The organism is Pseudomonas sp. TWI628, assembly GCF_039673865.1.
Lineage (GTDB): Bacteria > Pseudomonadota > Gammaproteobacteria > Pseudomonadales > Pseudomonadaceae > Aquipseudomonas.
Genome location: NZ_JBDJMM010000022.1, coordinates 1 through 55,683, shown reverse-complemented (window position 1 = coordinate 55,683; position 55,683 = coordinate 1). Strand labels below are relative to the sequence as shown.

The following is a 55,683-nucleotide window of genomic DNA, read 5'->3' as shown; positions in this document are numbered from 1 at the left end:
CGCCGACGCGCTGATCCGCCAGGCCGCCTCGTTCGGCACCCTGGCCATGCGCTGCCATGTCGACGTTGACGCCACCACCGGGCTGACCAACCTGCGTGCCATCCTCGAAGCCCGCGACAAGTGGAAAGACCTGATCGACATTGAGCTGGTGGCGTTCCCGCAAGCCGGTGTAGTGACCTGCCCCGGCACTGCCGAAGTGATGGAAGCCGCCGTGCGTGAAGGCGTGCAGGTAGTCGGCGGCATCGACCCGACCACCCTGGACGGCGACGCCGAAGCCCAGCTGGATATCGTGTTCGGCATTGCCGACCGGCATGGCGTGAAGGTCGATATCCACCTGCACGAACCGGGCGACACTTGCATCGCCCAGCTCGCGCGCATCGCCGCCCGTACCCAGGCACTGGGCATGCAAGGCCTGGTGGCGGTCAGCCACGCCTATGGCCTGGGCGATGTCAGTGATGCCGTGGTTGACCGCACTGCCGAAGTGCTGGCCCGTGCCGGCGTTTCGATCATGACCAATGCCCCAGGCGAGCACGCCTTCCCGCCTGTGCTGCGCCTGCGTGCCGGTGGCGTGCGGGTGTTCACTGGCAACGACAATATCCAGGACGCCTGGTGGCCCTACGGCAACGGCGACATGCTGCAGCGGGCGATGCTGGTCAGTTACCGCTCCGGGTTCAATACCGACGAGGAACTGCGGGTAGCGCTGGAGATGGCGACCGTGGCCAGTGCCGGGGTGATGGGCAAGCAGGATTACGGGTTGAAGGTGGGCAATGAAGCCAGCTTTATTCTGTTCAAGGCGCCGAATGCTGCGGCGGCGGTGGCGGCGGCCATCCATGAACGGGTGATCGTGCGCCATGGCGCATTCTGGGGCGGGCCTGCGCAGTTGCAGTTGAAGGCTGCGCAATTTGCTGTAGAACTGAGTCGCTAGTGAGACCCATAGGGTGGACTGCGCTGGCCCTCAGGGCTGTGCATTTCCTGTAGGAGCCGCGCTTGCCGGCGATGGGCTGCAAAGCAGCCCCCCTACAGATACACCAGGTACCAATTGTTACCCCTGCGATAAACTCACGGCCGCTAACCTGATGGGTAAATTATCAGGAGGCAGGGAACATGGATCGTCCCCATTCAGATCGATTGAGGCTTGGCCGGTTTTCGGAAACCAGCCGGCTGTATCTCCTGACCAGCACGACGCTGGGCAGGGCACCTCAATTCACAGACTTTCACTCGGCACGTTTGCTGGTGGCGCAGTTCCGCCTGGCTCAGGAAGAGTGTGTCGCCAAATCTCTGGCCTGGGAGGTGATGCCCGACCATTTTCACTGGCTGGTCGAGCTCGGGCCAATGAGCTTGAGGCAACTGATGCGACGTGTGAAATCGCGAAGCACCATGATGGTCAATCGGCACAAAGGACGAAGCGGTCAGCTGTGGCAGAAGGGTTTTCATGACCGGGCATTACGCCGTGAAGAAGACATTCGGGCAGTCGCGCGATACATCATCATGAACCCGAAGCGGGCAGGCCTGGTCGAGAGAGTTGGCGACTATCCACATTGGGATGCAATCTGGCTCTGATTATTTTGACTAGGTCATCCACACCTGTGGGAGCCGCGCTTATCGTGGCGACGAAGCGCGTCGATGGGCCGCTCTGCGGCCCCCCGCTTACTCAGCCTCTGCCCGCAATATGCCAATCAGAATCTCGGCCAGCTCCTTGACCATCGGATCCGCCGTAGGCCGATGGAAGATCGCTGCCTCGAACACTCGAATCGGCTTGAACCCCTCCTCCGCCCCCAGCACCCGATGCCCAGCCGCCACCACCCGCGACGGCAACAGGCTGACCCCCAATCCATTGGCAACCGCTGCCTGGATACCCGCCAGGCTCGAACTGGTAAACCCGATGCGCCAACTGCGGCCCATGGCCTCGACCGCGCTGATCATGTCATCGCGGTACAGGCCGCGCGGTGGAAAGGTCACCAGCGGGATCGGGTCCTGGGCGAAGCTCGGATACTGCGCGCTGTCGATCCACTCGATACGCTCCGGCTGGCAGGCATTGGCCTCGCGGCTGTGGCGGCGCTGCTTGACCAGCACCAGGTCCAACTCACCGCGGTCATAGGTGCTCATCAGGTCACGGCTCAGGCCACCGGTGATCTCCAGCTTGACCGTCGGGTTGAGCCGGTTGAAAGCCGCCAGCGCCTGCATCGTCTTGCCCGCGACAAAATCGTCCGGCAGGCCGATGCGCACCGTGACCGAGACCCCGCCCGACATCGCCTCGCTCAGCTGGTTGCTCACCGAAAGCAGATGCCGTGCGTAGCGCAGCAGGGTTTCCCCGGCGTCGGTCGGGTGCACCTCGCGGTTGCTGCGGTCGAGCAGTTGGTGGCCGACCATTTCCTCCAGCCGACGCACCTTCTGGCTGACCGTGGACTGGGTGGAGTGCAGGCGCGCGGCGGCGGTGGTGAAGCTGCCGCAGTCGGCCACCATGACCACGGCGCGAAGCATGTCCAGGTCGTAGATGGCGCGGTTGGATTTGGTGCTGTCAGTCATTGGCAGGGGGTCGGTTTTCGAGTGGGGCTAGGAGCATGATGCCTGAAGCTGAGTCGCGGGGAAGTGCTTATTGCTGTCCTTTGTCACGGGGCAAGCCCAGTGAAGTAGACTTGGGCCTTTCTTTGCCCCTCCCCGGAAGACCTGATGAACAAACTGATCCTACCTGTGGCCATCTTCGTGTGCGTGATCATCGCGGGGAAACTGGCCGAGCATTTTGGCCTTGAGGGCAGCTGGAAAGTCGGTTTGCTCTGTGTCGTGGCAGCCTGCGTGCAGATCGCGGTCAACCGTATCCAGCGCTCGCAGCGGCAGAAAGCTCAAGGTTGAACAGCCGCCTGCTTCGCAAACGGTTGCCTGACAGCACTGACACGGCGCGCCATTGAATCGTCTCGATGAGTCATATTGATGCCTTCACACCTCAGGCTAATACTAAGGTCAATGTCTGGGGAGGCACGGGTCATGCAAACAAGATTTGTTATCGTTCCAGCTGTACCCATCGAAAAAGAATCCTTTCAATCAGGGTCCCGCTTCTACGCCGCTACGGTTTCGGGTGGTTTCGACATTTATGACAATCAAGAAAAACTGCGCTTGAAGCCGAGCTACTCGACTCGCTCGCTTGCAGAAGCGGCGCGCGTGAAGCTGAACGACGAATGCCGAAATCCAGACGAACTTTTCCCCTTCTTGCGGGTGGAATGCCCGGTCATGGAATCGTGAAAGCCATCAGCCCGCTTCGGCGGGCGTTCGATTGCACCATGGGCAAGCGCGCTTACTGGATGCGCTTGAGCTTTTCGAGCATGGCGGCGCTGCCCTTGAGGTAGCCGGTGACCTCGCCATCTTCCCTTTTGAACTTGATGCCCATCACTTTGTTATCCAGCTTGATCAGCTCGACCGATGCCCGGATGACTTCATGCGGATGAGTGACCGCTGCGGGCGCCTTGCCTTTTTGAATGGATACTTCGCTGACTGTCTGCTCGAAGACATTGCGTTCAGCGTCGTACGACCAGGACGACTGCTGCACGATCTTCTGCATTGAGTTTTTTTCGCTGAGGATCAGGAAGTCGGTGGCTGAACCGTCTGCCTTGAGCAGCAGCAACGCCAGCGCCTGAGAGGTGCCGTCATCGGCGTTGGAGTACCAGACACCGTACAAGTCACTTTTCAGGTATTTGGGCGTTGTGATTGCCGTTTCGCTGGGTGCTTTGGCTGTGCCCGTTGTGGAGCAGGCACTGAGCAGCAGCGGGGCCAGCAGTGCGATTGTTACGGTAAGGTACTTTCTCATTTCATTCCTGGTGGCTTTTCAGCATCCGAAAAACGGTTTGCTCGGGAGTGTCAGGAAACCAGATTTTTCGCTGCCTTGCAGCTTGCTCGCTTGTCGGCAGCAGCGGCTGCCTTGGCGTTTGCAAGAGTTGCGGTAGCCGGCGCATGGCAGCGAACCGCTGATTCACCAGGGCTGAGAGAGCAACCCCACAATACTCCGGCATTGCCGGAGCACCATGGGGTTGGCATGACAGCGCCTACAGCGCGCCGAAACGCACCTCCACCGACAGGCTGCCCAGGTTATCGCTCAGGCCAGCCCCATATCGTCCCGCCAGGTCGTCATTGATGCACAGCTGCAACTCACCCTGCTGGCCACGCGGCAATTGCACCTGGTTACCCACCAGGAACGGCACGCCGTTGCTGCCGATACGCCCGATCAACGCCCCTTCGTTCTGCCCCGGCAAGGTGTAGCCGGGCTTGGCGATCAACGCGGGGTTGCCCTGCGCGCCAACCATGCCGGTGGCCGGGTTGGCCGTCCACTGCCCGCCCGTACAGACCGCCACCTGCCAGCTCTGCCCATTGACCTGCATGCCCGTACCCTGCCATGCCTGGTTGGCTTGCACCTGCAGCGTGCGCTTGAGCAGGTCGCTGGCCACCACGTCGGCGGCCTGGAAGGTCAGCGCGGTGATGGTCAAGGTCGGGTTGGCGGTGCCGGTGGTGGGGAACACGCCGTCGCCAACCAGGAACAGATTGGGGTGGTCCCAGCTGCGCTGGTCCTTGTCCACCACCGACTTGGTGCGGTCCGAGCCCATGCGGTAAGTGCCCATCAGGTGGCCAGCGCCGAAGAACGCGTAGTGCTGGCCGTCGTACTCGAACACCGTTTGTGAGCCGGGTTCAAGCTTAGGGTTCAGGTTGGTCAGCTCGGTGGCGCCCATCAGCTCGGTGATGATATGCGTGGCGGCCAGGCGCGCCTGCTTGAAGCCCTCCTTGGTGTAGTCGGACAGTTCGTAGGTGATCTGAGGCCGAGGCAGGCCCAAGCCGTCGGTGAACGCCGTGGTCCTCTCCACCCGGCACAGCGCATTGTCGGGGTCTTTCTCCACCTGCTCGATCAGGAAGCCCAGACGGAACTGGCGGGTCAGCACGCTGTTGAGCTGCTGCACCAGCGCCTGGCCGGACAACGCCAGCTTGTCGGGGTTGGCGCCGCCGTTGTTGGTGCCGTCGATGAAATCGCAGACCGAGGCGTAGGGGTCGTTCACCGACCAGTTCCAGCCCTCGTTGCCGATCTCGATTCGCCAGGCAGCACGCTGGCTACGGAACGGGCCATCGCGCATGTCCTCGATCCCCGAGGTGGACAACGGCCCGCGGAACGGGAACAGCGGCTTGCCTTCAGGCATCAGGCCCCAGGCCAGGTACACCGGGTGGTCGGCCAACGCCTGGCCGACCTGGCCGCTGCTGTTGGCAACCCCTTCAGGGCTGTTCGGGCCGATGGAGTTGAGCAGCAGCTTCGGCGTTTCGATGGCGTGGGCGGCGATCACGTAGCGCTTGCCCTGGGCCGTGCCGTTCTGACGCGTGCCATCGTTCTGGTACTGGATGAAATCAATACCCGTGACCCCATCGGCATCGACCTGAACCTCGCTGGCCACGGTCTGGTAGAGGATGCGCACGTTGCCGGTATCCAGTGCCTTGGCCATGGTCACGGTGGCGTCGTATTTGGCCTGGATCGGGCAGATCGGCGTGCAGCTGGTATTGCCCGCGCACACTCGGCGGCCGTTGTCGTTCTGCGAGTTGCGCCCGGCCGGGGTCTGCCGGACATTGAGGGTGACGCCTGGGTACGGCTTGCCGTCGGGCGCCTTCTCCGCGCTCTGGTACACCGTGCCCGTAACGTTCTTGCCCAGGCCCTGGTCGACCAGCGACGGCGGGATGCCGTGCATGCTGTACTCATAGCCCTGCGGGAAGGTCACGCCCAGGTAGGTCTGCGAGGCGACATCGGCGGACACACCCATCTCCTCCTCGGCGCGACAGTAGGCGGTCTGCAGGTCGTCGTAGCTGATCGGCCAATCGACCCCGACGTTGTACGCACTGCGCATGCGAAAGTCGTTGGGCAACAGGCGCAGGGCCGTGCCCATCCAGTGCCACATGGTGCCGCCGCCTACCCGCTCATAGGTGCTGGCGAACAGTTGCGGGCCCTTCTGTACCAGGTAGCTTTTCTGCACCTTGTTCGGGTCGCTGCTGCCGGCGGTGATCAAGTCCTGGATAGTTGCTCGCGGGGCGAACTGCGTGGCCGGGGTCTGCTCGGTCTGCTCCGGTGGGTATGGCGACTCAGGCGACTTGAGCACGGCGGTGTAGAAGCGCTCCAGATACTCACTGCGGTTCGGCGGAATCGCCGGGCCCGACTCGAGCACCAGCACTTTCAAGCCGGCCAGGCCCAACTGGTAGGCCATGACGCTGCCGGCCATGCCGGCGCCCACGACGATCACATCGGCGGTTTCGATGTTCTGGGTGTGGAGAGTGCTCATGGCTGCTGCCCTTCCTTGGCGTCGACACCGGTGAATTGCTTGAGGGTCGGTGGCTGCTCGGCCCAGTAACCGAAGTGGTACTGGCTGTAGCCCATGGGGTGGGATTGGGCGATCTTCCACGCCCAGCTTTCCTTGTAGGCCTGGTCGGAGACCACGTGGGTGTCGCCCGCGTGGGCATTGCCTTGGTCATAAGGCTGGTACCAGCTGCCGAGCAGCCACAGCTTCATGATCGAGCGGGCGCCCTGGGCGATCTGCGCGTCCGCGTTGCCAAGCACGGCGCTGGCAATCTGCGCTGGGGGTTGGCTCTTGATACTGACGTACAGCTCGAGCAGGTTGCTGAACGCTGCGGTGCCCATGCCTTGCCGTGCGGTGGCGAAGAACACCGGCGGCAGGTTGATCGGGTCGATCGAAGGCGCCAGCAGGTCGGCTGACAGGCCAGTGAGCACGGCGGACAGGTCGATGAAGTTCTGCAGGTTCGGGTCGCTCATGGCATCACTCCTTGGCGCCAGTGGATTGGGCACGTTCAAGCAGGAAGGTGAAATCGGCGAAGCTGGTGCGCGGTGACTGGGTCACGCGGGTGGTCGCGTTGTTGTGACATTCCATGCAACTGGACGAAGCCTGCGGCGTCGTGCCCTGGTTGTAGGTTTCCAGCGTGGCATTGGCCAGGAAGTTCGGCGCTGGCGTGCCGAGTGGGTTGGTTGGCGACGGTATCTGACAGTTATCGGCGGGGTCGGTTGGCCATTGGGTGCTGATCAACTGGTAGTTTGCCCATACAGTGCCCTTGAGCGCGCCCTGCCACTGCACGTTGAGCTGGTGGGTTGCGGCGGTGAGCGGAATTTCCCGCACGATCTGCGAAGGCGTGGCCTTCTTCGACGGGTCCCACGGTTGCGCGGGTGGCTCGTTCACCGGGCGATCGCTGGCCTGGGCGTCGTAGAACAGGTAGGGGCCTTTGCGCTCGTTGAGCGGCGTGGTCTTTTCCGGCACGTTGCGCACGTGCTCGAAGCTCGACCACACCCACTGCGGCGCAGCGTTGGTTTTGTGGACGATGTGCAGGCCGACCAGCCCGACCTTCTGCGCACTGCACGACTCGGGGATTAACGCGCCCTTGTTCGGGTCGGCGTTGCCCGGCGTGTAGACCAACGCGTCGACGGAGTGGAAATCCGCCGGGTTGTCGCTGCCATCGAGCACTTTCCAGGCCGACTTGACCATGATGGCGCCGACCTGCTGGGCCTTTTGCGAACCGCAGGCGAAGGCGATGCGGTTGTCGGCCTTGCTCAGGAACGCTTGCTGGCCTTCCTTGCTGTACAGGCCATTGTTGACGATGTCATCGAACATCGGCTGGTTGACCATGATCGCGTTGCGCGTGTAGGTGCCGTGCTGGTCCACCAGCGGGCCGGTTTTGAACGGCTGGATGAATTCGTCGAGCACACCGGCGACCTTGCCCATCTGCTGCAGCACAGGCAGGTCACCCTTGCCTTGGCAGGCGGCGGGTAGCGGCGCCTTCTGATTCCAGGCGACCGGCTTCTGGCCCTGGGGCAGGAAAATCTCGTAGCTCTCCTTCCATGACTCCCAGACCGTCTGCCCCGGCGCGCCGATCTTCGCCGAGGTGTTGGCGCTGCCGTCGGCGTTGGCGGGCCAGTTCAGCGCGACGAATGTCTGCCACGACAGCACGTCGAAATCGTGCTGCAGGTTGTCCAGGGTGATGGGGGGATTGGCGGTGACGTCGAAGGGTATCGCAGGTGACAGCGCCGGCGGGCTGGCCGCATCGGCCATGGCTAGCGCGCTGGTGAAGCTTGCACCCATGTACGCCAAGCGTTTCAGGGTTATTTTCATTATCGTCTCCTCAGCAGATAAAGCGTCGGGACGACGAGGCGTACTGGCCCTCCATGGGCCGAATGTTCAGCGTTATCCCTGACGCTAGGCTGGAGGCTAGTCGTCGCACCAGACCCCTTAGAAATATCCGACTAGCGGTAGGGATAATACCGAGGACAGCACTGTCCCCGACCTGTTCATCCGCTCAATGACCGGGGGCGACAACGTTCGCCCCGGCCCTTATTGCCGCTGTTACTGGAGGTGCTGTTTGATCGCCTGTGCAGTTTGGTCCATCGCACTTCGGGTACCAGGCACTTCGCCCAGGACGTTGAGTAGGCCGAAGTCGTGAATCATCCCGTTGTAGCGCACGGCGGTTACCGGCACACCAGCGGCATTCAACTTGCGAGCATAGGCTTCACCTTCATCACGCAGCACGTCCATTTCAGCAGTTTGTACCAGTGCCGGCGGTAAACCTTTCAACTGATCAAGGCTGGCACGTAGCGGCGATGCGTGAATGTCGTCACGCTGCTTCGGATCAGTCGTGTAGCTGTCCCAGAACCACTGCATCATGTTGCGTGTCAGGAAGTGCCCTTCGGCGAATTGGTTGTAGGAACTGTTGTTGAAGTTGGCATCAGTCACGGGCCACAGCAGTGCCTGGAAGCGCAGCTTCGGAGTACCGGCTTCCTTTGCCTTGATAGCTACTACCGCAGCCATGTTGCCGCCGACGCTGTTGCCAGCCACCGCCAGGCGGCTGCCGTCGACACCGATCTGCTTGCCATGCTCAGCGACCCAGCGGGTGGCGGCGTACGCCTGGTTGATCGCTGTGGGGAACTTGGCCTCGGGCGATGGCGTGTAATCGACGTAGACCGCTGCCGCACCAGAGCCCACTACCAGGTCGTGAATCAGCCGCTCGTGGGTCGGATAATCGCCCAACACCCAGCCACCACCATGGAAGAACATGAACACCGGCAGGTCACCCTTAGCGCCCTCCGGCCGCACTACCCTGATCTCCAGCGGCTGACCATCGGCCTGGATGGTACGGCGCTCGACCTGAATACCGGACACGTCGACTTTCACGCTTGCCTGGGCGCCGGTCAGCACCGCTCGGGCGTCTTTCGGCGGCAAGGTTTCCAGCGGCTTGCCGCCGCCTGCAGCCAGAGCCTCAAGAAAGCCTTGGGTGGTGTGTTCCACGCCAGGGCTACCAGCGGCGAAGGCACTGTTGACAGCCAGAGCCAGCAGGCCGGCGGTGAGGGTTCGGGACAGTTTCATGGTTTGAGCTCCTAGGGCGTGGGCAGGCGTTCAGTTCTGGTTGCCTGCAGTGTTCGGGCGGATGCTTGCTGCTTGAGGCTAACTTTGCGCGATAATATTTTGCGCGCAAAATATATTCCCGCTATCGTCTCGATTAAGTCAGTGCATCAGCCCCATGGACCGCCGGCCCTGACAGAGGCTCGCCCCCCTTATCGAAAAATTACCGTGTGGTGCTTGACCGGAGAGAACGATCGTTCTACATTGAATCCATGAGCAGACCAACGATAGATCACAGAGCCCAGATCCTGGCCACCGCCGAGAAACTCATCTACGAAAACGGGATTCATGCCACGGGCATGGACCTGTTGGTGAAGACCTCTGGCGTTTCAAGGAAGGGTATCTACAACCACTTCGCCACCAAAGATGATGTCGCAGCTGCGGCCTTGAGCGCCCGCGACGTACGCTGGATGCAATGGTTCAGGACTGAATGCGACAAAGCCGCTACGCCGTACGATCGCATACTGAACATGTTTACTGTTTTGAAGAGCTGGTTCGAGACGGATGGTTTCCGCGGCTGTGCGTTCATTAACACGGCAGGCGAAGTTGGGGATCCTGAAGACCCCATCCGCCAGATCGCAAAGCTGCACAAGCAAAAGCTCTTGGACTATACGCTTGAACTGACTGAGCAATTGAATACCGAGCAACCGTTGGTCTTAGCCAGGCAGTTATTTATTTTGATGGAAGGCGCAATCACCACGGCGCGTGTCATGGGTGATTATCACGCTGCTGATAATGCAAAGGAAGTTGCGCAGATGTTGCTGAGAGCGCTCGCGCCCTAAAGACTGAGCGTCAGAGACACTACTCATAGTTATCATCCAACGAGACTGGGGTCATTACCCTGTCCAATGCCCAAACTCGCCCGCCACGATAGCAACAGGTTTCAACCTTGTAGTTGGCAACACAGCTTTACCCCCGCAATCGAAGATCTAACGGGCCTTGCTTTAGGCCCGTGTTCCACAAGCACGCATGTTCCTGAATGATCCAATTAATCTGGAGGCACCACCATGTCCAATGCCCAAACTCGCCCGCCACTTCCTCCTTTCACTCGCGAAACAGCGATTGAAAAAGTTCGACTGGCTGAAGATGGTTGGAACAGCCGCGATGCCGAGAAAGTTGCGCTCGCCTACACGCTGGATACCCAATGGCGTAACCGTGCTGAGTTTGCTACCAATCGCGAGGAGGCTAAAGGCTTCCTTACCCGCAAGTGGAAAAAAGAGCTGGATTATCGCCTGATCAAAGAGCTCTGGGCCTTTACCGATAACCGCATCGCCGTCCGTTACGCATACGAGTGGCATGATGATTCCGGTAACTGGTTCCGCTCCTACGGCAACGAGAACTGGGAATTTGAAGCTGATGGCCTGATGCACCGTCGTTTCGCTTGCATAAACGACATGCCTATCAAGGAAAGCGAGCGTAAGTTCCACTGGCCACTGGGTCGCCGTCCGGATGACCATCCAGGTCTGACTGAACTCGGCCTGTAAGTCATCCTTAACCTGATCCTTTTCACTAAAAGGATCAGGTTTTTTCGTTTAGCCGCGATTCGTGATCCCTATTACGGCTTTTTTGCGATAGATCTGCGCGCCGTCGGCGGCTAGAAAGCCAATAGGGGGCTTTCTTCACCTGCGCATGGGTCTCACTCATCAAGGTCGCTGGATACTTCTTTCGCCAGCTCAATGAAAACCCGCACCGCCGCGCTCAGGAAAGCGTCTTTGCGCCGCATTAGAACGGCCCGTCGCTGCAAGCGCTCCGGCTCTAGCGTGATGGCCACCAGGTCGTCATGGGCCAACGCAATTCTGGCAGGCAATAAGGTCGAGAGATTCGTCCGGCGAACGATCTCGATCACTGCGCCTAGGGCATTGGCCTCCATCTGCACCTTAGGGCGAATCTCATATTTGCGGCAGTAGCGGTCGATTTGCTCGCGCGTGGCAAACTCTGTGCTGAGCAAGACCAAAGACTCAGCACTCAGGCCGTGCGAGGTAATGGAGCGTTCCTTGGCCAGGCGGTGTCTGCGGCTCGTAACCAAAGCGAGCGTTTCGTTCAGCAAGGGGACGGCTTCGATGTCCGGTGCATGTATTTCATCGAACGCGATCCCTACGTCCAACTCTCCCGCCAGCAGCAGCTCCTCGATACGCTCCTGGGAGATCTCTTTCAGGTTGACGGTGATCTTGGGATACCTGAAGTGAAATGCCTCAATCAGCGGCCCCACCAGATAGGTCGTGAACGTCGGCGTTACGGCAACACGCAATGAGCCACGGCTGAGGTCGCTGACATCATGTATAGCCCTTTTGGCTTCCTGCAATTCCTGATACGCACGGCGCGCATACAGAAGATAGACATCCCCCGCGTCAGTCAAACGCGTTGTGCGGCCTGAGCGGTCAAACAGCTGGGCTCCCAAACTCTCTTCCAACTGCCTTACTTGCTGAGAAAGGGCCGGCTGAGAGACATGCAGCGCCGCTGCAGCCTTGGTGAAACTGAGATGTTCCGCAACGGCCAGGAAGTACTGGATGTGTCGAGCGAGCATGACCATTCCCATAAGAAAATCTGATTCGACTCATAATAAATGAGACTTTTACCTTATGCCATGCACTGCTTAATCTTTGTCTCACACCCAGCGACATTGAGACAGCAACCATGAAAGCGATCATTGACGGATTTCTGAAGTTTCAAAAAAACGCCTTTCCTGAGCGGGTCAAACTGTTCAAGGACCTTGCCAATCAGCAGGCGCCAAAGGCGCTCTTCATCTCCTGCTCTGATAGCCGACTGGTGCCCGAGCTGGTCACCCAACGCGAGCCAGGCGATCTGTTTGTAATCCGCAACGCCGGCAATATCGTGCCGTCGTATGGGCCAGAGCCAGGTGGCGTTTCGGCTTCTGTCGAATATGCGGTCGCAGGACTTAACGTTGCAGACATCGTGATCTGCGGCCACTCCGACTGTGGCGCGATGACCGCCATTGCCACCTGCAAGTGCCTGGATCACATGCCCGCCGTGGCCGGTTGGTTGCGGTACGCCGACTCGGCCAAGGTCGTTAATGAGGCCCGTCAGCACGCTGATGGCCCAAGCAAAGTTGCTTCCATGGTGCGCGAAAACGTGGTCGCGCAGTTGGCCAACATCCAGACCCACCCATCCGTCCGCCTGGCTCTCGAAGAAGGCCGTGTGACCCTGCATGGCTGGGTCTATGACATCGAGACCGGACGTATCGACGCCTTTGATGGCAGTACCGGCACCTTCGTGTCTCTCGCGGAAAACCCAGAAGTCCACGCCGTTTCCCAGCAAGCCAGGCACGTCGCCTGAAACCTGCACCTGCACCTTTATTTACCCAGGAGATTCACCATGATCCAGACTCAAGCCACCCGCACCGCTCGCCAGGAACTGACCGAAGTTATCATTTTGGCCAAGGCTCGCAAGGACCTTTCCTTTGCGCAAATCGTTGACGGTACCGGCCTGTCCGAGGCCTTTGTCACCGCTGCCCTGCTTGGCCAACATCCGCTGCCAGAAAGCGCCGCGAAGGTCGTGGGCGAGAAGCTCGACCTCGACGCTGATCAAGTGGCGCTGTTGCAATCGATGCCGATCCGCGGCAGCTTCTTCGATGGCGTGCCGAGCGACCCTACCATCTACCGCTTCTACGAAATGATGTCGGTGTATGGAACCACTCTCAAAGCCCTGGTTCACGAGAAGTTCGGTGACGGCATCATCAGTGCCATCAACTTCAAGCTGGACATCAAGAAGGTCGAAGATCCGGACGGTGGCCACCGTGCTGTGATCACCCTGGACGGCAAGTACCTGCCTACCAAGCCCTTCTGATGTAGCTCAGCCCGGCGCCTTACGGCGCCGGGCCACCCCCAACATTTATGACGGACGAGCGCCGATTGGGTGCTCAGGCCTTCTTGCGCCCTCAGTACAGGTGATTACCATGAAACTGTTACTCGTTTTGTTCCTAGGCTGCCTTGGGTCTGTTGCGATGGCCGATGATCAGGGTATTCAGACTGCACAGATTACGGTCGAACCCTATCGCTACGCTCAGAACCTCGATATCGCGCACGTTGTGGCTGTTACGCCGGTAGCCAATGTTTGCGATGTTGTGCCGATGCAGCTGACTTATGACGACTCCAATGGCGAGCGCCATATCATGGAGTACCGCGTGGTGGGGAATGGCTGTTCTAACAACTGATGGGCGCTTTCGCTTCAGGCTTTGAAAAAGCCCAGAAACGCAAAAGCCCCGAATAATCGGGGCTTTGCTGAAAATATGGCGGAAGCGTAGAGATTCGAACTCTAGGATAGTTGCCCATCGACGGTTTTCAAGACCGTTGCCTTAAACCACTCGGCCACGCTTCCAGCTCGTTTTGCGGCCGCCATAATACCGTAATGAAACACGCTGTCAAACTCTCTGTGTCACGGGTTGCGGAGCCTCTGTTAGACTGCTTGCATCTGAACGTTCAAAACCACGGATCCATAAGGAGTGTCGCCATGCGCGAACAGGATTATGCCGTACACCACGGCCAGCAAGCCGAGCAGCAGGAGGTCAGCAAGGTCCTGCGCAATACGTACAGCCTGCTGGCACTCACCCTCGCCTTCAGCGGTGTCATGGCCTTCGTCGCCCAGCAGATGCGTGTCGGTTACCCGAACGTGTTCGTCGTGCTGATCGGCTTCTACGGCCTGTTCTTCCTGACCAACAAACTGCGTGATTCGGTCTGGGGCCTGGTGTCTACCTTTGCCCTCACCGGTTTCATGGGCTTCATCCTCGGCCCGATCCTCAACCGTTACCTGGGCATGGCCGGTGGCGCTGAAGTGGTCAGCTCGGCGTTTGCCATGACCGCCCTGGTATTTGGTGGCCTGTCGGCCTATGTGCTGATTACCCGCAAGGACATGAGCTTCCTCAGCGGCTTCATCACCGCTGGTTTCTTTGTCCTGCTGGGTGCGGTGGTCGCGAGCTTCTTCTTCCAGATCAGCGGCCTGCAACTGGCGATCAGCGCTGGCTTCGTGCTGTTCTCGTCGGTCTGCATTCTGTTCCAGACCAGTGCGATCATTCATGGCGGTGAGCGCAACTACATCATGGCGACTATCAGCCTGTATGTTTCGATCTATAACCTGTTCATCAGCTTGCTGCAGCTGTTTGGCATCATGGGTCGTGATGACTGATTGATTGCTGCTTGAGAAAGCCCGCTTCGGCGGGCTTTTCTTTGCGTGGTGGAAATGGGGTGGGGTTGTGGAGTGCTCGCCTTGAGGGGTTTAGCGCCTGGGAGATCGAGCGCCGCCTAAATACCCCAGTCAGGCACCTGTCAGCCTACCCCCCGATCACTGACTTAAAAGTCAGAAAAACAGGCAAATGGTCGCCGATCATGTCGCCATCGTACCTTCCCCTACCGTAATCGCACTTCAGCCCGTAGAATGCGCTCCTTTTTTCTTCCGGGGCAGCTTCACCGATGAGCTCACACGAACACAGCCCAGGCGCGGCGGCGCCTGCCAACGAACTGGTACTTGGCCTCGAGGACAAGCCACGGCTGTTGATCGGCCTGCTGGCAGCCCTGCAGCACCTGCTGGCGATCATCGTACCCATCGTTACCCCTGGCCTGCTGATCTGCCAGGCGCTGGGCGTTTCGGCTCGCGATACCAACCTCATCGTCTCCATGTCGCTGGTGATTTCCGGTATCGCCACCTTCGTCCAGTGCAAGCGCTTCGGCCCGTTCGGTGCCGGGCTGCTGATCGTACAGGGCACCAGCTTCAACTTCGTCGGGCCGCTGATTGCCGGTGGCGCATTGATGGTCAAGCAAGGCACGCCGGTGGAAAGCGTGATGGCGGCGATCTTCGGCGTGGTGATTGCCGGCTCGTTCGTCGAGATGGGCGTGTCGCGCATCCTGCCATTCGTCAAACGCCTGATCACTCCGCTGGTGACCGGTATCGTCGTATTGATGATCGGCCTGACCCTGATCAAGGTCGGCCTGATCAGCATGGGTGGCGGCTTCGGCGCCATGGCCAATGGTACCTTCGCCAACGGCGAAAACCTGCTGCTGTCGGGCGCTGTGCTGGCGGTGATCGTGATCCTCAACCGCATCCCGGTGGTATGGATGCGCAGCTGCGCCATCGTCATCGCCTTGGCTGTCGGCTATGCCCTGGCCGGTTACCTGGGCCGCCTGGACTTCACCGGCATGCATGAAGCCGCGCTGTTCCAAGTGCCGACACCGCTGCATTTCGGCCTGGGCTTCTCCTGGGCACTGTTCATTCCGATGCTGGTGATCTACCTGGTGACTTCGCTGGAAGCCATCGGTGACGTCACCGCCACCAGCAAGGTCTCGCGCCAACCGGTCGAGGGGCCGCTGTGGATGTCGCGCATCAAGGGCGGCGTGCTGGTCAACGGTGCCAACTCGCTGCTGGCCGGCCTGTTCAACACCTTCCCCAGTTCGATCTTCGCCCAGAACAACGGCGTGATTCAGCTGACCGGTATTGCCAGCCGCCATATCGGTATCTGGATTGCCGCGATGCTGGTGGTGCTGGGGCTGTTCCCGAGCGTGGCCGGTGTGATTCAGGCAGTGCCTGAGCCGGTGCTGGGTGGCGCGGCGATGGTCATGTTCGGTGCGGTTGCCGCGTCGGGTATCAATATTCTCGCCAGTACTCGCCTGGACCGCCGCGCCCTGCTGATTATCGCCGTGTCGCTGGCGCTGGGCCTGGGCGTGGCACAGGTGCCGGAGTTCCTCGCGCATATGCCGGCGGCGATCCGCAATGTGCTGGAATCGGGTGTGGCCACCGGTGGCATCTGCGCCCTGGTGCTGAACTGGTTCCTGCCGGAGAGCAAGGAAAACGCCTGACCCGCGCCTGCCCTGCCAACAAAGCCCGCGCCCACTTGCGCGGGCTTTTTGCTTTATCATGGCGGCATTCCTTTGCACGAGTTATCCATGAAATTCGCTATCGCGGTTTTTTCCCCGGCCCATGCGCCCTCCTCGCGCCGCGCCTTGCGCTTCGCCGAGGCGGTGCTGGCTGGCGGGCATGAGATTGCCCGGCTGTTCTTCTATCAGGACGGGGTGCACAGCGCCTCGGCCAACGTGGTCGCGCCCCAGGATGAACAGGACATCGCCGCCCAGTGGCGGGCCTTTATCGACATCAACCGGCTCGACGCGGTGGTGTGTATCGCTGCCGCGCTGCGCCGTGGCGTGCTCGATGAAGCCGAAGCCAGCCGCTACCAACGCCCGGCGGTGAACCTGCCCAAGCCGTGGGAGTTGTCTGGCCTCGGTCAGCTGCACGAAGCCGCACAAACTGCCGACCGCCTGGTCTGCTTCGGAGGCGACTGAAATGGCCAAATCCATGTTGATCATCAGCCGCCAGGCACCGTGGAACGGCCCATCCGCCCGCGAAGCCCTGGATATCGCCTTGGCCGGCGGTGCCTTCGACCTGCCATTGGCCATGCTGTTCCTCGATGACGGCGTGTTCCAGCTGGCGCCCGGCCAGCAACCTGCCGCGGTGGAGCAAAAGAACCTCGCCGCCAACCTGCAGGCGCTGCCGATGTTTGGCGTCGAAGAGCTGTTTGCCTGCCAGCACAGCCTGGCGCGCCGTGGCCTGGCCGCCGATGGCCTGGAGCTGCCGGTGGAGGTGCTGGACAACGCAGCCCTGCAAGCCCTGATTGCCCGTTTCGACCAAGTGGTGACGCTCTGATGCCAACCCTGCACGTGTTATCCCACTCCCCGTTCGGCGACGAGCGCCTGGACAGCTGCCTGCGCCTGCTGGGCGCCGACGACGGCGTGCTGCTGTGCGGCGATGCGGTCTATGCCCTGCGCGACGGCAGTGACTGCCAGCACCAGCTGCAGGCTGCCAACCTGGCGCAGCGCCTGTTCGCCCTCGACGAAGACCTGCAGGCCCGGGGCATCAGCAGCGCGCTGGCCAAGGCCGTGGACTACCAGGCCTTCGTCGAGCTGTCACTGCACTACGACAAGGTCAACAGCTGGCTATGAGTACGCTGAACGTCGGCGATCGCGCCATCGCCCTGGACAAGGACGGTTTCCTGGTCGACCTGCAAGACTGGTCGCACCCCGTCGCCGAGGCCCTGGCCGAGCGCGAAAGCATCGCCCTGACCGCCGACCACTGGGAAATCCTCGAACTGCTGCGCCAGTTCTACGACGAATACCAGCTGTCGCCGGCCACCCGCCCGCTGATCAAGTACACCGCGCTCAAGCTGGGCACGGAAAAGGGCAACAGCCCGCACCTCAACCGCCTGTTCAACGGCACTCCCGCCAAACTCGCCGCCAAGCTGGCGGGCCTGCCCAAGCCGACCAATTGCATATGACCGACGCCCGCCCGCTGACCCTGGAAACCCCGGCCGAACACCCGTTCGCCGAATTCGTGCGCATCCTTGGCAAAGGCAAACGCGGCGCTCGCGGCCTGACCCGCGAGGAAGCCCGTGCCGCCATGACCCTGCTGCTCGAAGGCAAGGTCGAAGACACCCAGTTGGGTGCCTTCCTGATGCTGCTGCGGCACAAGGAAGAAAGCGCCGAGGAGCTCGCCGGCTTCACCGAAGCCCTGCGTGCGCACCTGCAGGCGCCGCGCATCGCCGTGGATATCGACTGGCCGACCTATGCCGGCAAGAAGCGCCACCTGCCCTGGTATCTGCTGAGCGCCAAGTGCCTGGCCGCCAATGGCGTGCGTATCCTCATGCACGGTGGCGGCGCGCATACGGCTGGGCGCATGTACACCGAACAGCTGCTGGCGCTGCTGGACATCCCGCTGTGCCGCGACTGGGCAGCGGTCAGCCAAGCCCTCGACCAACAGCGCCTGGCCTTCGCCCCGCTACACGACTGGGCCCCGCAACTGCAGCGGATGATCGACCTGCGCAACACGCTGGGGCTGCGCTCGCCCATCCACTCCCTGGCGCGGGTGCTGAATCCGCTGGGCGCACGCTGCGGCCTGCAGAGCATCTTCCACCCCGGCTACCAGGCCGTACACCGTGAAGCCAGCCGCCTGCTCGGCGACCATGCCGTGGTGATCAAGGGCGATGGCGGCGAGATCGAGGTCAACCCGGATGTCATCAGCCACCTGTACGGCACCCGTGCAGGCGAAGCCTGGGACGAGGAATGGCCGGCGCTGAGCGAACGCCGCCATGTGAAACCACCAAGCTTGCAACCCGAGCAGCTACTGGCAGTCTGGCGCGGCGAGGCCGAGGACAGCTACGGCGAAATGGCCGTGGTAGCGACCATGGCCCTGGCGCTGCGTGGGCTGGGCCAGGATCGCGAACAGGCCTTTGCCACCGCTCGTGATTACTGGGCCGCACGAAACAAATCGAATAACTAGATAGTATAAGGGCGGTTTTTGCGCTAGTTATTCGAACGATTTGCCCTAGACTGGGCTCCAACGACAAACAACTTTGTTTCCGAGGAGCTCAGCATGGGCCTTTTGATCGACGGCCGCTGGCACGACCAGTGGTATGAAAACGGCAAGGACGGCACCTTCAAACGCGAAAACGCCCAGCGCCGCAATCAGCTGCCCGCCCCGGAAGCCGGCCGCTACCACCTGTACGTTTCGCTGGCCTGCCCATGGGCCCACCGCACTCTGATCGTCCGCGCCCTCAAAGGCCTGGAGCCACTGATCGACGTGTCGGTGGTCAGCTGGCTGATGCAGGACCATGGCTGGACCTTCGACCAGCAGCAAGGCTCCACTGGCGACCACCTCGACGCCCTGCAGTACCTGCACCAGCGCTACACCCAGGACGACCCGCACTACACCGGCCGCGTGACCGTGCCCGTGCTGTGGGACAAGAAAGAGAAGCGCATCGTCAACAACGAGTCGTCGGAGATCATCCGCATCTTCAACAGCGCGTTCAACGAGCTGACCGGCAACACCCTGGACCTGTACCCCGAGCCGCTGCGCCCGACCATCGAAGCGCTGAACGAACGCATCTACCCGGCGGTGAACAACGGCGTGTACCGCGCAGGCTTCGCCACCACCCAGGACGCCTACGAGGCTGCCTTCGATGAGGTGTTCAACGAACTGGGTCATCTGGAAGCGTTGCTGGGCCGCAATCGCTACCTGGCCGGCGAGTACCTGACCGAGGCCGATGTGCGCCTGTTCACCACCCTGGTGCGCTTCGATGCGGTGTACCACGGGCACTTCAAGTGCAACCTGCGCCGCCTGAGCGACTACCACAACCTGTCCAACTGGCTGCGCGAGCTGTACCAGTGGCCGGGCGTGGCCGGGACTGTGGATATGGAGCACATCCAGAAGCATTACTACATGAGCCACAAGACCATCAACCCGAACGGCATCGTGCCCAAGGGGCCGCTGCAGGACTTCAACCAGCCCCATGACCGGGAGCGGTTGGCGGGCAAAGGGATCTATCAGGCTTGAGATAGCCGGGGCTGCTTCGCAGCCCCAACGATTTCAGCTGTTTTGCGAGCCTTCGAACCAGGCCAGCTTGTCGCGCAACTGCACCACTTCCCCGACAATCACCAGGGTCGGCGCATGCACCTCATGCTGGGCCACCAGCTCCGGCAGATCCGCCAGGGTGCCGGTAAACACCCGCTGATTGCGCGTGGTCCCCTGCTGCACCAGGGCAGCTGGCGTACTGGCCGCCCGCCCATGGCGAATCAGCTCGGCACAGATGGTCGGCAACCCCACCAGGCCCATGTAGAACACCAGGGTCTGGGCCGGCGCCACCAGGTCATGCCAAGGCAGGTTGCTGGTGCCATCCTTGAGGTGGCCGGTGACGAAACGTACCGACTGGGCATAGTCGCGGTGAGTCAGCGGAATGCCGCCATAGGCGGAGCAACCACTGGCTGCGGTAATGCCCGGCACCACCTGGAACGGGATCCCCTGCTCGGCCAGCTCCTCGATCTCTTCGCCACCCCGGCCGAAGATGAACGGGTCGCCGCCTTTGAGGCGCAACACCCGCTTGCCCTGCAGGGCGAGGTCAACCAGCAGGCGGTTGATCTGGTCCTGCGGCACGGCATGGTCGGCGCGGCGCTTGCCAACGTAGATGCGCTCGGCATCACGCCGACACATCTCGATGATGGCCGGTGCCACCAAGCGGTCATAAAGCACCACGTCGGCCTGCTGCATCAGGCGCAAGGCACGGAAGGTCAGCAAGTCCGGATCGCCCGGCCCCGCCCCCACCAGATACACCTCACCGCCCTGCTGCACCGGCGCACCGTCTACCATTGCCTGCAACAGGCGTTCGGCCTCGGCGCCCTGCCCGGCCAGCTGGCGCTCGGCAATCGGGCCCTGGAACACGGTTTCCCAGAAGCCACGGCGCTGATTGACATCCGGGTACAAGGACTTGACCTTGTGCCGGAACCGCGCAGCCAGCCCGGCCAGCTCACCATAAGCCGACGGAATCCAGGCCTCCAGCTTGGCGCGAATCAAACGCGCCAGCACCGGGGCGTCACCGCCACTGGACACCGCGATCACCAACGGTGAGCGGTCGACGATGGCCGGGAAGATCACCGTGCACAGGGCCGGCGCATCCACCACGTTGACCGGCAGGCTCAGCGCCTGCGCATCGGCCGACACCTGGGCGTTGAGCCCAGGGTCGTCGGTGGCCGCGATCACCAGCCGGCAGCCGACCAGGTCGGCCGCCTGATAGCCACGCACCAGCACCTCACCGCCACCTTCCCGGGCCAGCGCGGCCAGTTGGCCGTCGACGTCCGGCGCCACCACGCGCAGCGCGGCGCCGGCATCAGCCAGCAGGCGCGCCTTGCGCAAGGCGATCTCACCGCCGCCGACGACCAGCACCCGGCCGCCCTGCAGCTTGTGGAACAGCGGCAGGTAATCCATTTAGCGGATGACCTCGACGCCGCCCATGTACGGCTTCAGCACGTCCGGTACACGGATCGAACCGTCGGCCTGCTGGTAGTTCTCCAGCACGGCCACCAAGGTGCGGCCTACGGCCAGCCCGGAACCGTTGAGGGTGTGCACCAGCTCGGGCTTGCCGGTTTCCGGGTTGCGCCAGCGGGCCTGCATGCGGCGGGCCTGGAAGTCGCCGCAGTTGGAGCAGGAGCTGATTTCGCGGTACTTGTCCTGGCTCGGTACCCACACTTCCAGGTCGTAGGTCTTGACGGCGCCGAAGCCCATGTCGCCGGTGCACAGGGCCAGTACGCGGTAGGGCAGTTCCAGCAGTTGCAGCACGCGCTCGGCGTTGGCGGTCAGGCCTTCCAGGGCTTCCATCGACTTCGACGGCTCGACCACCTGGACCATCTCGACCTTGTCGAACTGGTGCTGGCGGATCATGCCACGGGTGTCACGGCCCGACGCACCGGCTTCACTGCGGAAGCACGGGGTGTGCGCAACCAGTTTCAACGGCAGCTGCTTGGCGTCGAGGATCTGGTCGGCGACCAGGTTGGTCAGCGAAACTTCGGCCGTCGGGATCAGGTAGAAGTCGGCTTCGCCTTCGCGGGTGATCTTGAACAGATCTTCCTCGAACTTCGGCAGTTGGCCGGTACCCTGCAAGGCCGGGGCCTGCACCAGGTACGGGGTGTAGTGTTCCTCGTAGCCGTGCTCGCCGGTATGCAGGTTGATCATGAATTGCGCCAGGGCGCGGTGCAGGCGGGCGATCGGCCCGCGCAGCACGGCAAAGCGCGCGCCAGACAACTTGGCCGCAGCTTCGAAGTCCAGGCCACCGCTGACTTCGCCCAAGGCGACGTGGTCCTTGATTTCGAAATCGAAAGCGGTCGGCGTGCCCCAGCGGCGCACTTCGACGTTGTCGTCTTCGCTGGCGCCGACCGGAACGCTGGCGTCCGGCAGGTTGGGGATGGTCAGCAGGATACCGTCCAGTTCAGCCTGGATACCGTCCAGCTCGACCTTGCCGGCAGCCAGTTCATTGGCCATGCGCTCGACGTCAGCCATCAGCGGGGCAATGTCCTCGCCCTTGGCCTTGGCCTGGCCGATCGACTTGGAACGGGCGTTACGCTCGGCTTGCAGCTGCTCGGTGCGGGTCTGCACCGCCTTGCGGCGCTCTTCCAGTGATTCGATGCGCGCGACATCCAGGCTGAAGCCACGGGAGGCCAGGCGATCCGCCACTTCCTGAAGTTGGCCGCGTAACAGTTTGGAATCGAGCATATCGTTCTCTCGTTATGGATAAGTGTTGGTTCAGAATCGGGTCAGCGACAGGCCGGCCCAGGTGGCCAGAAGCCCGCCCACCACGCTGATACTGGTATAGCCCAAGGCGAGGGGCACTTGCCCACTTTCGATCAGGCGCACGGTATCGAGCGAGAAGGAAGAAAAGGTGGTCAGGCCGCCAAGGAAGCCGACGATCAGGCCGGCGCGCAGTTCGACCGGCGCCAGTGGTTTGTGCAGGAACAGGCCATAAAGCAGGCCGATCAGCAGGCAGCCAACCAGGTTGACCGCCAGCGTACCGAGATAGAAGTGCCGTGGCCAGTTGGCCGCGACCCAATTGGCAGTGGCAAAGCGCATCAAGGTCCCGGCAATACCGCCCGCGCTTACTGCGGCGATCAATGCAATCACGATTTTCTCCGTTGGCGAGGGCTGTTGCGGTCAAGGTCGGCCAGGTGGCGCAGCTTCTCGCCGATCTTCAGCTCCAGGCCTCGCGGCACGGGCTGGTAATACTGGCGCGGCTCAAGCGCTTCGGGGAAGTAATCCTCGCCGGCGGCATAGGCATCGGGCTCGTCGTGGGCGTAGCGGTATTCTTCGCCGTAGCCCAGTTGCTTCATCAGCTTGGTCGGGGCATTGCGCAGGTGCAGTGGCACTTCCAGCGAGCCATGCTCGGCAGCCTCGCGCAGCGCGGCCTTGAAGCCCACGTACACCGCATTGCTCTTCGGCGCGCAGGCGATGTAGGTGATGGCCTGGGCCACCGCCAGCTCGCCTTCCGGGCTGCCCAGGCGCTCCTGCACGTCCCAGGCCGCCAGGCACAGGCTCAAGGCGCGCGGGTCGGCGTTGCCGATATCCTCGCTGGCCATGCGCACCACGCGGCGGGCGATGTACAGCGGGTCGCAGCCGCCATCGAGCATGCGGGCGAACCAGTACAGGGCGCCATCGGGGTTGGAGCCGCGCACCGACTTGTGCAGCGCGGAAATCTGGTCGTAGAACGCCTCGCCGCCCTTGTCGAAGCGTCGGCGGCTGTCGCCGAGCAGGCTTTGCAGCATCTCGACGTCGATCTCGCTGCCATCTTCAGCCAGGTCGGAGGCATTCTCCAGGAAGTTGAGCATGCGCCGGCCATCGCCATCGGCGGCGGCCATGAGCATCTTGAAGGCGTCGTCACCGACACGCAGGTTGCGCTTGCCGAGCCCGCGCTCTTCGGTCAGCGCACGGTTGACCAGCTTGCGCAGCGCCGCTTCGTCGAGGCTCTTGAGCACGTACACCCGCGCCCGCGACAGCAAGGCGTTGTTCAGTTCGAACGACGGGTTCTCGGTGGTGGCACCGATGAACAGCAGCGTGCCGTCTTCCACGTAGGGCAAGAAGGCATCCTGCTGGGACTTGTTGAAGCGGTGCACTTCGTCGACGAACAGGATGGTGCGCCGGCCATACTGGCCGGCCTGCTGCTTGGCCACCTCGACCGCCTGGCGGATCTCCTTGACCCCGGCCAGCACCGCCGACACCGTTTCGAAGTGCGCATCGCAAAACTGAGCCAGCAGCCGCGCCAGGGTGGTCTTGCCCACCCCTGGCGGCCCCCAGAAGATCATCGAGTGCAGCGCACCCTGCTCCAGCGCCTCGCGCAACGGTTTGCCGCGCGCCAGCAGGTGCTCCTGGCCGACGTACTCGTCCAGGTTGGACGGGCGCAGGCGGGCAGCGAGAGGCTGGGCGACGGGTTCGCTTCGAAACAGGTCCATGGCGAGCTCTGCTTACTCCTTGATGACGTCGGCGCCTTTGGGGATGTCGAACTTGAACTGGCTGTCCGGCACCGCCTGGTTGGCCTTGACGCCATTGAACAGGATGTTGGTGCGCTGGCCGACGCTGTCGATCAGCTGCATGTCATTGATCAGGCCCTTGCGGAACGACACGCGCAGCGAGTCGAACAGGGTGTCCTTGGTCTTCGGCTTGAGGGTGAAGTCCATCACATCGCCCTGCTCCTTGGAGGTGATGTCGAAGCTCTGGCTGATCTTCGACACATCACCGGACAGCAGCAGTGCCGGGGTCTGGTTCAGGCGCTGGTCGAGCTTCTTGATGGTCGCCTGTTCCAGGTCCGGGTCCCACAGGGTGACATTCTTGCCGTCGGACACCACCACCTGCTCCTGCGGCGCATTGGTGTGCCAGTAGAACAGGCCCGGGCGCTTCACGGTCATCTTGCCGGACGTTTCCTGCAGGCTGGTGCCGCCGGCGTCCAGGGTCAGCTGCGAGAAGTTGGCCTCGATGGTCTGGGATTTTTCCAACAATTGGGTCAGGCGTTGTACGTCTTGCTCACCGGCATAAGCAGTAACCGAGCCCAGGGTCAGGGCAGAAACCAACAGCATGCGAATCGCGCGCATGGGAATCCTCATTGAGCATTGAAAAGGCCGGGCGCCACCGTTGGCGCCCGGCAAGGTGTTCATCAGTCGCGCGGGCCGCCCGGGGCAATCACTTCCCGCGAGCCGTTGCTGTTCATTGGGGTGACCACGCCGGCCATCTCCATCGACTCGATCATCCGCGCAGCGCGGTTGTAGCCGATCTTCAGCTTGCGCTGCACCGCCGAGATGGAAGCGCGGCGGCTTTCCAGCACGAACTGCACGGCCTCATCATACAGGGCATCGGTTTCGGCATCGTCACCATCGCCACCACCGCCGCCGCCTTCGAAGCCGCTGCCGGCCTCCTCGACGCCATTGAGGATGTCGTCGTTGTAGTCCGGCGCGCCACGCAGCTTCCACGCCTCGACCGTGCGGTGCACTTCATCGTCGGAAACGAACGCACCGTGCACCCGGATCGGCAGGCTGGTGCCCGGCGGCATGTACAGCATGTCACCGTGGCCGAGCAGCTGTTCGGCGCCGCCCTGGTCGATGATGGTCCGCGAGTCGATCTTGCTCGACACCTGGAACGCCATGCGGGTCGGGATGTTGGCCTTGATCAGGCCGGTGATCACGTCCACCGACGGGCGCTGGGTGGCGAGGATCAGGTGGATACCGGCGGCCCGCGCTTTCTGGGCGATACGGGCAATCAGCTCTTCGACCTTCTTGCCGACGATCATCATCATGTCGGCGAATTCGTCGACTACCACGACGATGGTCGGCAGGGTCTTCAGCGCTGGCGGCTCGTCGTCCATGCTCTCGCGGCGGTACAGCGGGTCATGGATGATCTCGCCGGCTTCCTGGGCGTCCTTGATCTTGCGGTTGAAGCCAGCCAGGTTACGCACGCCCATGGCCGCCATCAGCTTGTAGCGCCGCTCCATCTCGGCCACGCTCCAGCGCAGGGCGTTGGCGGCGTCCTTCATGTCGGTAACCACCGGGCACAGCAGGTGCGGGATACCCTCGTAGATCGACAGTTCGAGCATTTTCGGGTCGATCATGATCAGCCGCGCGTCTTCCGGGCTGGACTTGAACAGGATCGACAGGATCATCGCGTTGACACCCACCGACTTACCGGAACCGGTAGTACCGGCCACCAGCAGGTGCGGCATCTTGGCCAGGTCGGTGATCACCGGCTTGCCGCCGATATCGTGGCCCAGGGCCAGGGTGACCGGCGATTTCTGCTCGTCGTACTGCGGCGTGGCGAGCACTTCCGAGAAGCGCACCATCTGCCGGTTTTCGTTGGGGATCTCGATACCCACGGTGGTCTTGCCGGGGATCACTTCGACCACCCGCACACTGGTCACCGCCAGCGACCGCGCCAGGTCCTTGGCCAGGTTGGCAATGCGGCTGACCTTGACGCCAGCAGCCGGCTGGATTTCGTAACGGGTAATCACCGGGCCCGGGTGGATGGAGTCCACCGAGACTTCCACGCCGAATTCCTTGAGCTTGATTTCCAGCAACTGGCCGACACCGGCCAGGGATTCTGGCGAGTACTCGATCTTCTTCTCTTCGGCCGGGTCGAGGATGGAAATCGACGGCAAGGTACCTTCCACGGCGCTGTCGACGAACAGCGGCGCCTGCTTTTCCTTCATTACCCGCTTGCTCGGCTCCGGCGCCCTGGCGGCGGCCGGTGGCACGATGGTCGGCGCCGCTGCAATCGGCTGCTCGCGCGGCACCACGGGATCACGCGGCACGACAGGTTCGCGGGTAAGGGTCGGCTCGGTGCGCACGACAGGCTCACGCGCCAGGGTCGGTTCGCGGGGTTCAACGGGCTGGGCCGGCGCTTCCTCACGCTTGAAGATGCGCTCGCGCAGCGCCGGCTTGGCCGGCTCGCGCTTGTCGGTGGCCTTCGCCCCCAGGTCGAACACCGGGTCGTCAACTTCACGCAGCTGTGCTTCCAGGCGCTTGCGTTCGTTGCGCGCTTCCCACCAGCGGCTGGCCGCGCCCTGCACCAGCTCGAACAGGTCGAGGGTGATCTTGCCGGTCATGTCCATCACCTTGAACCACGACAGGTCGGTGAACACGGTCAGGCCGAACAGGAACAGGGCGATGAACATCAGCGTGCTGCCCTGCACGTTCAGCAGGTTGCGCGCCAGGTCGCCGAGGCTTTCGCCCAGCGCACCGCCCGCGGAAAACGGCAGGCTCGCCGGCGGGTGGAAATGGATATGCGCCAGGGCCGCGCCCGACAGCACCAGGAACACCAGGCCAATCAGCCGCCAGGAGAACAACCAGCCGCTCCACTGCCACGGCTGGTGGCGTTCGCGGAAAATCTGCCAGGTCTTGATCGCCAGCAGCAGCGGGAAGATATAGGCGAAGTAGCCGAGCACCATGAACAGGATGTCGGCGAAGTACGCACCGGCACGCCCGGCGGCATTCTGCACCTGGTCGATGTTGCTGGTGTGGCTGAAGCCCGGGTCCGACGTATCGTAGGTCAGCAGTGCCATCCACAAGTACAGGCACAGGGCGCCGACAGCGATCAACGCACCTTCCTTGAGGCGGTAATGCAGCTGCTGCCGCCACAGGGGCACAGGCAAAGGAGCTGGAGTTGCGGTGGATTTCTTCAAAACGCGTCTATTCCTGCGCGTGCTGCGCGTCCAGTAGTGATCGGCCGGTGTCTGGCCAATGAACCACTACTTTTAACATTACTGCCCGCCAGCCGCCATGACGGCACGCCGTATGGAGCTCGAGTGGGGGCGACTTTCGTATAGGTGCAATTTGAGCATGCATTTTCTTTTGTGACAAAGGCTTATGCTGTGTTTTTGCACAGGTGTGACAGCAAATGTAGCGGATGGTGCCTACGCTTTCATGAATGTGTAGGAAATTGCCTATTCTGCTGCCCGCCAATGACTCTTGCCCCTGCCAGCATTGACCCCGCAAGCACTGCGCGCCATGCTGCCCTCTCCCCTCCCCCACCGCACGATAGACCATGCTCACCTGGCTAACCCGCGACTCGCTGACCTTCCCGCCCCTGGAAAAGGCCCTGCACGACCCCAACGGCTTGCTCGCCGCTGGCGGCGACCTGAGCCCCGAGCGCCTGGAGCAAGCCTACCGGCATGGCTGCTTCCCCTGGTACCAGGACGGCCAGCCGATCCTCTGGTGGTCGCCCGACCCGCGCACGGTGCTGCTCCCGGACGAGCTGCACGTCTCGCGCTCGCTGGCCAAGCTGATGCGCCAGGGCCGCTACCAGGTCAGTTTCGACAGCGACTTCCCGGCGGTGATTGCCGCCTGCGCGGCCCCGCGCGACTATGCCGACGGCACCTGGATCACCGACACCATGCGCAATGCCTACTGCGAGCTGCACCGGCGCGGTATTGCCCATTCGGTGGAAGTGCGCGAAGACGGCGAGCTGGTCGGCGGCCTGTACGGCCTTGCCATCGGCCAGCTGTTCTTCGGCGAATCGATGTTCAGCCGCGCCGACAATGCCTCCAAGGTCGGCTTCGTGACGCTGGTCGACCATTTGCGCCAGGCCGGCTTCGTGCTGATCGACTGCCAGATGCCGACCAACCACCTGCACAGCCTCGGTGCCCGCGCCATCAGCCGCGCGCGCTTTGCCGACTACCTGGCACAGCACCTCGACCAGCCCAACAGCGCCACCTGGGTTTGCTAGGCGAGTTCTGCCAGCTGGCTTACACTTAAAGCAAAGTCACACCGAGGGGGGTTGATCATGACAGAGTTGGCGCGGTTGAAGTTCTATGCCACTCAACCCCACTCCTGCAGCTACCTGCCGGATGAACAGGCCACCACACTGTTCCTCGACCCCAGCCAGCCGATGGACGTGAATGTCTATGCCGACCTGTCGGAAATGGGCTTTCGCCGCAGTGGCGACCACCTGTACCGGCCGCATTGCCAGAACTGCAATGCCTGCGTACCGGCGCGCATTCCCGCCGCGCGCTTCATCCCCAACCGCCAGCAGCGGCGCATCCTCAAGCGCAACGCCGACCTGACCGTGACGGCCGCCCGCCCGGCGTTCAAGGAAGAGTATTTCGACCTGTACCGGCGCTACATCGAGACCCGCCACGCCGATGGCGACATGTACCCGCCGAGCCGTGACCAGTTTTCCACCTTCCTGGTGCGCGACCTGCCGTTCTGCTGGTTCTACGAATTTCGCCTGGAAGGCCGCCTGCTGGCAGTCGCCGTCTGCGACCTGCTGCCCAACGGCCTGTCGGCGGTGTACACCTTCTACGAACCCGAAGAAGAACGCCGCAGCCTAGGGCGCTTTGCCATTCTCTGGCAGATCACCGAAGCCCTGCGCCAGAACCTGGAGGCGGTGTACCTGGGTTACTGGATCAAGAACTGCAAGAAAATGAACTACAAGACGCAGTATCGGCCTATCGAGCTGTTGATAAACCAGCGCTGGGTCACCCTCAATTGAAAGCATTGGCTTGACACGCAGTTTTCGGGCATAATCCACGCCACTTTTTTGCCCGGTGCGGTTATGCGTCGGGCCAACACTGGATCCGAGGGCACTACTGCATGTCGAAAGAAGACAGCTTCGAAATGGAAGGCACTGTCGTCGACACCCTGCCCAACACCATGTTCCGCGTGGAGTTGGAAAACGGGCACGTCGTAACCGCGCACATCTCCGGAAAGATGCGCAAAAACTACATCCGTATTCTCACTGGCGACAAGGTCCGCGTCGAACTGACGCCTTACGACCTGAGCAAGGGCCGCATCACTTACCGTGCGCGCTAAGCTCTAGCCATGAAAAAGCCCGGCCATGTGCCGGGCTTTTTTGTGCCTGTCAGATTGTATGGGGCTGCTTCGCAGCCTGTGGGAGCGGGTTCACCCGCGAAGAGCCTAACGCGGTGGATGGTACCGGCTGCGCCGGTGTTCGCGGCTAAAGCCGCTCCCACGGGTACAGCCCTGCCCCACTGTCAGGCAACCTCAGCCGTAGTCTCGAAGTCGAACACCAGTTCGCCATCGCGCAGGTCGACGTGCACCACGCCCCCATGCTCGGCCAGCTCGCCAAACAGGATCTCCTCGGCCAGCGGCCGCTTGATCTTGTCCTGGATAAGCCGCGCCATCGGCCGTGCGCCCATCTGCACGTCGTAGCCGGACACCGCCAGCCAGCCGCGGGCGGCATCGCTGACTTCCAGCAGCACACGCTTGTCTTCCAGCTGCGCCTGCAGTTCGATGAGGAACTTGTCGACGATGCTCTTGATCGTCTCGGTGCTCAGGCGGCCAAACTGGATGATGGTGTCCAGACGGTTGCGGAACTCCGGCGTGAAGCTCTTGCGGATGACTTCCATGGCATCGGACGCGTGGTCCTGATGGGTGAAGCCGATCGAGGCACGCGCGGCGGTTTCGGCACCGGCGTTGGTGGTCATGATCAGGATCACGTTACGGAAGTCGGCCTTGCGCCCGTTGTTGTCGGTCAGGGTCCCGTGGTCCATCACCTGCAGCAGCAGGTTGAAGACTTCCGGGTGGGCCTTCTCGATTTCGTCGAGCAGCAGCACGCAGTGCGGTTGCTTGGTGATCGCCTCGGTCAGCAGGCCGCCCTGGTCGAAACCAACGTAGCCGGGTGGCGCACCGATCAGGCGCGACACAGTGTGGCGCTCCATGTATTCGGACATGTCGAAGCGTACCAGCTCGACACCCAGCGCCTTGGCCAGCTGCCGCGCCGCCTCGGTCTTGCCCACACCGGTCGGGCCGGCGAACAGGAACGAACCGACCGGCTTGTCCGGCGACTTGAGGCCGGCACGGGACAGCTTGATGGCGGTAGCCAGCGAGTCGATGGCCTGGTCCTGACCGAACACGGTCAGCTTCAGGTCGCGCTCGAGATTACGCAGCAGCTCCTTGTCGGAACTGGTGACGTGCTTCGGCGGAATCCGCGCGATCTTGGCGACAATGTCCTCGACCTGCGGCACGTCGATACGCTTGACCCGGTTCGCCTCAGGCTGCAGGCGCTGATAGGCACCCGCTTCGTCGATCACGTCGATGGCCTTGTCCGGCATGTGGCGATCATTGATGTAGCGCGAGGCGAGCTCGGCGGCGGCGCGCAGGGCTTCGTCGCTGTACTCGATGTTGTGGTGGCTCTCGAAGCGGCCTTTCAGGCCGCGCAGGATGCCCACGGTGTCTTCCACCGATGGCTCGCTGACATCGACCTTCTGGAAGCGCCGCGCCAGGGCACGGTCTTTCTCGAAGATGCCGCGGAATTCCTGGAAGGTGGTCGAACCGATGCAACGAATCTCACCGGACGACAGCAGCGGCTTGAGCAGGTTGGACGCATCCATCACCCCACCAGACGCCGCACCGGCACCGATGATGGTGTGGATTTCATCGATGAACAGAATCGCTTGCGGGCGCTTCTTCAGCTCACCGAGCAGCGCCTTGAAGCGTTTTTCGAAATCACCGCGGTATTTGGTACCGGCCAGCAGCGCACCGAGGTCCAGCGAATACACCACGCTCTGCGCCAGCAGGTCAGGCACCTGGCCGTCGACGATACGCTTGGCCAGGCCCTCAGCGATGGCGGTCTTGCCAACACCAGCCTCACCGACCAGCAGTGGGTTGTTCTTGCGTCGGCGGGCCAGAATCTGCGCCACACGCTCGACTTCCTGCTCGCGGCCCACCAGCGGGTCGATACGGCCGGCACGGGCCAGCTCGTTCAGGTTGCTGGCATAGGCATCCAGCGGGTTGCTCGAAGAGGAGGTTTCGCCGCCCTCTTCGTCTTGCATTTCCTGGTCGCTTTCGGAATGCGAACCATGGCCCGGCACCTTGGAGATGCCGTGGGCGATGTAGTTGACCACGTCGATACGGGCCACGCTCTGCTGCTTGAGCAGGAACACGGCCTGGCTTTCCTGTTCGCTGAAGATTGCCACCAGCACATTGGCGCCGGTGACTTCGCGCTTGCCGGAACTCTGCACGTGGAACACGGCACGTTGCAGCACACGCTGGAAGCCCAGGGTCGGCTGGGTTTCGCGGTCTTCGTCGTTGACGGGGATCAGGGGTGTAGTGGAGTCGATGAACTCTTGCAGGTCGTGCTTGAGTTTGTCGAGATTGGCGCCACAGGCGCGCAGAACGGTCGCAGCAGCCTCATTGTCAAGGAGTGCCAGCAGCAGATGTTCGACGGTCATGAACTCATGACGCTTCGAACGAGCCTCCTTGAAGGCAAGATTGAGGGTGACTTCGAGCTCGCGGTTTAACATAGCTTCACCTCATACCCAAGTGGTCGGCGATTAACCGTCCTTCTCGATTTCACAGAGTAGCGGATGCTGGCTTTCCCTGGCGTATTGGTTGACCTGCATGGCCTTTGTTTCGGCGATGTCACGGGTAAACAATCCGCACACTGCCCGCCCTTCGGTATGGACGGTCAGCATGATCTTGGTCGCCAGCTCGCGGTTCAGACTGAAGAACGTTTCGAGCACTTCGACGACGAAATCCATCGGCGTGTAGTCATCGTTGAACAAAACCACCTTGTACATCGGTGGCGCCTGCAGGATCGGCTTGGCTTCCTGTACTGCAAGCCCCGAGCCGTCGTCCTCATTGGATTGCGGGCGATCCTGATTGAATGTTAGTCGAATCTCACTGGGTGCATGCATGGAAAGAATTTCATCATGAGCGTCAGGTTAAGGTTGTGGGTTGACTGCATTGGCGGCCGCTGGCGCACGCGCCACCTGACCTTGACTATCGGCAAAACGGTGTTACAACCAATAAGAACCCACCGTGGTCGATAAAGATCCGCGCAGTCAACCAGATTTTTCGCATGGTTCGTATGCGGATGAAGTGGATGATACTCCAGTGATGGAGTCCTTTGCAGAGGGACATAGGGATGGCAAGCGGTAAAGTCAAGTGGTTCAACAATGCCAAGGGCTACGGATTCGTCAATGAGGAGGGTAAAACCGAGGATCTGTTCGCGCACTATTCAGCGGTGCAGATGGACGGATACAAGACGCTCAAGGCCGGCCAATCCGTGGTATTCGAGATCATTCAGGGCCCTAAAGGCCTGCATGCGGTCAATATCAGGGACGCCGCCGCTGTTGCTGCCACCACGGCCAGCGCCGCAGGCCAGTCCGAGGGCGTAACCGTGCAAGTCTGACCCCTGCCCTCTGCCGCTATACGAAAAAACCGGCCGCTTCTTTAATGGAAGCGGCCGGTTTTCTATTGCCTTACATATGCTTGATCATCGCGTCACCAAAGCCCGAGCTGCCCACCAACGTAGCGCCGTCCATCAAGCGCTCGAAGTCGTAGGTCACGGTCTTGGCCGCGATCGCGCCGTTGGTGCCCTTGATGATCAGGTCGGCCGCCTCGGTCCAGCCCATGTGGCGCAGCATCATCTCCGCTGACAGGATCACCGAACCCGGGTTGACCTTGTCCTGCCCGGCATACTTCGGCGCAGTACCGTGGGTAGCCTCGAACATGGCCACGGTGTCGGACAGGTTGGCACCCGGCGCGATACCGATACCACCCACCTCCGCCGCCAGGGCGTCGGACAGGTAGTCACCGTTGAGGTTGAGGGTGGCGATCACATCGTACTCGGCCGGGCGCAGCAGGATCTGCTGGAGCATGGCGTCAGCAATGGCGTCCTTGACGATCACCTCACGGCCGCTCTTGGGGTTCTTGAACTTCATCCATGGGCCACCATCGAGCAGTTCGGCGCCGAACTCGTCGCGAGCCACTTCGTAGCCCCAGTCCTTGAAGGCACCCTCGGTGAACTTCATGATGTTGCCCTTGTGCACCAGGGTCAGCGACTCGCGATCGTTATCCACCACATACTGCAGCGCCTTGCGCACCAGGCGCTTGGTGCCCTCGCGGGAGACCGGCTTGACGCCGATGCCACAATCCTGGTCGAAACGGATCTTGGTGACGCCCATTTCCTCCTTGAGGAACTTGATCACCTTGTTCGCTTCAGGCGAGCCGGCCTTCCACTCGATACCGGCATAGATGTCCTCGGAGTTCTCGCGGAAGATCACCATGTCGACATCGCCGGGTTTCTTCACCGGGCTTGGCACGCCCTGGAACCACAGCACCGGGCGCAGGCACACATAAAGGTCGAGCTGCTGGCGCAGGGCCACGTTGAGCGAGCGAATGCCGCCACCGACCGGAGTGGTCAGCGGCCCCTTGATCGACACCACGTAGTCTCTCACCGCATCCAGGGTTTCCTGGGGCAGCCAGGTGTCCTGGTCATACACCTGGGTGGCCTTCTCGCCGGCATACACTTCCATCCAGGCGATCTTGCGCTTGCCGCCGTAGGCCTTCTGCACGGCGGCATCGACCACCTTGATCATCACTGGCGAAACATCGACGCCAATCCCGTCACCTTCGATATAAGGAATGATCGGGTTGTCGGGCACGTTGAGCGAATGGTCTGCATTGACGGTGATCTTGGTGCCGTCGGTCGGAACCTTGATTTTCTGGTATCCCATGCTTGCACTACTCCGCTGTCGGGTGTGATTGGACATCATGCGATGCAATGAGCCTAAACCACATCCGTCGACCTGCAAGCGGTGCGGCAATTCACCACATTGCCCCTACGTCTTTGGTCTTATAAATGGCGCCGATGTCACTTCGCCTTGCTGAATAGCCCGAATGGTTTGGTATACTCCGCCGCGACCGAAGGGTCATCGGGGCGAATCCCAGGAAAATGCGGACCGCCCTTGGCCATGAAAGGCCGAAAAAGTCTGGGTTGTTACCGCAGCTCAGCATTGACGCTCGACTGATGCATCCACCATCACCGCTCGCAGCCTCTCGACTTTCCGCTCATGGCGTTGCCAGGGCGATGCGCCTACCCTGCGCAACACGAGACTCGAGCACGCTCAGCACACAGAGAGTTAACCCGCATGCCCACCCGTTCCAAGATCATCTATACCTTCACCGACGAAGCCCCCGCCCTCGCCACCTACTCGCTGCTGCCGATCGTCGAAGCCTTCACAGCTTGCGCTGACATCGCCGTCGAAACTCGCGACATCTCCCTGGCTGGCCGTATCCTCGCCGCCTTCCCGGAGCAACTGGGCGCAGAGAAGCAAGTAGGCGATCACCTGGCGGAACTGGGCCAGCTGGCTACCACCCCTGAAGCCAACATCATCAAGCTGCCGAACATCAGCGCCTCGGTACCGCAGCTCAAGGCCGCGATCAAGGAGCTGCAAGGCAAGGGCTTCAACATCCCTGACTACGCCGACGAGCCGTCCACCGAGGCCGAGAAAGAATCCCGCGCCCGCTACGACCGCATCAAGGGCTCGGCCGTGAACCCGGTGCTGCGCGAAGGCAACTCCGACCGCCGCGCGCCGCTGTCGGTCAAGAACTACGCCCGCAAGCACCCGCACAAGATGGGTGCCTGGGCCGCCGACTCGCAGTCGCACGTTGCCCACATGACCAACGGCGACTTCTACGGCAGCGAAAAAGCCGCACTGATCGAGGCTGACGACAGCCTGCGCATCGAGCTGGTCGGCAAAGATGGCAGCACCACCGTGCTGAAAGCCAAGACCGCCGTCAAGGCCGCCGAAATCGTCGACTGCGCCACCATGAGCCGCAAGGCCCTGAAAGCCTTCATCGCCGAGCAGATCGCCGATGCCAAGGCCTCCGGCGTGCTGCTGTCGGTGCACCTGAAGGCCACCATGATGAAGGTCTCCGACCCGATCATGTTCGGCGTCATTGTCGAAGAATTCTACAACGACGTGCTGGCCAAGCACGCCGCCGCCCTGGCCCAGGTTGGCTTCAACGCCAACAACGGCATCGGCGACCTGTACGCCCGCATCAAGGACCTGCCAGCTGACAAGCAGGCCGAGATCGAAGCCGACATCCAGGCCCTGTACGCCGAGCGTCCAGCCCTGGCCATGGTCAACTCCGACAAGGGCATCACCAACCTGCACGTGCCGAGCGACGTCATCGTCGACGCCTCGATGCCGGCGATGATCCGTGACTCGGGCAAGATGTGGAACACCGCCGGTGAACTGCAGGATGCCAAGGCGATCATCCCGGATCGTTGCTACGCCGGCATTTACCAGGCCACCATCGAAGACTGCAAAGTCAACGGTGCCTTCGACCCGACCACCATGGGCAGCGTGCCGAACGTCGGCCTGATGGCGCAGAAGGCCGAAGAGTACGGTTCCCACGACAAGACCTTCCAGATCCAGGCCGACGGCGTGGTGCGTGTGGTCGATGGCAAGGGCAAGGTCGTTCTGGAGCAGAACGTCGAAGCCGGTGACATCTTCCGCATGTGCCAGACCAAAGACGCGCCGATCCAGGACTGGGTCAAGCTGGCCGTCAACCGTGCCCGCCTGAGCAACACCCCGGCGGTGTTCTGGCTGGACCCAGCGCGCGCCCACGACGGCGTGATGATCGAGAAGGTACAGAAGTACCTGAAGGATCACGACACCGCTGGCCTGGACATCCGTGTCCTGGCACCGGTCGACGCGATCAAGTTCTCCCTGGCCCGCATCCGCGAAGGCAAGGACACCATCTCGGTGACCGGCAACGTGCTGCGCGACTACCTGACCGACCTGTTCCCGATCATGGAACTGGGCACCAGCGCCAAGATGCTGTCGATCGTGCCGCTGATGAACGGCGGTGGCCTGTTCGAAACCGGCGCCGGTGGTTCGGCTCCGAAGCACGTGCAGCAGCTGGTGGAAGAGAACTTCCTGCGTTGGGACTCGCTGGGTGAATTCCTGGCCCTGGCCGCTTCCCTGGAGCACCTGGGCAACACCTACGACAACCCGCGCGCCAAGGTCCTGGCCAACACCCTGGACCAGGCTACCGGCAAGTTCCTCGACACCAACAAGTCGCCTTCGCGCAAAGTCGGTGGTATCGACAACCGCGGCAGCCACTTCTACCTGACCCTGTACTGGGCTCAGGCCCTGGCTGCCCAGACTGACGACGCTGCGCTGCAAGCGCGCTTCGCACCGCTGGCGAAAACCCTGGCCGAGAACGAGGAGACCATCGTCGCCGAGCTCAACGCCGTTCAGGGCAAGCCGGCCGACATCGGTGGCTACTACGCCCCGGATGCCGCGCTGACCGCCAAGGTGATGCGCCCAAGCCAGACCCTGAACAGCGCCATTGCCGCCCTGTAAGGTTCGCTTGACGTAACAGCACAAACCCCGGCCACGCACCGGGGTTTGTGCTTTTTCAGCTGCAAGTTGCAAGCTGCAAGCCAAAAGTCGAAGCAGTACGCGGACAGCTTCGACTTGTGGCTTGCAGCTTGAAACTTGCCACTTAGGGAGAGAATCGACCGTGTCTTGGCAACCGCACATCACCGTCGCCACCATCGTCGAACACGAAGGCAAGTTCCTCTTCGTCGAAGAATTCAAAGCCGGCCAGCACGTCTTCAACCAACCCGCCGGCCACCTCGAACCCAACGAGACCCTGCCCCAGGCCGCCCTGCGCGAAACCCTGGAAGAAACCGCCTGGGAAGTCGAGCTCACCGGCGTTGTCGGTATCTACCTGTACACCGCGCCAAGCAACGGCGTGACCTACCAGCGCATCTGCTTCGCCGCCCGCCCCGTGCGCCACCATGCCGAGCGGGCGCTGGACAGCGATATCGTCCGCGCCGTGTGGCTGACCCGCGACGAACTGCTGGCCGACCCCTCCCGCTGGCGCAGCGAACTCGTCCCGCGCTGCCTGGACGACTACCTCGACGGCCCGCTGCATAGCCTCGACTTGCTGCGTGACTGACGCGCCGCGCCGGTTTTGATAGAATCGGCGTTTTTCCCCCTTGATACACACCGGTACCCATGACCAGCCCAGCACTCAAAGACCCCGCCAAGACCCGCGTCATCGTCGGCATGTCCGGCGGCGTGGACTCTTCCGTCTCCGCCCTTCTGCTCATGGAGCAGGGCTACCAGGTGGAAGGGCTGTTCATGAAGAACTGGGAAGAAGACGACGGCACCGAATACTGTACCGCCCGTGAAGACCTGGCCGACGCCCAGGCCGTGTGCGACCGCATCGGCATCAAGCTGCACACCGCCAACTTCGCCGCCGAATACTGGGACAACGTGTTCGAGCACTTCCTCGAGGAATACAAGGCCGGCCGCACGCCCAACCCGGACATCCTCTGCAACCGCGAAATCAAGTTCAAGGCGTTCCTCGACTACGCCCTGTCGCTGGGTGCCGACCTGATCGCCACCGGCCACTACGTACGTCGCCGCGACACTGGCGAACTGACCGAACTGCTCAAGGGCCTGGACCCGAACAAGGACCAGAGCTACTTCCTGCACGCCGTCGGCGGCAAAGAGATTGCCCGCACCCTGTTCCCGGTCGGCGAACTGGAAAAGCCTGAAGTGCGCGCCATTGCCGAAAAACACGGCCTGGCCACCGCCAAGAAGAAGGATTCCACCGGGATCTGCTTCATCGGCGAGCGCCGCTTCAGCGACTTCCTCAAGCAGTACCTGCCGGCTCAGCCCGGCGACATCGAAACCACCGAAGGTGAAGTGATCGGCCGCCACCACGGCCTGATGTACCACACCATCGGCCAGCGGCAGGGCTTAGGGATAGGTGGCCTGAAGGACGCCGGTGACGAGCCGTGGTACGTGCTGCACAAGGACCTGACCCGCAATGTGCTGGTGGTCGGCCAGGGCAACGAACACCCGTGGCTGTTCTCCCGCGCCCTGCTCGCCTCGGAAATCTTCTGGGTCAACCCGATCGACCTGAGCAGCCCGCGCCAGCTCACGGCCAAGGTGCGCTACCGTCAGAGCGACCAGCAGTGCACCCTGGCGCTGACCGCAACCGGCTATCGCGCCGTGTTCGACGAGCCGCAGCGCGCCGTGACCCCGGGCCAGTCGGTGGTGTTCTATGACGGCGAAGTGTGCCTGGGCGGCGGCGTGATCGAAACCGCCGAGCCGTGGAGCCCACGCGCATGAGCAACCTGCAGGAGCAGCTGATTGCCCTGGGCGGCGTATTCCAGGCCGCCGTGCTGGTCGACCGCATCGCCCGTACCGGCCAGGCCAGCGAAGCCAACATCGGCTGCATGCTCGGCAGCCTGCTGGTGCGCGACCCCAAGGACACCCTGGAGGTGTTCGGCGGCGACGACCTCAACCTGCGTGACGGTTATCGCGCCCTGGTCGGCGCCCTGGAGCGCGACCCCAGCAGCCTGCAGCGCGAGCCGCTGCGCTACGCGCTGTCGATGCTCGGCCTTGAGCGCCAGCTGAACAAGCGCGGCGACCTGCTCGACACCATCGGCAACCGCCTGCCGCAAATCCAGTCCCAGGCCGACCATTTCGGCCTGGTTCACGAAAATGTCATCGCTTCCAGCGGAGCCTTGTACCAGGACACCCTGAGTACCTTGCGCCAGCGCATCCAGGTGCATGGCGACATGCGCTTCCTGCAGCAGGCCAGCAACGCCTCGAAGATCCGCGCCCTGCTGCTCGCCGGCATCCGCGCCGCGCGCCTGTGGCGCCAGCTGGGCGGGCACCGCTGGCAGCTGGTGTTCAGCCGCCGCAAGCTGCTCAACGAACTGTACGACATGATGCGTTCGCCCTCCTGACAGGCGACACCAAACCCGCTCCCACAGGGATCGCATCAAGCACTTTTATAGGGCTGACCTTTGGTCAGCCACCCGACTCGGGCGCGAAATTCATGTATGATATGCGCCCTTCCAAAAGCCTGACTGTCCGAGAACACCCCATGCAGCTTTCTTCGCTCACTGCGGTTTCCCCTGTAGACGGCCGTTACGCCGGCAAAACCCAGGCCTTGCGCCCCATTTTCAGCGAATTCGGCCTGATCCGTTTCCGCGCCCTGGTCGAAGTGCGCTGGCTGCAGCGCCTGGCCGCCCACCCGCAGATCAGCGAAGTGCCGGCGTTCTCCGCCGAAGCCAACGCCCTGCTGGACAGCCTGGCCAGCGACTTCAAGCTCGAGCACGCCGAACGCGTCAAGGAAATCGAGCGCACCACCAACCACGACGTCAAGGCGATCGAATACCTCCTAAAGGAGCAGGCCGCCAAGCTGCCTGAGCTGGCTAAGGTCAGCGAGTTCATCCACTTCGCCTGCACCAGCGAGGACATCAACAACCTGTCCCACGCCCTGATGCTGCGCGCTGGCCGTGACGACGTGCTGCTGCCGCTGATGCGCCAGATCGCCGACGCCATCCGCGCCCTGGCCCACGCCCACGCCGACGTGCCGATGCTTTCGCGCACCCACGGCCAGCCGGCTTCGCCGACCACCCTGGGCAAAGAGCTGGCCAACGTCGTGTACCGCCTGGAGCGCCAGATCGCCCAGGTTGCCGCCGTGCCGCTGCTGGGCAAGATCAACGGCGCCGTGGGCAACTACAACGCCCACCTGTCGGCCTATTCGCAGATCGACTGGGAAGAAAACGCCCGCGCCTTCATCGAAGACGAGCTGGGCCTGCAGTTCAACCCGTACACCACCCAGATCGAGCCGCACGACTACATCGCCGAGCTGTTCGACGCGATCGCCCGCTTCAACACCATCCTCATCGACTTCGACCGCGACGTCTGGGGCTACATCTCGCTGGGCTACTTCAAGCAGAAGACCGTTGCCGGCGAAATCGGCTCGTCGACCATGCCGCACAAGGTCAACCCGATCGACTTCGAAAACTCCGAAGGCAACTTAGGCATCGCCAACGCGCTGTTCCAGCACCTGGCCAGCAAGCTGCCGATCTCGCGCTGGCAGCGTGACCTGACCGACTCCACCGTGCTGCGCAACCTGGGCGTGGGCTTCGCCCACAGCGTCATCGCCTATGAAGCCAGCCTGAAAGGCATCGGCAAGCTGGAAGTCAACGAAGCCCGCATCGCCGCCGACCTGGACGCCTGCTGGGAAGTCCTCGCCGAGCCGATCCAGACCGTGATGCGCCGCTTCAACATCGAGAACCCCTACGAGAAGCTCAAGGAGCTGACCCGTGGCAAGGGCATCACGCCAGAAGCGCTGCTGACCTTCATCGACGGCCTCGACATGCCGGCCGACGCCAAGGCCGAACTGAAGCTGCTGACCCCGGCTACCTACATCGGTAACGCGGCAGCCCAGGCCAAACGCATCTAAGCTGACCGTCGCGTTCAACGCCCGGCCTAGCCGGGCGTTTTTATTCCCGGACGAAAATTACGTTTTTTCAATAGGTTGAACATGAATCCTGATACTCCACTGCAGCTGCTCGGCGGCATCTCGGCCCGCGAATTCATGCGCGACTACTGGCAGAAGAAGCCACTGCTGGTGCGCCAGGCCTTCCCGGACTTCGAAAGCCCGATCGACCCCGACGAGCTGGCCGGCCTGGCCCTGGAAGAGGAAGTCGAGTCGCGCATCGTCCTTGAACACGGCGCCCACCCATGGGAGCTGCGCCGCGGCCCGTTCACCGAAGACACCTTCGCCGAGCTGCCGGAACAGGACTGGACCCTGCTGGTGCAGGCCGTCGACCAGTTCGTCCCGGAAGTTGCCGAGCTGCTGGAGCACTTCCGCTTCCTGCCGAGCTGGCGTATCGATGACGTGATGATCAGCTTCGCCACCCCAGGCGGCAGCGTCGGCCCGCACTTCGACAACTACGACGTGTTCCTGCTGCAGGGCCACGGCGAGCGCAACTGGAAGATCGGCCAGATGTGCAACAGCGACAGCCCGCTGCTGGAGCACGCCGACCTGCGCATCCTCGCCGAGTTCGAACAGAGCGGCGAATGGACCCTGGAGCCGGGCGACATGCTCTACCTGCCCCCGCGCCTGGCCCACTACGGCGTCGCCGTGGACAACTGCCTGACCTACTCGGTGGGCTTCCGCGCCCCAAGCGCCGCCGAAGTGCTGACCCACTTCACCGACTTCCTCGGCCAGTTCCTGCCGGACGAAGAGCGCTACAGCGACGCCGACGCACAACCTGCCAGCGACCCGCACCAGATCCAGCACGACGCCCTCGACCGCCTCAAGGCGCTGATCGACAAGCACACCAACGACAAGGACCTGCTGCTGACCTGGTTCGGCCAGTTCATGACCGAGCCGCGCTACCCGGAGCAGGTGGTCGGTGAAGAAATGGACGAGGACGAGCTGATCGAAGCCCTGGAAGACGGCGCCATCCTGATCCGCAACCCAAGCGCCCGCATGGCCTGGTCCGAGCTCGGCGACGACCTGATGCTGTTCGCCAGCGGCCGCAGCTGCCCACTGCCGGCCAAGCTGCGCGAACTGCTGAAGCTGGTGTGCTCGGCCGATGCGTTACACATCGACAACCTTGAGCAGTGGTTGCAGGATGAAGATGGCCTTATGCTGGTACAGCAGCTGATCAAACAAGGAAGCCTGGGATTCGCCAATGAATAAGATTCGTGTGCGCCTAGCCGACTGGCACAAGGACAACGCTGATATCCGCCGTATTCGCGAAGCCGTGTTCATTGCCGAGCAGCATGTACCGCCGGAGCTTGAGTGGGATTCGGACGATCCGAGCGCCGCGCACTTCCTGGCGCTGGAAGGCGACTACCCGATCGGCACCGCCCGCCTGCTGCCTGACGGCACCATCGGCCGGGTCTCGGTGCTCAAGGACTGGCGTGGCCTGAAAGTCGGCGATGCACTGATGAATGCAGTGATCGTCGAAGCGCAGGAGCGTGACCTGAAGCAGCAGATGCTCAGTGCGCAGGTGCATGCCACGCCGTTCTACGAGCGCCTGGGCTTTCGCGTAGTCAGCGAGGAGTTCCTCGAAGCCGGCATCCCGCACGTGGACATGGTGCGCGACTCGCGCGCCTGATCTGTAACCTGCACTGGCCCTTTCGCGGGTTTACCCGCGAAGAGGCCGGCACAGGTCAAGACACTCCCCCTCACAAAAACCTGTACATCCATCCAGATAAAACTTGCCTCTGCCCCCCCGCTTGCGCATCCTAGTGCCCATCACTCCCGATGAAGCGTTCCCGGCCATGCGCCTGTTCCTCTGTGAAAAACCCTCCCAGGCCAAAGACATCGCCAAGGTGCTCGGTGCCAACCGCAAGGCCGACGGCTGCTGGCAGGGCACCGACGTCTGCGTGACCTGGTGCATCGGCCACCTGCTGGAAACCGCTCCGCCCGACAGCTACGACGACCGCTACAAGCGCTGGAACCTGGCCGACCTGCCGATCATTCCGGAAAAGTGGAAAATGCTGGTCAAGCCCAAGACCGCCAGCCAGTACAAGGCGGTCAAGCGCCTGCTTGGCGAAGCCCGCGAGCTGGTGATCGCCACCGACGCCGACCGCGAAGGCGAAATGATTGCCCGCGAACTGGTCGAGCATTGCCGCTACCGCGGCCCGATCCAGCGCCTGTGGCTGTCGGCCCTGGACGACGCCTCGATCCGCAAGGCCCTGGCGCGCCTGCTGCCCGGCCAGGAAACCTTCAACCTCTACCACTCGGCCCTGGGCCGCTCCCGCGCCGACTGGCTGATCGGCATGAACATGAGCCGGTTGTTCACCCTGCTCGGTCGCCAGTCCGGCTACCAGGGCGTGCTGCCAGTGGGCCGGGTGCAAACCCCTACCCTACGCCTGGTGGTCGACCGCGACCGCAGCATCGCTGATTTCGTGCCCGTGCCGTTCTGGGCCATCGATGTCCAGCAGGAAAGTGCCGGCCAGGTTTTCAACGCCCAGTGGCGCGCACCGGAGGACACCTGTGACGACCAGGGCCGCTGCCTCAATCAGGCGCTGGCCCAGCAGGCCGCTGCCGACATGAACAATGCCGGTACGGCACGGGTACTCAAGGTCGCCACCGAGCGCGTGCGCGAGGCCGCACCACTGCCCTTCGACCTCGGTACCCTGCAGGAGCTGTGCTCGAAAAAGTTTGGCCTTGGCGCCCAGGAAACCCTCGACATCGCCCAGGCGCTGTACGAAACCCACAAGCTGATCACCTACCCGCGCAGCGACTGCGGCTACCTGCCGGTCAGCCAGCACGGCGAGGCGCCGGCCATCCTCGCGGCGCTGCAGCGGGCCGACGCCAGCCTGGCGCCGCTGCAAGCGCACCTGGAGCCACAGCGCCGATCACGCGCCTGGAACGACGCCAAGGTCAGCGCCCACCACGGCATCATCCCCACGGCAGCCGCCAGCGACCCGGCTCGCCTGCCGGCCAAACACAAGGCGGTCTATACCCTGATCCGTGCCCGCTACCTGGCGCAGTTCCTGCCCAACCACGAGTACGACCGCACCCAGGCCGAGTTCGACTGCGCCGGCCATGCCCTGCGCGCCGTCGGCAAGCAAATCGTCGAGCCCGGCTGGCGCCGCGCCCTGCCCGAGGCGCTGACCCCGGCCAAGGGCCGCGAGGCCCAGCCAGCCCAGGTGCTGCCGGCCTTGCGTGAAGGCCAGGCCTGCAACGTGCACGGTTTGCAACTGAAGGACCTGTGGACCCAGCCACCCAAACCGTTCACCGAAGGCGACCTGATCAAGGCGATGAAGAACGTCGCCAAGCTGGTGGACGACCCAAAGCTGAAACAGAAGCTCAAGGAAACCACCGGCATCGGCACCGAAGCCACCCGCGCCAGCATCATCCAGGGTTTGCTCGACCGCGGTTATCTGCTGAAGAACGGCAAGGCCCTGTCCGCCACCCCAGCCGCCTTCAGCCTGATCGACGCCGTGCCCCGCGCCATTGCCGACCCCGGTACCACGGCCATCTGGGAACAGGCGCTGGACATGGTGCAGAGTGGCGAGATGAGCCTGGAAGAGTTCGTCACCCGGCAGTCGGCATGGATGGGCAAGCTGGTGGAGCGTTGCCGGGGGATGCGCATGACCATTACCGGGCCGGCGGTGGGCAAGGCGGCGCCGTGGAAGAAGAAGCGCCGCAGCAGTGCCGCAAAAGGCAAGGCGGCTGAAGGCAAAACTACTGCCCGCAAACCAAGGCGCAAAGCTTCAAGCTGATGAGTTGCCTGTCAGGTACCACTTTTCAGCCGGCTGAACGCCCGGGTCAGCTCGCGGTTGAACGCCTTGCCATTGTCATTCTTGCCATACAACCGCGCCCTCACCTCGGCAGGCGGATAAGTCCCCGGCGCATTGCGGATCTGCGCATCCACCAGCCCATCCGCCGCCGTGATCGCATTGGCGTAATGGATGGTGTCGGTAATCGGCGCGATCACATCCGGCCGCATCAGGTAGTCCACCAACTTCCACGCCGCGTCCGCATGCGGTGCATCCTTGGGCACCACCAGCGCATCCAGCCAGATCAACGTGCCCTCCTTCGGAATGCTGTAATCCAGCTCAAACGCCTTGCCCGCCTGCTGCGCCTGCCCCGCGGCGATGGCCACGTTGCCGTTCCACGACATCGCCACACAGGTTTCGCCATTGGCCAGGTCGTTGATGTTGCGGTCATTGTCAAAGTAGCGAATGTACGGGCGCACCTTGCGCAGCTGCACCTCGGCCGCCTTCAGGTCCTCAAGGCGCTGCTGGTTGATGTCCAGGCCCATGTAGCGCATCACCGCAGCAAACACTTCGTTGGGGTCGTTGAGCAGGCTCACCCCGCAGTCGGCGAATTTCGCCACCACCTGCGGGTCGAACAGCATCGCCCAACTGTCCAGCGGCGCGTCGCCCATACGCGCAGTCACTGCCTGCTGCTGGTAGCCCACCCCTGTGGTGCCCCAGGCATAGGTCCCGGCATAGCGGTTGCCCGGGTCGAACAAGGCCATGTGCTGGCGGAACTCTTCACCCACCCCAGCCAGGTGCGGCAGCCGGGCTTTGTCCAGCGGCTGCAGGGCGCCGCTGGCAATGGCCCGGCTCAGGTGCTGGCCGGCGGTCAGTACCACGTCGTAGCCACTGCCACCGGTCAACAGCTTGGTCTCGGCCGTTTCCAGCGAGTCGAAGTGATCGGCCACCACACGAATGCCGGTTTCTTGCTCGAACCGGGTCAAGGTATCGGGGGCAAGGTACTCGCCCCAGATATACAGGTTGACGGTCGGCTGTTGTGCCTCGGCAGCCTGGGCCGCCGAGGCGGCGCAGCCCAGGGCGAGCGCAAGGGTCAGTGCGCTCAGTTTCATCAACGGCGGCCTGCTGCGTATTGCGGCATGGTGATGCAGGCGACATTGCCGCCGCCAAGCAGGATCTCGCGAGAGTTCTCGATACCGATGATGCGGTGATCGGGGAACAGCTCGGCCAAGGTCGCCTGGGCAATGGCATCATTGCGGTCGCCAAACAGCGGCACGACGATGGCCGAGTTGCCGGCGTAATAGTTGATGTACGAGGCACAGATCTGGGTACCGGCCTCGCGCAGGTGTGTACCTTCGACCTGATCCAGCCCTGCGGCCTCTTCGGCCGTCCAGCGCAGCACGTCGGGCTGGGGCAGCTTGTGTACCTTGAGTTCACGCCCACGGGCATCGCGGCTGCTGCGCAGGATGTCGTAGGCCTCCTGGTAGATTTCCCACTGTGGGTCGTCACGGTTGTCGGTCCATTGCAGCACCACTTCGCCGGGGCGCACGAAGCAGGCCAGGTCGTCGACGTGGCCATCGGTCTCGTCGAACTTGCAACCACGCGGCAGCCAGATCACCTGCTCGGCACCCAGGTAGTCTTCAAGGCGACGGGTCACCTCGGCCTTGCCCAGGTGGGCGTTGCGGTTGCGGTTTAGCAGGCATTGCTCGGTGGTCAGCAGGCTGCCCTGGCCGTCACTCTGGATGCCGCCAAGCTCGGCGATCAGCGGCGCACGGTAGCGGTCCAGGCCTTCGATTTCGAGGATCTTCTGGGCAATCTGGTCGTCCTTGTCCCACGGGTAGTAGAGGCCACCATCGAGCCCGCCGTAGGCGTTGAACTCGAAGTCGACACCGCGCACTTCACCACTGTTGTCATTGACCACGAAGCAGGCACCGCTGTCACGGAACCAAGTGTCGTTGCAGGTCATTTCCACCACCCGCACCTGCGCTGGCAGCAGGCGCCGGGCGTTGGCGTACTGGGCAGCGGAGGCGCAGACCGTGACCGGCTCGCTGGAGGCGATCGCCGTGACGATCTCGACCCAGACCTTCTGCGCAGGCTTGGCGCCATTGCGCCAGACATCCGGGCGCTCCGGCCAGCCGAGCCAGCAGCCAGCCTTGCGCTCGAATTCGCCGGGCAGGCGGAAACCATCGGCCTTGGGGGTGGTGGTGAGCGAACGTGCCATGGGTCAACCTCGTGTCGGTGAGTGATGGCTGCACGCTACGCCGCCGCGCTGGCGGCATCCAACGATGAAAACTCAGCGATAGCTGAATTCAATTCAGCTATCGCCCAGCTGTTCGATGAACCATTCGATGAAGTCGGCCACCGGCGCACGCTCCAGGCGCAGCCGTTCGCACACCAGCGCGTACTGCCCCTGGGCCGTCACGCTGGCACTGAACGGGCGCACCAGCCGGCCGCTCTGCAGGTCAGCCTGGCAGGTCAGGTTGTCGCCCATCGCCACGCCCTGCCCCAGCAGCGCGGCCTCCAGCGCCAGCGCGGCATGGGGGAAATACAGCTGACGGGTGGGCAAGGCGTCCTCGGCATGGGTGGCCAGCCAGGTGGTCCAGGTGCGGCCATCCTGGTCGTCATGCAACAGGCAGTGGCGCACCAGCTCGCGCGGGCGCTTGAGGCCGCCCTGGTTGAACAGGCCCGGGCTGCACACCGGAAAGAACTGCAGCAACGGCAGTGGCCGAACGAAGTGGGTGCTGGCGTCCAGGGCGCTGGTGCCGTAGGTGATGGCCAGGTCGACGTCCAGCGCCGGGGCGCCGGCATCAATCGGCTGATCGTGCAGGTGCAGGGTGATGTGCGGGTAACGGCTGCTGAAGTCGGCCAGGCGCGCGACCAGCCATTTTTGCGCCAGCTCCGCCGTCACCGCCACCCTCAGCACCGCTTGGGACGCCGGGTCACGCAATTCGTCGCAGGCCTTGCCGATCAGCTCGAAGGCCTGTTGCAGGTGATGCAGCAGGCGTTCGGCTTCGGCGCTGGGGCGCACCTGGCGGCCCACGCGCTCGAACAGGGCGACACCGAGCTGCTCCTCGAGCTGGCGAATCTGGTGGCTGACGGCGCTGTCGGTGACGCACAACTCAGCGGCGGCGCGGCCGAAGTGGCCATGGCGGGCGGCGCATTCGAAGGTGCGCAGGGCGGTCAGGGAAGGCAGGCGGCGCATCGGAGATTCCTGTCAGAGCGGCTTGCGGATCATATACAACCCATCAAGAAAGACGAACGGCCCTGGCGCCATGAAAATTACCTGCTAAATTTTCATGAAAATAATCACAATAAATTTCACGAGGCCCAGGCATGTTCAAGCAATCCGCCCAGCACGTCGCCAGCTACTACGCCCAGACCTACCCCGCCAGCATCCCCCTGCGCCCTACCCTGCAAGGCCCGCACAACACCGATGTGCTGATCATCGGCGCCGGTTTCAGCGGCCTGCACACGGCACTGCGCCTGACCTTGGCCGGCAAACGCGTCACCCTGCTGGAAGCCAGCCGGGTTGCCTGGGCCGCCTCTGGTCGCAACGGCGGCCAGGCGTTGCTGGGCTGGTCGTGCGACATGCCGCCCTTGGAGAAAGCGCTGGGCGTGGAACGCACCCGGCGGCTGTGGGACAGCATGTGCTGGGCCGCCGACGAGATGCGCGAGCTGCCCCTGCGCCATGGCTTCGACATCGACTACCGGCTCGGCAGCCTGTGGACCGCCGTGCTGCCTCGGCGCATCAAGATGCTCGAAGACGCCCTGCACGACGCCGAGCACAAATGGGGCTACGACGCCCTGCGCCTGATCGGCCGTGACGAGCTGCCGCAATGGATCGACAGCCCGCGCTACCAGGCCGCGCTGTATGACGCCAAAGGCGCGCACCTCAACCCGCTGAAGCTGGCCCAGGGCCTGGCTGCCACTATCGAAGCCCATGGCGGGCGCATCTTCGAGCAGAGCCAGGTGCTCGGCTATCAGCCCGGCGCCAACGGCTACGTGGCCCGCACCGAGCATGGCGAGGTGCACTGCGACGTGCTGGTACTGGCCTGCAATGCCTACATCGACCGCCTCGACCGCGGCCTGTCGCGCCGGCTGCTGCCGGTCGGCTCATACCAGGTGGCCACCGCGCCGCTGGATGCCGAGTTCGCCCGCTCGCTGCTGCCGCGCAACAGCTGCGTGATCGACAACCAGTTCGTGCCCGACTACTTCCGCCTCACCCCCGACCACCGCTTGCTGTTCGGCGGTGGCTGCACCTACCTGGGCGGCATCCCCAAGGACGTCGCCAGCGCCACCCGCCCCTACCTGGAACGGGTGTTCCCGCAACTGGCCGGGGTGGCCATCGACTATGCCTGGGGCGGCCACATCGACTGCAGCATCCAGCGCACCCCGGACGTCGGCCGCGAGGGCCAGCGCTACTGGCTGCAAGGTTTCTCCGGCCATGGCGTACTGCCGACCCTGGCCGCCGCGCGGGCGGTCAGCGATGCCATCCTCGGCGATGACGACCTGCTGGCGTTGTACCAGGGCATCGACAACGGCCGCTTCCCCGGCGGTGACCTGCTGGCCGCACCGCTGGAAGCGGCGGCCAAGGCCTGGTACAGGATGCGCGATCATGTCTGAAGATGCCCAGGGCCTGGCCCTGCTGATCCGCGACCTGCGTAAGCACCGCGGGCTGACCCTCGATGAGCTGGCGGGCAAGGTCAAACGCTCGCTGGGCTTTCTGTCCCAGGTCGAGCGCGGCCTGTCGCAGCCGACCGTGGCCGACCTCACGGCAATCAGCGAAGCCCTGCAGGTGCCGACCACCTACTTCTACCAGGCCAGCCAGCCACCCGCGCTGGACTGGGTCACCCGCCCCGGCGAGCGACGCACCATCTATTACGCCGAAGGCATCAGCGACGTGCTCGTCTCGCCGACCCTCAACGGCCGTTTTGCCATGCTCGAAAGCCACCTGGCGCCCGGCGCCAGCAGTGGTGAGGGGCACCTGGACGACAGCTCCGAGCAAGGAGGTTTCGTCCTCGAGGGTGAACTGACCCTCTGGCTTGCCGAGGACGAGCAAGCCGTGACCCTCGCGCCCAACGACAGCTTCCAGCTGCCACCCAACCGCCACTTTCGCTACGCCAACCTGACCAACCAGACGACCCGCGTCCTCTGGGTATTCCGATGAGAGCACAGCATGACCCTAACAACAGGCTTTCCCGATCTGCTCAGTGAAGTCCGCGCGTTCCGTGCCCGCTACCCCGACGTCAGCCATGTCGACCTGCTCAGCCTGGACATCCCCGGGCACTTCTATGGCAAGCGCTACCCCATCGACATGCTGGAGAAAGTCGCCGCTGGCAGCCCGCTGAAACTGCCGCAGAACTGCGTGCTATTGGGTGTACAAGGTGGGCTGTTCCCGATTGGCGACTACTGCTTCAACGACGGCGACCCGGATGCCATCCGCCGCCTGATCCCCGGCACGCTCAAGCCGGTAACCTGGGAGCGCGAGCCGCTGGGGCAGATGCTGATCAGCTCCGACGGCACTGCCGCGCCGATCGAGTTCGAGCCCCGCGAGGTCCTCGCCCGTGTGCTGCAGCGCCTCGAACGACGCGGCATTCGCCCGGTGGTGGCGTTTGAACTGGAGTTCTACCTGTTCGACCGTGCGCTCAAGCAAGGCCTGCCGCAGTTCCCGCGTGATCCCCTCAGCGATGACCCCGACGACCAGCCCAACATGCACATCGAACGGCTGTCGCGCTTCAGCGACGTGCTGCACGACATGGTCGACACCGCCAATACGCAAGGTGTAGACGCCAACGTCATCACCGCCGAACTGGGCCCCGGTCAGTTCGAGATCAACTTCGGCCACTGCGACGACGGCCTGCAAGCCGCCGACTGGGCCGCCCTGTTCTGCCGCAGCACCCGCGGCGTGGCGCTCAAGCACGGGCTGCGCGCCTCGTTCATGAGCAAGCCCTACCTGCAGGCGCCGGGCAGCGGCATGCATGTGCATGTGAGCCTGTACGACCAGGCCGGCAACAACCTGCTGGCCGCCGACCAGCAACGCCCGTTGCGCCACGCGGTGGCCGGCTGCCTGGCGCTGCTGCCGCACTGCATGCCGATCTTCGCCGCCAACCACAATGCGTTCCGCCGCTACGGCGCCATGGTCAATGCCGCCAGCCGTGCCAGCTGGGGGTTCGAGGACCGCGATGCGTGCATTCGCATTCCCGAGTCGGATGCGCGCAACCTGCGTATCGAGCATCGGCTGGCGGGGGCGGATGCCAACCCGTACCTGGTGCTGGCGGCGATCCTGTGCGGCATGGAGCATGGGCTGGATGCCGGGCAGGAGCCAATTGCGCCGCTGAACGAAGATCGCAGCAGCGGGATCGATTTCCCCAAGGACATGCTCGGCGCGGTCGCGGCCATGCGCAGCCACCCGGCAGTGAACGAGGGGCTGGGGGAGGAGTTCGTGATGGTGTATTGCGAGAACAAGCGCCAGGACCATCTGGCATTCATGCAGGAAGTCAGTGCGCGGGAGTACCGCTGGTTCCTGTGACATAGATTTTGGCTTCTTCGCGGGTTTACCCGCGAAGAAGCCGGTACCGCCACCACAAATTCCAATGCCGTGCGCAATCCCTCCTATTCTCAATAGCTCACTTCGGTTCGTGCACTGAGGAGACACGACCATGAGCTACGTAACCACGAAGGATGGCGTTCAGATTTTCTACAAGGATTGGGGCCCGCGCGACGCGCCGGTCATCCACTTCCACCACGGCTGGCCGCTCAGCGCCGACGACTGGGACGCGCAGATGCTGTTCTTCCTCGCCAAGGGCTTTCGCGTGGTCGCCCATGACCGCCGCGGCCACGGGCGCTCCAGCCAGGTGTGGGACGGCCACGACATGGACCACTATGCCGACGATGTGGCAGCCGTGGTCGCCCACCTCGGCACCCAGGGCGCGGTGCATGTCGGCCACTCCACCGGAGGCGGCGAAGTGGTGCGCTACATGGCTCGGCACCCTGGTGACCCGGTCGCCAAAGCCGTGCTGATCGCCGCCGTGCCGCCGCTGATGGTGCAGACACCGGCCAACCCCGGCGGCCTGCCCAAGTCGGTGTTCGACGGCTTCCAGGCCCAGGTCGCCAGCAACCGTGCGCAGTTCTATCGCGATGTGCCGACAGGGCCGTTCTATGGCTACAACCGGCCGGGCGTAGAGGCGTCGGAAGGTATCATTGGCAACTGGTGGCGCCAGGGCATGATCGGTAGCGCCAAAGCACATTACGACGGCATCGTGGCGTTTTCGCAGACCGATTTCACCGAGGATCTCAAAGGCATCAAACAGCCCGTGCTGGTGATGCATGGCGATGATGACCAGATCGTACCCTACGAGAACTCCGGTCCGCTGTCGGCCAAGTTGCTGCCCAATGGCACCTTGAAGACCTACAAGGGATACCCGCATGGCATGCCGACCACGCATGCAGATGTGATCAATGCGGATCTGCTGGCGTTCATCCAGAGTTGATGGGGACTGCTGTACCGGCCTCTTCGCGGCGGTTCGACGCCTCGACAAGCCCGCAGAGGCCGGCACTGGCAACCGTTTGCGCCCAGGATTACCATGTCCCCTTTCTAGCGCGGCCTTTTGCCGCACGCCCTGCCCTCTGCCTGCCAGACACTCATGCCCTTCGAACTCACCGTAGAACCGCTCACCCTGCTGATCCTCGCCCTGGTCGCCTTCGTCGCCGGTTTCATCGATGCCATCGCTGGTGGCGGCGGCCTGCTGACCACCCCGGCACTGCTCACCGCCGGCATGCCGCCGCACCTGGTGCTGGGCACCAACAAACTCAGCTCGACCTTCGGCTCGGCCACCGCCGGCTTCACCTACTACAAGCGCAAGCTGTTCCACCCGGCACAATGGCGCCCAGCCTTGTTCGCGACGCTGGTCGGTGCCTCGATCGGCGCGGTGGTGGCCCACTACATGCCAGCCGAGTGGCTGAACAAGATGCTGCCAGTGATCGTCTTCGCCTGCGGCATCTACCTGCTGTTCGGCGGCACGCCCAAGGCACCGCTGGATGCCGATGCACCAATCAAGAAGAAATGGCAGTTTCCCCAAGGCTTCACCCTAGGCTTCTACGACGGCGTGGCCGGCCCCGGCACCGGGGCGTTCTGGACCGTGAGCACGCTGCTGCTCTACCCCATCGACCTGGTCCGCGCCAGCGGCGTGGCGCGCAGCATGAACTTCGTCAGCAACATCGCGGCGCTGACGGTGTTCATCATTTCCGGGCAGGTGGATTACATCGTCGGCCTGTGCATGGGCCTGTCGGTGATGGTCGGCGCTTTCTTCGGCGCACGCACGGCGATCAGTGGCGGCAGCAAGTTCATCCGCCCGGTGTTCATCACCGTGGTGCTGGCGTTGACCGTGCGTTTAGCGTGGCAGCACTGGTTCGGGCAGGCCTGATGGGCAATGACACCCCTGCTTTCCCGCCCTATCTGCGCGAGAAATGTCCTCCGCCGTCGTTGCAGGATTTGGCAATGGAATGACCATTGCCTGCATCCTGCGCCTAGTCGGTGGTCATTTCTCACTGCAGCTAGGACGGGAAAGCAGGGATGTCACTACCCAGCCGTCTGGCCACGTACAAGTCGATCAGGTAACGGGCGATAGAGCGCCCAGCCGGCAGCGGCGGCAGGTCATGGACGCTGAACCACTTGGCATCCTCGATCTCGTCCGGCTGCATGACGATCTCGCCCCCGGCGTATTCGGCATGGAAGCCCAGCATCATCGAGTGCGGGAACGGCCAGCACTGGCTGCCGACGTACTGGATGTTCTGCACCTCCACCGCCACCTCTTCGCGCACCTCGCGCACCAGGCAGTCCTCGGCGGATTCACCCGGCTCGGCAAAGCCCGCCAGGGTGCTGTACACACCCGTGACGAAGCGCGGCGAACGGGCCAGCAGGATCTCGTCGCCCCGGGTCACCAGCACGATCATGCTCGGCGAAATGCGCGGGTAGCTGCGCAGGTCGCAGGGCTGGCAGTACATCGCCCGCTCCCAGCGAATCTGCGTCATTGCCTGGCCGCAGCTGCCGCAGAAACGGTGCTCGCGCGCCCAGGTGCCGATCTGCGCGGCATAACCGAGCACTTTGTAGATGTCGAAGTCACCTTCCAGCATGAATGCACGCAGGCCACGCCAGCTGCAACCCGGTACCTCGGTCGCGCTGCGCAGCTCCAGCAGGAATACCGGCTCGCCGTCGAAATGGCCGATGCCGTGCTCGCCCAGCACGTCCAGGTCCTGGCGTTTGAGCCAGTCGCGAGGGAACAGCGCGCCGTTGGCGTCCACCAGGAACCCTTCCGGGCTGCGGGCCACGGCCAGCCCCCCGGTGAGCTGTGGGTCGAGTACTGCGGTAGTCCAGCGAACTGACATGTCGGGGGTTCCTTTACTGCGCGTCCCCCGGCCCGGTCAGTCGGCGAACGTCGGTTTCTGTTTGCTCATGTGCGCCGCCACGGCCACGCGCAAGTCTTCGGACTGCAGCATCGCGGCATTCCAGGTGGCGATGTAATCCAGGCCATCGTCGATGCGATGGTCACGCATGTAGCTGAGCATCTCCTTGGTGCCGGCCACAGCGATCGGCGATTTTGCGGCAATCTCGCGGGCAATGGCAAAGACCCCGTCGAGCAGCGCGGCCTGATCATCATAGACCCGGTTGACCAGGCCGATGCGCAGCGCCTCGTCGGCCTCCACATTGCGCCCGGTGAAGGCCAGCTCACGCATGATGCCGTCGCCGATGATACGTGGCAAACGTTGCAAGGTGCCGACATCGGCGGCCATGCCCATGTCGATTTCCTTGATCGAGAATTGCGCATCGCGGCTGCAGTAGCGCATGTCGCAGGCAGAGATCAGGTCGATGGCGCCACCTATGCAGTAACCCTGCACCGCCGCCAGCACCGGCTTGCGGCAGTTGTCCACGGCATTGAACGACGCCTGCAGGCGCTGGATGGTCTTGCGCAGAAAGCGGGCATTGCGGCCAACGTCCTTGCCCATCTGCCCGGCCAGCGACGCCAGCATCATCAGGTCGATACCGGCGGAAAAATGCTTGCCGGCACCGCTGATCACCACTGCACGCACGGCATCGGTGTCATCGATCCACTGGAAGATGTCGACGATTTCCGCCCAGAAGGCCGCGTTCATCGCGTTGATCTTTTCCGGGCGGTTGATCTGTACATGGGCGATGTTGTCGGTCAGTTCGACCTTGAACGCGGTGTATTCGGTCACGGGCGGCACTCCTGTGGAGATAGGGTTCACGGCGTGGATGGTAACCCAGGCAGGTGACCGTGCTTGTGCCAAAAACGGGACTGCATGCCCTGTCGAAATGGCCGCGTGCCGTTCGACCATAGGTGAATCATCAACCCCGACAGGCCTTTCAGGAGAGCCGTCATGCGCAAACTCATCGTAGCCGCCTTCGTCAGCCTCGACGGCGTCATGCAGGCCCCCGGCGGCCCACAGGAAGACAGCAGCGGCGGCTTCACCTATGGCGGCTGGCTCGTGCCCCATGCCGAGGAAGTGTTCGGCCAGGCCATGCAGGCACTGTTCAACCAGCCTTTCGAATTGCTGCTGGGAAGGCGCACCTACGATATCTTTGCCGGCTATTGGCCGAAGGTGAAGGACGATACCGAGGATTTCTCCATCGCCAACCTGTTCAACAGCGTGGCCAAGCACGTCGCTACTCATGAGCCGAGCAGCCTTGGTTGGCATAACAGCCATGCACTGGGTGCGGATATTGTTGCAGCTGTACGTACCTTGAAGCAGCAGGACGGCGCCGATCTGCTGACCCAGGGCAGTGCAAATGTGGTGCAGCAACTGCTTGCTGCCGGGCTGGTCGATGAGCTTCAGTTGCTCATTCACCCTGTGTTGCTGGGGCATGGCAAGCGGTTGTTCGGTGATGATGCGGCGCCTGGGGTTTTCAAACTGGAGCGTTCTCAGGTGACACCCAAGGGTGTGATCATTGCCCGCTATGTGCGGGTGGGTGAGGTTGAGACCGGATCGTTTGATTTGCCGCCGGAGAATGGGTGAGGGCTGACAGGCGCAAATGGGACTGTCAGATTTTTTGTGTGCGGGCCGGTAACGGCCTGCCGTTAGGCAGGCCCTGATTTTCACCAGGTCGGCCTGATGAACCGATCTCCGTACAGAACCGCAAATTGA

General features: G+C 62.9%; 56 protein-coding genes and 1 tRNA gene (1 of these 57 only partly in view). 35 read left to right on the top strand and 22 right to left on the bottom strand.

Annotated elements, in window-relative coordinates; translation table 11 throughout:
* A protein-coding gene (locus tag ABE528_RS18205; protein WP_346653697.1) for an amidohydrolase family protein crosses the window boundary here: on the top strand, nt 1-925 show its 3' portion. Its footprint begins 293 nt before the window's first position; only the last 925 of its 1,218 coding nucleotides appear in the window; its start codon lies off the left edge, out of view; it ends in the stop codon at nt 923-925.
* A 179-nt stretch (nt 926-1,104) separates the two neighbouring features.
* On the top strand, nt 1,105-1,560 hold the full coding sequence (locus ABE528_RS18200; protein ID WP_346653696.1) for a transposase: 456 nt from the start codon (nt 1,105-1,107) through the stop codon (nt 1,558-1,560).
* An 87-nt stretch (nt 1,561-1,647) separates the two neighbouring features.
* Here ABE528_RS18200 and ABE528_RS18195 read toward each other — a convergent pair whose 3' ends face one another.
* Entirely contained in the window at nt 1,648-2,526 is an 879-nt protein-coding gene (locus tag ABE528_RS18195) for a LysR substrate-binding domain-containing protein (protein ID WP_346653695.1), read from the bottom strand.
* Between the two features lie 144 nt (nt 2,527-2,670).
* On the opposite strand from ABE528_RS18195, the gene ABE528_RS18190 reads away from it, so the two are divergent.
* Together ABE528_RS18190 and ABE528_RS18185 are read left to right on the top strand one after the other, a co-directional pair.
* Nucleotides 2,671-2,850, top strand: coding sequence for a hypothetical protein (locus tag ABE528_RS18190; RefSeq protein WP_152956014.1), 180 nt, complete (start codon nt 2,671-2,673; stop codon nt 2,848-2,850).
* A 132-nt stretch (nt 2,851-2,982) separates the two neighbouring features.
* Nucleotides 2,983-3,237 (top strand): hypothetical protein, encoded by a 255-nt coding sequence (locus ABE528_RS18185; protein ID WP_152956013.1) that lies wholly within the window; start codon nt 2,983-2,985, stop codon nt 3,235-3,237.
* Nucleotides 3,238-3,289: 52 nt separating this feature from the next.
* On the opposite strand, the gene ABE528_RS18180 is transcribed toward ABE528_RS18185, so the two are convergent.
* The 5 genes from ABE528_RS18180 to ABE528_RS18160 form a co-directional block, all read right to left on the bottom strand.
* A complete protein-coding gene (locus tag ABE528_RS18180) occupies nt 3,290-3,799 on the bottom strand; it encodes a hypothetical protein (protein ID WP_346653694.1) in 510 nt (169 codons plus the stop codon).
* Between the two features lie 235 nt (nt 3,800-4,034).
* Nucleotides 4,035-6,293 carry a GMC family oxidoreductase gene (locus ABE528_RS18175; RefSeq protein WP_346653693.1) on the bottom strand — a complete coding sequence of 753 codons (2,259 nt, stop codon included), beginning with the start codon at nt 6,291-6,293 and terminating at the stop codon, nt 4,035-4,037.
* The gene (locus tag ABE528_RS18170) at nt 6,290-6,781 is read right to left on the bottom strand and encodes a sorbitol dehydrogenase (RefSeq protein ID WP_346653692.1); all 492 of its coding nucleotides are present in this window, start codon (nt 6,779-6,781) and stop codon (nt 6,290-6,292) included. The genes ABE528_RS18175 and ABE528_RS18170 overlap by 4 nt, the downstream gene beginning before the upstream one ends.
* Before the next feature lie 4 nt (nt 6,782-6,785).
* Nucleotides 6,786-8,126, bottom strand: coding sequence for a cytochrome C (locus ABE528_RS18165; protein WP_346653691.1), 1,341 nt, complete (start codon nt 8,124-8,126; stop codon nt 6,786-6,788).
* A gap of 231 nt (nt 8,127-8,357) precedes the next feature.
* Nucleotides 8,358-9,374, bottom strand: a complete 1,017-nt coding sequence (locus ABE528_RS18160; protein ID WP_346653690.1) for an alpha/beta hydrolase — start codon at nt 9,372-9,374, stop codon at nt 8,358-8,360.
* A gap of 248 nt (nt 9,375-9,622) precedes the next feature.
* On the opposite strand from ABE528_RS18160, the gene ABE528_RS18155 reads away from it, so the two are divergent.
* A complete protein-coding gene (locus ABE528_RS18155; RefSeq protein ID WP_152956007.1) occupies nt 9,623-10,192 on the top strand; it encodes a TetR family transcriptional regulator in 570 nt (189 codons plus the stop codon).
* Between the two features lie 225 nt (nt 10,193-10,417).
* Nucleotides 10,418-10,894 carry a nuclear transport factor 2 family protein gene (locus ABE528_RS18150; protein WP_152956006.1) on the top strand — a complete coding sequence of 159 codons (477 nt, stop codon included), beginning with the start codon at nt 10,418-10,420 and terminating at the stop codon, nt 10,892-10,894.
* Nucleotides 10,895-11,046: 152 nt separating this feature from the next.
* On the opposite strand, the gene cynR is transcribed toward ABE528_RS18150, so the two are convergent.
* On the bottom strand, nt 11,047-11,934 hold the full coding sequence (gene cynR / locus ABE528_RS18145; RefSeq protein WP_152956005.1) for a transcriptional regulator CynR: 888 nt from the start codon (nt 11,932-11,934) through the stop codon (nt 11,047-11,049).
* Between the two features lie 110 nt (nt 11,935-12,044).
* On the opposite strand from cynR, the gene ABE528_RS18140 reads away from it, so the two are divergent.
* The 3 genes from ABE528_RS18140 to ABE528_RS18130 all read left to right on the top strand — a co-directional run bounded on the left by ABE528_RS18140 (nt 12,045) and on the right by ABE528_RS18130 (nt 13,581).
* Complete coding sequence (locus tag ABE528_RS18140; protein WP_152956004.1) at nt 12,045-12,704, top strand: carbonic anhydrase; 660 nt, start codon at nt 12,045-12,047, stop codon at nt 12,702-12,704.
* 39 nt (nt 12,705-12,743) lie between these two features.
* Nucleotides 12,744-13,214 carry a cyanase gene (cynS, locus tag ABE528_RS18135; RefSeq protein ID WP_085622528.1) on the top strand — a complete coding sequence of 157 codons (471 nt, stop codon included), beginning with the start codon at nt 12,744-12,746 and terminating at the stop codon, nt 13,212-13,214.
* 109 nt (nt 13,215-13,323) lie between these two features.
* The gene (locus ABE528_RS18130) at nt 13,324-13,581 is read left to right on the top strand and encodes a DUF2790 domain-containing protein (RefSeq protein WP_346653689.1); all 258 of its coding nucleotides are present in this window, start codon (nt 13,324-13,326) and stop codon (nt 13,579-13,581) included.
* A 76-nt stretch (nt 13,582-13,657) separates the two neighbouring features.
* On the opposite strand, the gene ABE528_RS18125 is transcribed toward ABE528_RS18130, so the two are convergent.
* A tRNA-Ser gene (locus ABE528_RS18125) sits at nt 13,658-13,745 on the bottom strand.
* Nucleotides 13,746-13,877: 132 nt separating this feature from the next.
* Here ABE528_RS18125 and ABE528_RS18120 point away from each other — a divergent pair.
* The 8 genes from ABE528_RS18120 (at nt 13,878) to ABE528_RS18085 (ending at nt 19,736) form a co-directional block, all read left to right on the top strand.
* Entirely contained in the window at nt 13,878-14,549 is a 672-nt protein-coding gene (locus ABE528_RS18120; protein ID WP_060511118.1) for a Bax inhibitor-1/YccA family protein, read from the top strand.
* 284 nt (nt 14,550-14,833) lie between these two features.
* Complete coding sequence (locus ABE528_RS18115) at nt 14,834-16,213, top strand: uracil-xanthine permease family protein (protein ID WP_152956001.1); 1,380 nt, start codon at nt 14,834-14,836, stop codon at nt 16,211-16,213.
* 87 nt (nt 16,214-16,300) lie between these two features.
* On the top strand, nt 16,301-16,693 hold the full coding sequence (tusD, locus tag ABE528_RS18110) for a sulfurtransferase complex subunit TusD (RefSeq protein ID WP_079227317.1): 393 nt from the start codon (nt 16,301-16,303) through the stop codon (nt 16,691-16,693).
* Nucleotide 16,694: 1 nt separating this feature from the next.
* Nucleotides 16,695-17,054, top strand: a complete 360-nt coding sequence (gene tusC / locus ABE528_RS18105; RefSeq protein ID WP_152956000.1) for a sulfurtransferase complex subunit TusC — start codon at nt 16,695-16,697, stop codon at nt 17,052-17,054.
* Nucleotides 17,054-17,350 carry a sulfurtransferase complex subunit TusB gene (gene tusB / locus ABE528_RS18100; RefSeq protein ID WP_346653688.1) on the top strand — a complete coding sequence of 99 codons (297 nt, stop codon included), beginning with the start codon at nt 17,054-17,056 and terminating at the stop codon, nt 17,348-17,350. Before tusC ends, tusB begins: the two co-directional genes overlap by 1 nt.
* Nucleotides 17,347-17,682: a TusE/DsrC/DsvC family sulfur relay protein gene (locus tag ABE528_RS18095; RefSeq protein WP_085674362.1), complete on the top strand. Its 336-nt coding sequence runs from the start codon at nt 17,347-17,349 to the stop codon at nt 17,680-17,682. Before tusB ends, ABE528_RS18095 begins: the two co-directional genes overlap by 4 nt.
* The gene (locus ABE528_RS18090) at nt 17,679-18,683 is read left to right on the top strand and encodes a glycosyl transferase family protein (protein ID WP_346653687.1); all 1,005 of its coding nucleotides are present in this window, start codon (nt 17,679-17,681) and stop codon (nt 18,681-18,683) included. The genes ABE528_RS18095 and ABE528_RS18090 overlap by 4 nt, the downstream gene beginning before the upstream one ends.
* 93 nt (nt 18,684-18,776) lie before the next feature.
* Entirely contained in the window at nt 18,777-19,736 is a 960-nt protein-coding gene (locus ABE528_RS18085; RefSeq protein ID WP_346653686.1) for a glutathione S-transferase family protein, read from the top strand.
* Between the two features lie 33 nt (nt 19,737-19,769).
* Here the strand turns inward: ABE528_RS18085 and cysG are convergent, their stop codons facing one another.
* From cysG to ABE528_RS18055, 6 genes are all read right to left on the bottom strand, one after another.
* On the bottom strand, nt 19,770-21,161 hold the full coding sequence (gene cysG / locus ABE528_RS18080) for a siroheme synthase CysG (RefSeq protein WP_346653685.1): 1,392 nt from the start codon (nt 21,159-21,161) through the stop codon (nt 19,770-19,772).
* Entirely contained in the window at nt 21,162-22,442 is a 1,281-nt protein-coding gene (gene serS, locus ABE528_RS18075) for a serine--tRNA ligase (RefSeq protein ID WP_152955994.1), read from the bottom strand.
* 30 nt (nt 22,443-22,472) lie between these two features.
* Nucleotides 22,473-22,847, bottom strand: a complete 375-nt coding sequence (gene crcB, locus ABE528_RS18070; protein WP_346653684.1) for a fluoride efflux transporter CrcB — start codon at nt 22,845-22,847, stop codon at nt 22,473-22,475.
* On the bottom strand, nt 22,844-24,169 hold the full coding sequence (locus tag ABE528_RS18065; RefSeq protein WP_152955993.1) for a replication-associated recombination protein A: 1,326 nt from the start codon (nt 24,167-24,169) through the stop codon (nt 22,844-22,846). The genes crcB and ABE528_RS18065 overlap by 4 nt, the downstream gene beginning before the upstream one ends.
* Before the next feature lie 12 nt (nt 24,170-24,181).
* Nucleotides 24,182-24,805 carry an outer membrane lipoprotein chaperone LolA gene (gene lolA, locus ABE528_RS18060; RefSeq protein WP_060511141.1) on the bottom strand — a complete coding sequence of 208 codons (624 nt, stop codon included), beginning with the start codon at nt 24,803-24,805 and terminating at the stop codon, nt 24,182-24,184.
* A gap of 62 nt (nt 24,806-24,867) precedes the next feature.
* Nucleotides 24,868-27,381: a DNA translocase FtsK gene (locus tag ABE528_RS18055; RefSeq protein WP_178120062.1), complete on the bottom strand. Its 2,514-nt coding sequence runs from the start codon at nt 27,379-27,381 to the stop codon at nt 24,868-24,870.
* 362 nt (nt 27,382-27,743) lie between these two features.
* Here ABE528_RS18055 and aat point away from each other — a divergent pair, with 362 nt between their 5' ends.
* The 3 genes from aat (at nt 27,744) to infA (ending at nt 29,509) form a co-directional block, all read left to right on the top strand.
* The gene (gene aat / locus ABE528_RS18050) at nt 27,744-28,424 is read left to right on the top strand and encodes a leucyl/phenylalanyl-tRNA--protein transferase (protein ID WP_346653683.1); all 681 of its coding nucleotides are present in this window, start codon (nt 27,744-27,746) and stop codon (nt 28,422-28,424) included.
* Nucleotides 28,425-28,481: 57 nt separating this feature from the next.
* Nucleotides 28,482-29,189, top strand: coding sequence for an arginyltransferase (locus tag ABE528_RS18045; protein ID WP_152955991.1), 708 nt, complete (start codon nt 28,482-28,484; stop codon nt 29,187-29,189).
* A 101-nt stretch (nt 29,190-29,290) separates the two neighbouring features.
* Nucleotides 29,291-29,509, top strand: a complete 219-nt coding sequence (infA, locus tag ABE528_RS18040; RefSeq protein WP_002553999.1) for a translation initiation factor IF-1 — start codon at nt 29,291-29,293, stop codon at nt 29,507-29,509.
* A 182-nt stretch (nt 29,510-29,691) separates the two neighbouring features.
* Here infA and clpA read toward each other — a convergent pair whose 3' ends face one another.
* Nucleotides 29,692-31,962, bottom strand: coding sequence for an ATP-dependent Clp protease ATP-binding subunit ClpA (clpA, locus tag ABE528_RS18035; RefSeq protein WP_152955990.1), 2,271 nt, complete (start codon nt 31,960-31,962; stop codon nt 29,692-29,694).
* 30 nt (nt 31,963-31,992) lie between these two features.
* The gene (gene clpS / locus ABE528_RS18030) at nt 31,993-32,355 is read right to left on the bottom strand and encodes an ATP-dependent Clp protease adapter ClpS (RefSeq protein ID WP_003251220.1); all 363 of its coding nucleotides are present in this window, start codon (nt 32,353-32,355) and stop codon (nt 31,993-31,995) included.
* Between the two features lie 230 nt (nt 32,356-32,585).
* On the opposite strand from clpS, the gene cspD reads away from it, so the two are divergent.
* A complete protein-coding gene (cspD, locus tag ABE528_RS18025) occupies nt 32,586-32,852 on the top strand; it encodes a cold shock domain-containing protein CspD (protein ID WP_152955989.1) in 267 nt (88 codons plus the stop codon).
* A 70-nt stretch (nt 32,853-32,922) separates the two neighbouring features.
* Here cspD and icd read toward each other — a convergent pair whose 3' ends face one another.
* Nucleotides 32,923-34,179 (bottom strand): NADP-dependent isocitrate dehydrogenase, encoded by a 1,257-nt coding sequence (gene icd, locus ABE528_RS18020; protein ID WP_152955988.1) that lies wholly within the window; start codon nt 34,177-34,179, stop codon nt 32,923-32,925.
* Nucleotides 34,180-34,593: 414 nt separating this feature from the next.
* Between icd and ABE528_RS18015 the strand changes: the two genes are divergently transcribed.
* The 8 genes from ABE528_RS18015 (at nt 34,594) to ABE528_RS17980 (ending at nt 44,526) form a co-directional block, all read left to right on the top strand.
* Nucleotides 34,594-36,819 carry an NADP-dependent isocitrate dehydrogenase gene (locus ABE528_RS18015; protein WP_346653682.1) on the top strand — a complete coding sequence of 742 codons (2,226 nt, stop codon included), beginning with the start codon at nt 34,594-34,596 and terminating at the stop codon, nt 36,817-36,819.
* Between the two features lie 160 nt (nt 36,820-36,979).
* Nucleotides 36,980-37,420, top strand: coding sequence for an NUDIX hydrolase (locus ABE528_RS18010; protein ID WP_346653681.1), 441 nt, complete (start codon nt 36,980-36,982; stop codon nt 37,418-37,420).
* A gap of 59 nt (nt 37,421-37,479) precedes the next feature.
* Nucleotides 37,480-38,604, top strand: a complete 1,125-nt coding sequence (gene mnmA / locus ABE528_RS18005) for a tRNA 2-thiouridine(34) synthase MnmA (RefSeq protein ID WP_346653680.1) — start codon at nt 37,480-37,482, stop codon at nt 38,602-38,604.
* On the top strand, nt 38,601-39,227 hold the full coding sequence (gene hflD / locus ABE528_RS18000) for a high frequency lysogenization protein HflD (RefSeq protein ID WP_027919723.1): 627 nt from the start codon (nt 38,601-38,603) through the stop codon (nt 39,225-39,227). Before mnmA ends, hflD begins: the two co-directional genes overlap by 4 nt.
* Before the next feature lie 140 nt (nt 39,228-39,367).
* Entirely contained in the window at nt 39,368-40,738 is a 1,371-nt protein-coding gene (gene purB / locus ABE528_RS17995) for an adenylosuccinate lyase (protein WP_152955984.1), read from the top strand.
* Nucleotides 40,739-40,819: 81 nt separating this feature from the next.
* Entirely contained in the window at nt 40,820-41,986 is a 1,167-nt protein-coding gene (locus ABE528_RS17990; RefSeq protein WP_152955983.1) for a cupin domain-containing protein, read from the top strand.
* Nucleotides 41,979-42,407, top strand: a complete 429-nt coding sequence (locus tag ABE528_RS17985) for a GNAT family N-acetyltransferase (RefSeq protein ID WP_152955982.1) — start codon at nt 41,979-41,981, stop codon at nt 42,405-42,407. Before ABE528_RS17990 ends, ABE528_RS17985 begins: the two co-directional genes overlap by 8 nt.
* A gap of 166 nt (nt 42,408-42,573) precedes the next feature.
* The gene (locus tag ABE528_RS17980; protein ID WP_346653727.1) at nt 42,574-44,526 is read left to right on the top strand and encodes a DNA topoisomerase III; all 1,953 of its coding nucleotides are present in this window, start codon (nt 42,574-42,576) and stop codon (nt 44,524-44,526) included.
* Between the two features lie 11 nt (nt 44,527-44,537).
* Here the strand turns inward: ABE528_RS17980 and ABE528_RS17975 are convergent, their stop codons facing one another.
* The 3 genes from ABE528_RS17975 to ABE528_RS17965 all read right to left on the bottom strand — a co-directional run bounded on the left by ABE528_RS17975 (nt 44,538) and on the right by ABE528_RS17965 (nt 47,725).
* Nucleotides 44,538-45,635 carry an extracellular solute-binding protein gene (locus ABE528_RS17975; RefSeq protein ID WP_346653679.1) on the bottom strand — a complete coding sequence of 366 codons (1,098 nt, stop codon included), beginning with the start codon at nt 45,633-45,635 and terminating at the stop codon, nt 44,538-44,540.
* Entirely contained in the window at nt 45,635-46,744 is a 1,110-nt protein-coding gene (gene aguA / locus ABE528_RS17970) for an agmatine deiminase (protein ID WP_346653678.1), read from the bottom strand. Before aguA ends, ABE528_RS17975 begins: the two co-directional genes overlap by 1 nt.
* A gap of 93 nt (nt 46,745-46,837) precedes the next feature.
* A complete protein-coding gene (locus tag ABE528_RS17965) occupies nt 46,838-47,725 on the bottom strand; it encodes a LysR substrate-binding domain-containing protein (protein ID WP_152955979.1) in 888 nt (295 codons plus the stop codon).
* Nucleotides 47,726-47,856: 131 nt separating this feature from the next.
* On the opposite strand from ABE528_RS17965, the gene ABE528_RS17960 reads away from it, so the two are divergent.
* The 5 genes from ABE528_RS17960 (at nt 47,857) to ABE528_RS17940 (ending at nt 52,946) form a co-directional block, all read left to right on the top strand.
* Nucleotides 47,857-49,146, top strand: a complete 1,290-nt coding sequence (locus tag ABE528_RS17960) for an FAD-binding oxidoreductase (protein WP_346653677.1) — start codon at nt 47,857-47,859, stop codon at nt 49,144-49,146.
* Nucleotides 49,139-49,690, top strand: a complete 552-nt coding sequence (locus ABE528_RS17955) for an XRE family transcriptional regulator (protein WP_346653676.1) — start codon at nt 49,139-49,141, stop codon at nt 49,688-49,690. Before ABE528_RS17960 ends, ABE528_RS17955 begins: the two co-directional genes overlap by 8 nt.
* A 9-nt stretch (nt 49,691-49,699) precedes the next feature.
* The gene (locus ABE528_RS17950) at nt 49,700-51,052 is read left to right on the top strand and encodes a glutamine synthetase family protein (RefSeq protein ID WP_152955976.1); all 1,353 of its coding nucleotides are present in this window, start codon (nt 49,700-49,702) and stop codon (nt 51,050-51,052) included.
* 130 nt (nt 51,053-51,182) lie between these two features.
* Complete coding sequence (locus ABE528_RS17945; RefSeq protein ID WP_152955975.1) at nt 51,183-52,013, top strand: alpha/beta hydrolase; 831 nt, start codon at nt 51,183-51,185, stop codon at nt 52,011-52,013.
* Nucleotides 52,014-52,166: 153 nt separating this feature from the next.
* Complete coding sequence (locus ABE528_RS17940) at nt 52,167-52,946, top strand: TSUP family transporter (RefSeq protein WP_027919712.1); 780 nt, start codon at nt 52,167-52,169, stop codon at nt 52,944-52,946.
* Between the two features lie 130 nt (nt 52,947-53,076).
* On the opposite strand, the gene nudC is transcribed toward ABE528_RS17940, so the two are convergent.
* The gene (nudC, locus tag ABE528_RS17935) at nt 53,077-53,907 is read right to left on the bottom strand and encodes an NAD(+) diphosphatase (RefSeq protein WP_346653675.1); all 831 of its coding nucleotides are present in this window, start codon (nt 53,905-53,907) and stop codon (nt 53,077-53,079) included.
* 36 nt (nt 53,908-53,943) lie between these two features.
* Nucleotides 53,944-54,756 (bottom strand): crotonase/enoyl-CoA hydratase family protein, encoded by an 813-nt coding sequence (locus tag ABE528_RS17930; protein ID WP_346653674.1) that lies wholly within the window; start codon nt 54,754-54,756, stop codon nt 53,944-53,946.
* 162 nt (nt 54,757-54,918) lie between these two features.
* Here ABE528_RS17930 and ABE528_RS17925 point away from each other — a divergent pair, with 162 nt between their 5' ends.
* On the top strand, nt 54,919-55,554 hold the full coding sequence (locus ABE528_RS17925) for a dihydrofolate reductase family protein (protein WP_152955971.1): 636 nt from the start codon (nt 54,919-54,921) through the stop codon (nt 55,552-55,554).
* The last annotated feature ends 129 nt before the right edge of the window (nt 55,555-55,683 follow it).

Excerpts from the sequence above, each read along its gene's own strand:
- ABE528_RS18200 (WP_346653696.1), top strand. The coding sequence starts at position 1,105 with ATGGATCGTCCCCATTCAGATCGATTGAGGCTTGGCCGGTTTTCGGAA.
- ABE528_RS18195 (WP_346653695.1), bottom strand. The coding sequence starts at position 2,526 with ATGACTGACAGCACCAAATCCAACCGCGCCATCTACGACCTGGACATG.
- ABE528_RS18190 (WP_152956014.1), top strand. The coding sequence starts at position 2,671 with ATGAACAAACTGATCCTACCTGTGGCCATCTTCGTGTGCGTGATCATC.
- ABE528_RS18185 (WP_152956013.1), top strand. The coding sequence starts at position 2,983 with ATGCAAACAAGATTTGTTATCGTTCCAGCTGTACCCATCGAAAAAGAA.
- ABE528_RS18180 (WP_346653694.1), bottom strand. The coding sequence starts at position 3,799 with ATGAGAAAGTACCTTACCGTAACAATCGCACTGCTGGCCCCGCTGCTG.
- ABE528_RS18175 (WP_346653693.1), bottom strand. The coding sequence starts at position 6,293 with ATGAGCACTCTCCACACCCAGAACATCGAAACCGCCGATGTGATCGTC.
- ABE528_RS18170 (WP_346653692.1), bottom strand. The coding sequence starts at position 6,781 with ATGAGCGACCCGAACCTGCAGAACTTCATCGACCTGTCCGCCGTGCTC.
- ABE528_RS18165 (WP_346653691.1), bottom strand. The coding sequence starts at position 8,126 with ATGAAAATAACCCTGAAACGCTTGGCGTACATGGGTGCAAGCTTCACC.
- ABE528_RS18160 (WP_346653690.1), bottom strand. The coding sequence starts at position 9,374 with ATGAAACTGTCCCGAACCCTCACCGCCGGCCTGCTGGCTCTGGCTGTC.
- ABE528_RS18155 (WP_152956007.1), top strand. The coding sequence starts at position 9,623 with ATGAGCAGACCAACGATAGATCACAGAGCCCAGATCCTGGCCACCGCC.
- ABE528_RS18150 (WP_152956006.1), top strand. The coding sequence starts at position 10,418 with ATGTCCAATGCCCAAACTCGCCCGCCACTTCCTCCTTTCACTCGCGAA.
- cynR (WP_152956005.1), bottom strand. The coding sequence starts at position 11,934 with ATGCTCGCTCGACACATCCAGTACTTCCTGGCCGTTGCGGAACATCTC.
- ABE528_RS18140 (WP_152956004.1), top strand. The coding sequence starts at position 12,045 with ATGAAAGCGATCATTGACGGATTTCTGAAGTTTCAAAAAAACGCCTTT.
- cynS (WP_085622528.1), top strand. The coding sequence starts at position 12,744 with ATGATCCAGACTCAAGCCACCCGCACCGCTCGCCAGGAACTGACCGAA.
- ABE528_RS18130 (WP_346653689.1), top strand. The coding sequence starts at position 13,324 with ATGAAACTGTTACTCGTTTTGTTCCTAGGCTGCCTTGGGTCTGTTGCG.
- ABE528_RS18120 (WP_060511118.1), top strand. The coding sequence starts at position 13,878 with ATGCGCGAACAGGATTATGCCGTACACCACGGCCAGCAAGCCGAGCAG.
- ABE528_RS18115 (WP_152956001.1), top strand. The coding sequence starts at position 14,834 with ATGAGCTCACACGAACACAGCCCAGGCGCGGCGGCGCCTGCCAACGAA.
- tusD (WP_079227317.1), top strand. The coding sequence starts at position 16,301 with ATGAAATTCGCTATCGCGGTTTTTTCCCCGGCCCATGCGCCCTCCTCG.
- tusC (WP_152956000.1), top strand. The coding sequence starts at position 16,695 with ATGGCCAAATCCATGTTGATCATCAGCCGCCAGGCACCGTGGAACGGC.
- tusB (WP_346653688.1), top strand. The coding sequence starts at position 17,054 with ATGCCAACCCTGCACGTGTTATCCCACTCCCCGTTCGGCGACGAGCGC.
- ABE528_RS18095 (WP_085674362.1), top strand. The coding sequence starts at position 17,347 with ATGAGTACGCTGAACGTCGGCGATCGCGCCATCGCCCTGGACAAGGAC.
- ABE528_RS18090 (WP_346653687.1), top strand. The coding sequence starts at position 17,679 with ATGACCGACGCCCGCCCGCTGACCCTGGAAACCCCGGCCGAACACCCG.
- ABE528_RS18085 (WP_346653686.1), top strand. The coding sequence starts at position 18,777 with ATGGGCCTTTTGATCGACGGCCGCTGGCACGACCAGTGGTATGAAAAC.
- cysG (WP_346653685.1), bottom strand. The coding sequence starts at position 21,161 with ATGGATTACCTGCCGCTGTTCCACAAGCTGCAGGGCGGCCGGGTGCTG.
- serS (WP_152955994.1), bottom strand. The coding sequence starts at position 22,442 with ATGCTCGATTCCAAACTGTTACGCGGCCAACTTCAGGAAGTGGCGGAT.
- ABE528_RS18065 (WP_152955993.1), bottom strand. The coding sequence starts at position 24,169 with ATGGACCTGTTTCGAAGCGAACCCGTCGCCCAGCCTCTCGCTGCCCGC.
- lolA (WP_060511141.1), bottom strand. The coding sequence starts at position 24,805 with ATGCGCGCGATTCGCATGCTGTTGGTTTCTGCCCTGACCCTGGGCTCG.
- aat (WP_346653683.1), top strand. The coding sequence starts at position 27,744 with ATGCTCACCTGGCTAACCCGCGACTCGCTGACCTTCCCGCCCCTGGAA.
- ABE528_RS18045 (WP_152955991.1), top strand. The coding sequence starts at position 28,482 with ATGACAGAGTTGGCGCGGTTGAAGTTCTATGCCACTCAACCCCACTCC.
- infA (WP_002553999.1), top strand. The coding sequence starts at position 29,291 with ATGTCGAAAGAAGACAGCTTCGAAATGGAAGGCACTGTCGTCGACACC.
- clpA (WP_152955990.1), bottom strand. The coding sequence starts at position 31,962 with ATGTTAAACCGCGAGCTCGAAGTCACCCTCAATCTTGCCTTCAAGGAG.
- clpS (WP_003251220.1), bottom strand. The coding sequence starts at position 32,355 with ATGCATGCACCCAGTGAGATTCGACTAACATTCAATCAGGATCGCCCG.
- cspD (WP_152955989.1), top strand. The coding sequence starts at position 32,586 with ATGGCAAGCGGTAAAGTCAAGTGGTTCAACAATGCCAAGGGCTACGGA.
- icd (WP_152955988.1), bottom strand. The coding sequence starts at position 34,179 with ATGGGATACCAGAAAATCAAGGTTCCGACCGACGGCACCAAGATCACC.
- ABE528_RS18015 (WP_346653682.1), top strand. The coding sequence starts at position 34,594 with ATGCCCACCCGTTCCAAGATCATCTATACCTTCACCGACGAAGCCCCC.
- mnmA (WP_346653680.1), top strand. The coding sequence starts at position 37,480 with ATGACCAGCCCAGCACTCAAAGACCCCGCCAAGACCCGCGTCATCGTC.
- hflD (WP_027919723.1), top strand. The coding sequence starts at position 38,601 with ATGAGCAACCTGCAGGAGCAGCTGATTGCCCTGGGCGGCGTATTCCAG.
- purB (WP_152955984.1), top strand. The coding sequence starts at position 39,368 with ATGCAGCTTTCTTCGCTCACTGCGGTTTCCCCTGTAGACGGCCGTTAC.
- ABE528_RS17990 (WP_152955983.1), top strand. The coding sequence starts at position 40,820 with ATGAATCCTGATACTCCACTGCAGCTGCTCGGCGGCATCTCGGCCCGC.
- ABE528_RS17985 (WP_152955982.1), top strand. The coding sequence starts at position 41,979 with ATGAATAAGATTCGTGTGCGCCTAGCCGACTGGCACAAGGACAACGCT.
- ABE528_RS17980 (WP_346653727.1), top strand. The coding sequence starts at position 42,574 with ATGCGCCTGTTCCTCTGTGAAAAACCCTCCCAGGCCAAAGACATCGCC.
- ABE528_RS17975 (WP_346653679.1), bottom strand. The coding sequence starts at position 45,635 with ATGAAACTGAGCGCACTGACCCTTGCGCTCGCCCTGGGCTGCGCCGCC.
- aguA (WP_346653678.1), bottom strand. The coding sequence starts at position 46,744 with ATGGCACGTTCGCTCACCACCACCCCCAAGGCCGATGGTTTCCGCCTG.
- ABE528_RS17965 (WP_152955979.1), bottom strand. The coding sequence starts at position 47,725 with ATGCGCCGCCTGCCTTCCCTGACCGCCCTGCGCACCTTCGAATGCGCC.
- ABE528_RS17960 (WP_346653677.1), top strand. The coding sequence starts at position 47,857 with ATGTTCAAGCAATCCGCCCAGCACGTCGCCAGCTACTACGCCCAGACC.
- ABE528_RS17955 (WP_346653676.1), top strand. The coding sequence starts at position 49,139 with ATGTCTGAAGATGCCCAGGGCCTGGCCCTGCTGATCCGCGACCTGCGT.
- ABE528_RS17950 (WP_152955976.1), top strand. The coding sequence starts at position 49,700 with ATGACCCTAACAACAGGCTTTCCCGATCTGCTCAGTGAAGTCCGCGCG.
- ABE528_RS17945 (WP_152955975.1), top strand. The coding sequence starts at position 51,183 with ATGAGCTACGTAACCACGAAGGATGGCGTTCAGATTTTCTACAAGGAT.
- ABE528_RS17940 (WP_027919712.1), top strand. The coding sequence starts at position 52,167 with ATGCCCTTCGAACTCACCGTAGAACCGCTCACCCTGCTGATCCTCGCC.
- nudC (WP_346653675.1), bottom strand. The coding sequence starts at position 53,907 with ATGTCAGTTCGCTGGACTACCGCAGTACTCGACCCACAGCTCACCGGG.
- ABE528_RS17925 (WP_152955971.1), top strand. The coding sequence starts at position 54,919 with ATGCGCAAACTCATCGTAGCCGCCTTCGTCAGCCTCGACGGCGTCATG.